This window comes from Erythrobacter sp. HKB08 (assembly GCF_004114695.1).
Lineage (GTDB): Bacteria > Pseudomonadota > Alphaproteobacteria > Sphingomonadales > Sphingomonadaceae > Parerythrobacter_A.
Map to the genome: position 1 here is coordinate 1,093,924 of NZ_CP035310.1, position 55,525 is coordinate 1,149,448.

The 55,525-nt window shown below is 64.9% G+C and carries 54 protein-coding genes, 1 tRNA gene and 1 other RNA gene (1 of these 56 cut by a window edge); 30 read left to right on the forward strand and 26 right to left on the reverse strand.

Translation table 11 applies throughout. The features are described from left to right. Positions 1–3: 3 nt before the first annotated feature. Both EO245_RS05160 and EO245_RS05165 read right to left on the reverse strand, forming a co-directional pair. Complete coding sequence (locus EO245_RS05160; RefSeq protein WP_128891920.1) at positions 4–1,305, reverse strand: DUF418 domain-containing protein; 1,302 nt, start codon at positions 1,303–1,305, stop codon at positions 4–6. A 100-nt stretch (positions 1,306–1,405) separates the two neighbouring features. Next, positions 1,406–2,509, reverse strand: a complete 1,104-nt coding sequence (locus EO245_RS05165) for an SPOR domain-containing protein (RefSeq protein ID WP_199798684.1) — start codon at positions 2,507–2,509, stop codon at positions 1,406–1,408. Positions 2,510–2,722: 213 nt separating this feature from the next. On the opposite strand from EO245_RS05165, the gene EO245_RS05170 reads away from it, so the two are divergent. The 5 genes from EO245_RS05170 to bfr all read left to right on the forward strand — a co-directional run bounded on the left by EO245_RS05170 (position 2,723) and on the right by bfr (position 6,402). Beyond that, entirely contained in the window at positions 2,723–3,439 is a 717-nt protein-coding gene (locus EO245_RS05170; protein ID WP_128891922.1) for a ParA family protein, read from the forward strand. Positions 3,440–3,460: 21 nt separating this feature from the next. Next, positions 3,461–4,018, forward strand: a complete 558-nt coding sequence (locus tag EO245_RS05175; protein ID WP_128891923.1) for a hypothetical protein — start codon at positions 3,461–3,463, stop codon at positions 4,016–4,018. A 20-nt stretch (positions 4,019–4,038) separates the two neighbouring features. Beyond that, positions 4,039–5,436 (forward strand): SPOR domain-containing protein, encoded by a 1,398-nt coding sequence (locus EO245_RS05180; RefSeq protein WP_128891924.1) that lies wholly within the window; start codon positions 4,039–4,041, stop codon positions 5,434–5,436. A gap of 148 nt (positions 5,437–5,584) precedes the next feature. After that, entirely contained in the window at positions 5,585–5,776 is a 192-nt protein-coding gene (locus tag EO245_RS05185; protein ID WP_128891925.1) for a bacterioferritin-associated ferredoxin, read from the forward strand. A gap of 137 nt (positions 5,777–5,913) precedes the next feature. Then, positions 5,914–6,402 (forward strand): bacterioferritin, encoded by a 489-nt coding sequence (bfr, locus tag EO245_RS05190; protein ID WP_128891926.1) that lies wholly within the window; start codon positions 5,914–5,916, stop codon positions 6,400–6,402. Here bfr and EO245_RS05195 read toward each other — a convergent pair. Both EO245_RS05195 and der read right to left on the reverse strand, forming a co-directional pair. Continuing rightward, positions 6,399–6,917 (reverse strand): DUF2721 domain-containing protein, encoded by a 519-nt coding sequence (locus tag EO245_RS05195; protein WP_128891927.1) that lies wholly within the window; start codon positions 6,915–6,917, stop codon positions 6,399–6,401. The two genes, bfr and EO245_RS05195, sit on opposite strands and share 4 nt — an antisense overlap. Before the next feature lie 7 nt (positions 6,918–6,924). Continuing rightward, positions 6,925–8,319 carry a ribosome biogenesis GTPase Der gene (der, locus tag EO245_RS05200; protein WP_128891928.1) on the reverse strand — a complete coding sequence of 465 codons (1,395 nt, stop codon included), beginning with the start codon at positions 8,317–8,319 and terminating at the stop codon, positions 6,925–6,927. Positions 8,320–8,439: 120 nt separating this feature from the next. Between der and EO245_RS05205 the strand changes: the two genes are divergently transcribed. Further along, positions 8,440–9,195, forward strand: a complete 756-nt coding sequence (locus EO245_RS05205) for a CHAP domain-containing protein (RefSeq protein ID WP_128891929.1) — start codon at positions 8,440–8,442, stop codon at positions 9,193–9,195. A gap of 3 nt (positions 9,196–9,198) precedes the next feature. Here the strand turns inward: EO245_RS05205 and EO245_RS05210 are convergent, their stop codons facing one another. From EO245_RS05210 to EO245_RS05215, 3 genes are all read right to left on the reverse strand, one after another. Next, positions 9,199–9,483: a DUF3297 family protein gene (locus EO245_RS05210; protein ID WP_128891930.1), complete on the reverse strand. Its 285-nt coding sequence runs from the start codon at positions 9,481–9,483 to the stop codon at positions 9,199–9,201. A 61-nt stretch (positions 9,484–9,544) separates the two neighbouring features. Beyond that, positions 9,545–9,715 (reverse strand): hypothetical protein, encoded by a 171-nt coding sequence (locus EO245_RS13370; RefSeq protein ID WP_164931265.1) that lies wholly within the window; start codon positions 9,713–9,715, stop codon positions 9,545–9,547. 24 nt (positions 9,716–9,739) lie between these two features. Next, positions 9,740–9,997 (reverse strand): hypothetical protein, encoded by a 258-nt coding sequence (locus EO245_RS05215; RefSeq protein WP_128891931.1) that lies wholly within the window; start codon positions 9,995–9,997, stop codon positions 9,740–9,742. A 147-nt stretch (positions 9,998–10,144) separates the two neighbouring features. Between EO245_RS05215 and EO245_RS05220 the strand changes: the two genes are divergently transcribed. Both EO245_RS05220 and tig read left to right on the forward strand, forming a co-directional pair. After that, positions 10,145–10,229 (forward strand) — tRNA-Leu (locus tag EO245_RS05220). Between the two features lie 63 nt (positions 10,230–10,292). After that, the gene (gene tig / locus EO245_RS05225) at positions 10,293–11,864 is read left to right on the forward strand and encodes a trigger factor (protein ID WP_128891932.1); all 1,572 of its coding nucleotides are present in this window, start codon (positions 10,293–10,295) and stop codon (positions 11,862–11,864) included. Between the two features lie 36 nt (positions 11,865–11,900). Here tig and EO245_RS05230 read toward each other — a convergent pair whose 3' ends face one another. Next, on the reverse strand, positions 11,901–13,244 hold the full coding sequence (locus EO245_RS05230; RefSeq protein ID WP_128891933.1) for a sodium:proton antiporter: 1,344 nt from the start codon (positions 13,242–13,244) through the stop codon (positions 11,901–11,903). Positions 13,245–13,252: 8 nt separating this feature from the next. Further along, positions 13,253–14,770, reverse strand: coding sequence for an amidase (locus tag EO245_RS05235; protein ID WP_128891934.1), 1,518 nt, complete (start codon positions 14,768–14,770; stop codon positions 13,253–13,255). A 164-nt stretch (positions 14,771–14,934) separates the two neighbouring features. On the opposite strand from EO245_RS05235, the gene EO245_RS05240 reads away from it, so the two are divergent. Next, positions 14,935–16,158, forward strand: a complete 1,224-nt coding sequence (locus EO245_RS05240; protein WP_128891935.1) for an acyltransferase family protein — start codon at positions 14,935–14,937, stop codon at positions 16,156–16,158. Positions 16,159–16,161: 3 nt separating this feature from the next. Here the strand turns inward: EO245_RS05240 and EO245_RS05245 are convergent, their stop codons facing one another. Beyond that, on the reverse strand, positions 16,162–18,291 hold the full coding sequence (locus tag EO245_RS05245; protein WP_128891936.1) for a TonB-dependent receptor: 2,130 nt from the start codon (positions 18,289–18,291) through the stop codon (positions 16,162–16,164). Positions 18,292–18,502: 211 nt separating this feature from the next. On the opposite strand from EO245_RS05245, the gene EO245_RS05250 reads away from it, so the two are divergent. Together EO245_RS05250 and clpX are read left to right on the forward strand one after the other, a co-directional pair. Beyond that, a complete protein-coding gene (locus tag EO245_RS05250; protein WP_128891937.1) occupies positions 18,503–19,204 on the forward strand; it encodes an ATP-dependent Clp protease proteolytic subunit in 702 nt (233 codons plus the stop codon). A gap of 181 nt (positions 19,205–19,385) precedes the next feature. After that, positions 19,386–20,651, forward strand: a complete 1,266-nt coding sequence (clpX, locus tag EO245_RS05255; protein ID WP_128891938.1) for an ATP-dependent Clp protease ATP-binding subunit ClpX — start codon at positions 19,386–19,388, stop codon at positions 20,649–20,651. Between the two features lie 186 nt (positions 20,652–20,837). On the opposite strand, the gene EO245_RS05260 is transcribed toward clpX, so the two are convergent. The 8 genes from EO245_RS05260 to EO245_RS05295 all read right to left on the reverse strand — a co-directional run bounded on the left by EO245_RS05260 (position 20,838) and on the right by EO245_RS05295 (position 27,139). Then, on the reverse strand, positions 20,838–21,401 hold the full coding sequence (locus EO245_RS05260) for a fasciclin domain-containing protein (protein ID WP_128891939.1): 564 nt from the start codon (positions 21,399–21,401) through the stop codon (positions 20,838–20,840). Between the two features lie 95 nt (positions 21,402–21,496). Beyond that, a complete protein-coding gene (locus EO245_RS05265; protein WP_128891940.1) occupies positions 21,497–22,213 on the reverse strand; it encodes an anti-sigma factor domain-containing protein in 717 nt (238 codons plus the stop codon). Then, positions 22,210–22,776: a sigma-70 family RNA polymerase sigma factor gene (locus EO245_RS05270; protein WP_128891941.1), complete on the reverse strand. Its 567-nt coding sequence runs from the start codon at positions 22,774–22,776 to the stop codon at positions 22,210–22,212. The genes EO245_RS05265 and EO245_RS05270 overlap by 4 nt, the downstream gene beginning before the upstream one ends. A gap of 4 nt (positions 22,777–22,780) precedes the next feature. Further along, positions 22,781–23,755, reverse strand: a complete 975-nt coding sequence (locus EO245_RS05275) for a cation diffusion facilitator family transporter (RefSeq protein ID WP_128891942.1) — start codon at positions 23,753–23,755, stop codon at positions 22,781–22,783. 4 nt (positions 23,756–23,759) lie between these two features. Beyond that, complete coding sequence (gene mtgA, locus EO245_RS05280) at positions 23,760–24,431, reverse strand: monofunctional biosynthetic peptidoglycan transglycosylase (protein ID WP_128891943.1); 672 nt, start codon at positions 24,429–24,431, stop codon at positions 23,760–23,762. A gap of 41 nt (positions 24,432–24,472) precedes the next feature. Then, positions 24,473–25,066 (reverse strand): hypothetical protein, encoded by a 594-nt coding sequence (locus EO245_RS05285; protein ID WP_128891944.1) that lies wholly within the window; start codon positions 25,064–25,066, stop codon positions 24,473–24,475. Positions 25,067–25,167: 101 nt separating this feature from the next. Continuing rightward, positions 25,168–26,073: an RNA polymerase sigma factor RpoH gene (gene rpoH / locus EO245_RS05290; protein ID WP_199798685.1), complete on the reverse strand. Its 906-nt coding sequence runs from the start codon at positions 26,071–26,073 to the stop codon at positions 25,168–25,170. Positions 26,074–26,194: 121 nt separating this feature from the next. Beyond that, on the reverse strand, positions 26,195–27,139 hold the full coding sequence (locus EO245_RS05295) for an RluA family pseudouridine synthase (RefSeq protein ID WP_128891945.1): 945 nt from the start codon (positions 27,137–27,139) through the stop codon (positions 26,195–26,197). Between the two features lie 16 nt (positions 27,140–27,155). On the opposite strand from EO245_RS05295, the gene EO245_RS05300 reads away from it, so the two are divergent. The 7 genes from EO245_RS05300 (at position 27,156) to EO245_RS05330 (ending at position 32,380) form a co-directional block, all read left to right on the forward strand. Then, positions 27,156–27,551, forward strand: coding sequence for a Mov34/MPN/PAD-1 family protein (locus EO245_RS05300; protein WP_128891946.1), 396 nt, complete (start codon positions 27,156–27,158; stop codon positions 27,549–27,551). A gap of 102 nt (positions 27,552–27,653) precedes the next feature. Next, positions 27,654–28,313, forward strand: a complete 660-nt coding sequence (locus EO245_RS05305; protein WP_128891947.1) for a histidine phosphotransferase family protein — start codon at positions 27,654–27,656, stop codon at positions 28,311–28,313. A gap of 37 nt (positions 28,314–28,350) precedes the next feature. Continuing rightward, positions 28,351–29,058, forward strand: a complete 708-nt coding sequence (locus EO245_RS05310) for an N-acetylmuramoyl-L-alanine amidase (protein WP_128891948.1) — start codon at positions 28,351–28,353, stop codon at positions 29,056–29,058. Positions 29,059–29,138: 80 nt separating this feature from the next. Further along, on the forward strand, positions 29,139–29,504 hold the full coding sequence (locus EO245_RS05315; RefSeq protein WP_128891949.1) for a carboxymuconolactone decarboxylase family protein: 366 nt from the start codon (positions 29,139–29,141) through the stop codon (positions 29,502–29,504). A 45-nt stretch (positions 29,505–29,549) separates the two neighbouring features. Next, positions 29,550–29,957, forward strand: an RNA gene (gene rnpB / locus EO245_RS05320) — RNase P RNA component class A. Between the two features lie 89 nt (positions 29,958–30,046). Next, on the forward strand, positions 30,047–31,564 hold the full coding sequence (locus tag EO245_RS05325) for a pentapeptide repeat-containing protein (protein ID WP_128891950.1): 1,518 nt from the start codon (positions 30,047–30,049) through the stop codon (positions 31,562–31,564). Positions 31,565–31,597: 33 nt separating this feature from the next. Continuing rightward, positions 31,598–32,380, forward strand: a complete 783-nt coding sequence (locus tag EO245_RS05330; protein WP_128891951.1) for a hypothetical protein — start codon at positions 31,598–31,600, stop codon at positions 32,378–32,380. A gap of 20 nt (positions 32,381–32,400) precedes the next feature. Here EO245_RS05330 and EO245_RS05335 read toward each other — a convergent pair whose 3' ends face one another. The 3 genes from EO245_RS05335 to EO245_RS05345 all read right to left on the reverse strand — a co-directional run bounded on the left by EO245_RS05335 (position 32,401) and on the right by EO245_RS05345 (position 37,236). Then, positions 32,401–35,040, reverse strand: a complete 2,640-nt coding sequence (locus EO245_RS05335; protein ID WP_128891952.1) for a M14 family metallopeptidase — start codon at positions 35,038–35,040, stop codon at positions 32,401–32,403. An 82-nt stretch (positions 35,041–35,122) separates the two neighbouring features. Beyond that, entirely contained in the window at positions 35,123–36,433 is a 1,311-nt protein-coding gene (locus EO245_RS05340) for a UDP-glucose/GDP-mannose dehydrogenase family protein (protein ID WP_128891953.1), read from the reverse strand. Then, positions 36,433–37,236, reverse strand: a complete 804-nt coding sequence (locus EO245_RS05345) for a metallophosphoesterase (RefSeq protein ID WP_128891954.1) — start codon at positions 37,234–37,236, stop codon at positions 36,433–36,435. The genes EO245_RS05340 and EO245_RS05345 overlap by 1 nt, the downstream gene beginning before the upstream one ends. 264 nt (positions 37,237–37,500) lie before the next feature. On the opposite strand from EO245_RS05345, the gene EO245_RS05350 reads away from it, so the two are divergent. Beyond that, positions 37,501–38,403 carry a TorF family putative porin gene (locus EO245_RS05350; protein ID WP_128891955.1) on the forward strand — a complete coding sequence of 301 codons (903 nt, stop codon included), beginning with the start codon at positions 37,501–37,503 and terminating at the stop codon, positions 38,401–38,403. Between the two features lie 65 nt (positions 38,404–38,468). Here the strand turns inward: EO245_RS05350 and EO245_RS05355 are convergent, their stop codons facing one another. Continuing rightward, a complete protein-coding gene (locus tag EO245_RS05355) occupies positions 38,469–39,221 on the reverse strand; it encodes an SIMPL domain-containing protein (protein ID WP_128891956.1) in 753 nt (250 codons plus the stop codon). Between the two features lie 110 nt (positions 39,222–39,331). On the opposite strand from EO245_RS05355, the gene EO245_RS05360 reads away from it, so the two are divergent. Continuing rightward, positions 39,332–39,769, forward strand: a complete 438-nt coding sequence (locus tag EO245_RS05360; protein WP_128891957.1) for a VOC family protein — start codon at positions 39,332–39,334, stop codon at positions 39,767–39,769. A gap of 24 nt (positions 39,770–39,793) precedes the next feature. Here EO245_RS05360 and nhaA read toward each other — a convergent pair whose 3' ends face one another. Next, a complete protein-coding gene (gene nhaA, locus EO245_RS05365; protein WP_128891958.1) occupies positions 39,794–41,008 on the reverse strand; it encodes a Na+/H+ antiporter NhaA in 1,215 nt (404 codons plus the stop codon). A gap of 88 nt (positions 41,009–41,096) precedes the next feature. Between nhaA and EO245_RS05370 the strand changes: the two genes are divergently transcribed. The 5 genes from EO245_RS05370 (at position 41,097) to EO245_RS05390 (ending at position 47,168) form a co-directional block, all read left to right on the forward strand. After that, positions 41,097–42,494, forward strand: a complete 1,398-nt coding sequence (locus EO245_RS05370) for a glycosyl transferase family protein (RefSeq protein WP_128891959.1) — start codon at positions 41,097–41,099, stop codon at positions 42,492–42,494. Then, the gene (locus tag EO245_RS05375) at positions 42,491–43,612 is read left to right on the forward strand and encodes a hypothetical protein (protein WP_128891960.1); all 1,122 of its coding nucleotides are present in this window, start codon (positions 42,491–42,493) and stop codon (positions 43,610–43,612) included. Before EO245_RS05370 ends, EO245_RS05375 begins: the two co-directional genes overlap by 4 nt. A gap of 46 nt (positions 43,613–43,658) precedes the next feature. Continuing rightward, a complete protein-coding gene (locus EO245_RS05380; RefSeq protein ID WP_128891961.1) occupies positions 43,659–44,573 on the forward strand; it encodes a sulfite exporter TauE/SafE family protein in 915 nt (304 codons plus the stop codon). Next, complete coding sequence (locus EO245_RS05385) at positions 44,570–45,325, forward strand: TIGR02186 family protein (RefSeq protein WP_128891962.1); 756 nt, start codon at positions 44,570–44,572, stop codon at positions 45,323–45,325. The genes EO245_RS05380 and EO245_RS05385 overlap by 4 nt, the downstream gene beginning before the upstream one ends. A gap of 94 nt (positions 45,326–45,419) precedes the next feature. Then, positions 45,420–47,168, forward strand: a complete 1,749-nt coding sequence (locus EO245_RS05390; RefSeq protein WP_370246180.1) for an ATP-binding protein — start codon at positions 45,420–45,422, stop codon at positions 47,166–47,168. Positions 47,169–47,401: 233 nt separating this feature from the next. Here the strand turns inward: EO245_RS05390 and EO245_RS05395 are convergent, their stop codons facing one another. Together EO245_RS05395 and EO245_RS05400 are read right to left on the reverse strand one after the other, a co-directional pair. Beyond that, positions 47,402–48,136, reverse strand: a complete 735-nt coding sequence (locus tag EO245_RS05395) for a 7-carboxy-7-deazaguanine synthase QueE (RefSeq protein ID WP_128891963.1) — start codon at positions 48,134–48,136, stop codon at positions 47,402–47,404. A gap of 1 nt (position 48,137) precedes the next feature. Further along, positions 48,138–50,870 carry a valine--tRNA ligase gene (locus EO245_RS05400; RefSeq protein WP_128891964.1) on the reverse strand — a complete coding sequence of 911 codons (2,733 nt, stop codon included), beginning with the start codon at positions 50,868–50,870 and terminating at the stop codon, positions 48,138–48,140. A gap of 79 nt (positions 50,871–50,949) precedes the next feature. On the opposite strand from EO245_RS05400, the gene EO245_RS05405 reads away from it, so the two are divergent. The 5 genes from EO245_RS05405 to EO245_RS05425 are packed head-to-tail and all read left to right on the forward strand — an operon-like array spanning position 50,950 to position 55,171. Then, positions 50,950–52,059, forward strand: coding sequence for an ABC transporter permease (locus EO245_RS05405; RefSeq protein ID WP_128891965.1), 1,110 nt, complete (start codon positions 50,950–50,952; stop codon positions 52,057–52,059). Continuing rightward, entirely contained in the window at positions 52,059–52,913 is an 855-nt protein-coding gene (locus EO245_RS05410; protein WP_128891966.1) for an ABC transporter ATP-binding protein, read from the forward strand. Before EO245_RS05405 ends, EO245_RS05410 begins: the two co-directional genes overlap by 1 nt. Positions 52,914–52,923: 10 nt before the next feature. Continuing rightward, on the forward strand, positions 52,924–53,871 hold the full coding sequence (locus tag EO245_RS05415) for an MlaD family protein (protein WP_128891967.1): 948 nt from the start codon (positions 52,924–52,926) through the stop codon (positions 53,869–53,871). Between the two features lie 23 nt (positions 53,872–53,894). Next, positions 53,895–54,485: an ABC-type transport auxiliary lipoprotein family protein gene (locus EO245_RS05420; RefSeq protein ID WP_128891968.1), complete on the forward strand. Its 591-nt coding sequence runs from the start codon at positions 53,895–53,897 to the stop codon at positions 54,483–54,485. Next, positions 54,470–55,171, forward strand: a complete 702-nt coding sequence (locus tag EO245_RS05425) for a caspase family protein (RefSeq protein WP_128891969.1) — start codon at positions 54,470–54,472, stop codon at positions 55,169–55,171. Before EO245_RS05420 ends, EO245_RS05425 begins: the two co-directional genes overlap by 16 nt. Here EO245_RS05425 and EO245_RS05430 read toward each other — a convergent pair. Next, positions 55,168–55,525, reverse strand: the 3' portion of a protein-coding gene (locus tag EO245_RS05430) for an ATP12 family chaperone protein (RefSeq protein ID WP_128891970.1). It continues 335 nt past the right edge of the window; 358 of the gene's 693 nt are visible here — the last part of the coding sequence; the start codon falls outside the window, past its right edge; its stop codon occupies positions 55,168–55,170. The two genes, EO245_RS05425 and EO245_RS05430, sit on opposite strands and share 4 nt — an antisense overlap.

Genomic DNA, 55,525 nt, shown 5'->3' on the forward strand with positions numbered 1-55,525 from the left:
GGCTCAACGCTTCAGCGGGAAGCGCTTCCAGTAGGTGAGGCAGCGCCACAGCCACTCGAGCGGCCCGTAGCGATAGCGCTCGAGCCAAGGCTTCGACCACGCCAGCATTACGACCCAGGCGCCTAGCACCACGAGGTAGAGCTCGCCGCGTGTCAGCTCGCCCCACAGGCCGCCGGCCCACGGGTGGAAGACGAGCATCATGACGAAGGAGGTGCCGAGGTAGTTGGTGAAGGCCGCGCGGCCCGCCGCGGAAAAGCGCTGCGCGAGCCAGCCGTTCGCATGGCTGCCCCATAGCGCCAGCAGCGCGGCAAGCCCGAGGATTACCGGCAGGCGGGGAACACCGGCGAAACCGCTCAGCGCCGCGATCGAACTCCAGTAGGTCAGCCCCGCGCCATGCGCCCACAGGGCGATGGGAACCGTCAGCGCTGTGCCCACGATCAACCCGGCCCAGCCCCACAATCGCTGCCGCCGTGCGTCGAACCCTCCGCTGAACAGGCCAAACTTGTAGAGCCCCATGCCGATCAGCATCAGCGGCAGCGTTTCGAGCAGGAAAAGCGAAAGGGTGATCAGCGGATCGGTGCCGTGCTTGGTGAAGTTATGCGTCACGAAATCGGCGTAATTGCCCTCGGTCAGGATCTTCGCCTCGAGCGCATCGTCGTCCATCGCCTTCTGCTTCGCTTCGTCGAAGCCTGTCCGCATCTTGGTGAAAGGCGCCTTGTCGCCCAGCGAAGTTTCGGCAACGAAATAGCCGGGCGAGATCATGGCAGCCATCAGGACCGCGCCGCCGAGATAGCCGAGGACCCCGATGACCATCAGGTCGCGCGCCGCCCAGCGCAGGAACAGCACTGCAACGAAGCCGGCAGTGGCATAGAGCGCGAGGATGTCGCCGCGCCACAGGAAGAAGAAGTGGAACAGGCCGAACAGCAGCAGCCAGGCGAGGCGCCTGACCTGCAGCCAGCGCGTCGCACCGCGTTCCCACGCGCGCTCCATGAAGAGCGCCAGCCCCGCGCCGAAGAGCAGTGTGAAGAGCCCGCGCATCTTGCCGTCGATGAGGATGAACTGGGCGACCCACATCCAGTCCTCGGTCGGACCGTGCTCGGTCAGGAAGGCATCGGGGAAGATGTAGGCGTTGAAGGGCTGGCCGAAGGAAACGATGTTCGCCGCAAGGATACCCAGCACCGCGATGCCGCGGATGAAATCGAGGCTGGCGATCCGGTCTGCCTTGGCAACGGGCGCGTTCGCCTGATCGGGCGTCGCAATCGCCTCCGCGCTGCCTTCGTCGATTTCGATATTTTCCCCGCTCATATGCCCCTCGCTCCGTCCAGGCCGCGCTTATTGCAGCTTGTCCTCCCGGAAACCAGCAGGTGCGACGGGTAATCGACGCAATTTTGCGAGGAGAATCAGCCTATCGCGTGACGAGGCAGTTCTGTCCGGCGCGCTTGAGCGTATCGCAGGCCGATTGTGCGGCGCTTCGGCTCGCGAACCCGCCTGCCTGGAGGCGCACCAGATTGCCGGCCGGAACGACGAGCTTCTGCGCACCTGCCAGCGCTGAATTGCCCGCTACCCGGTTCCACAGCTTGTCGGCGTTTGCGCGAACCGAGAATGCACCCAGCTGCACGCGCCAGGGCCCCGACATCGCGGTCGGGGCAGGGGCCGGTGCTGGGCGGGCTGCAGGGGCAGCGGCCGGCTGCGGAGCCGGTGCCTGCGCTGTCCGGGGACGAGCATAGTCTGCGCCCGCGGTCGCAGGGCTCTCCGTCCCGGTAACGCGCGAGGCTTCCTCGATGGCGGTGCGTGCCGCGGCAATCGATGGAGGCACGTTGGTCCCGGCAATCGGCTGCGGCAGGCGGCGGATCGGCTGCACCGGAGCGGCAGGCGCGCCTTGCGGCTGTTCGATCGCGAGATCGGCGGCCGCCATCTGCTGCGCGCGGCGTGTGTCGCTGTCGCGCTTGATCTGTTGGGCAAGGATCTGCGCGCGCTCGCGCGTGTCGATCGGGATGAAATCGTCCATCTGCGCCAGCGCGGGCGGGGCCTGCGGCAGGCCCGCTCCGTTGGCGAGCGTCATCAGCGCATAGGCGCGTTCCCAGTCCTTCTCGACCAGCTCGCCGTTGAAATGGGCGATGCCGAGCAAATACTGCGAGCGCGGGTCGCCGCGCTCCGCCGCGCCCTTGACGTAAGGCATGGCTTCCTCGCGGCGGCCGGACTGGAACAGCAATATGCCGTAATTGTCCGCTGCCTTCAGATGACCTTGCGCGGCAGCTTTCGCGTAGAGAATCTCGGCCTGGCGGGAATTTTCCTCGACCCCGCGACCCAGTCGATAGGCCTGCGCCATGTTGAACTGCGCATCCGGATCGCCTGCCGCAGCCGGTCCGCGCCATTCGGCGACGGCCTTCGCATAATCACCGCGCGCCCAGGCATCGACCCCGTCCTTGACGTCGGCCCACGCGGGCGCGCCCGCGGCGAACATGGCCGCAGCGGCAAGATAGCTGGCAATGCGAGTAGCGGTTCCCATGGACAGTGCGCACCCTCTCAACCCCGTGTGAATCCAGAGTGACATAGTGAACGAGGCGTTAGCAAAGAGTTTCTATGCCGCAGGCCCGCCGGGCGCGTTTCGAAGCGGTCCTTAGTGAAGCCCCGTTAACCCAAAATTAGGGGTATCCTGCGAAGCCATTCCCCGAACCGCAGTTTGGGCGGCTCGTAATTGACTGAACAGGGGGATCGCGCTTTGCGTGTACTGGCATTGGCATCGCAGAAGGGTGGTTCGGGCAAGACCACACTCTCAGGGCATCTGGCCGTCCAGGCCCAGCGCGCAGGCGCTGGCCCGGTAGTCCTTATCGACATCGACCCGCAGGGCTCGCTCGCCGACTGGTGGAACGAGCGCGAAGCGGAGTATCCGGCATTCGCGCAGACTACCGTCGCGCGCCTCGCCAACGATTTGCAGGTCCTGCGCCAGCAGGGCTTCAAGCTCGCGGTCATCGACACGCCGCCGGCAATCACCATGGCCATTCAGTCGGTCATCGGTGTCGCCGAGCTGATCGTCGTCCCGACCCGTCCGAGCCCGCATGACCTTCGCGCCGTCGGCGCAACCGTCGACCTGTGCGAGCGTGCCGGCAAGCCGCTCGTCTTCGTGGTCAACGCTGCCACGCCCAAGGCGAAGATCACTTCGGAAGCCGCCGTCGCGCTGAGCCAGCACGGGACCGTCGCTCCGATCACGCTTCACCACCGCACCGATTTCGCAGCCTCGATGATCGATGGCCGCACGGTGATGGAAGTCGATCCGGAAAGCCGCAGCGCCGCCGAAGTGGGCGCGCTGTGGAACTACATCGCGGATCGTCTCGAGAAGAATTTCCGCCGCACCGTCTTTGCTGCACCGAACTCGGTGTCGCAGGTCGCTCCGGCGCATCGCCCTACCGGTGGCTTCGGTCGCCGGGTCGCGCAGTAAGCGCGAAGGGAGAGAGGCATCATGAGCGAACCGAATTTCGCCTCGCTCGGCCCGACGCTCCTTGCTCGCAAGGGTGGGGCCAAGCCCGCCATGCGCCCGCAGCTGGGCCCGATTCCGACCGGCCAGGCCGCAAACCTGGAAGATCTCGGCTGGAACGACATGGGTGATGAGGACGAACGTCCCGCAAATGTCGTCAACCTGACGCCCGAACCGGTCAATCCGGAAGTCGAGGCCGAATCGCACGAACAGGATCTCGCCGCCGATGCCGAACTGGCCTCGGTCCGCGAAGCCGTCCCGCCCGTGCGCCAGCAGCAGGACACGATTGCACAGCGCCTCGAAGAGCCGGCACCGGCTAAGGTCCAGGCCAAGGCTCCGGCACGCCCGCGCAAGAGTGCGCTCGAACGCGGCAAGCGCGCCGCTTTCACCCTGCGCCTCGACGCCGATCGCCACCTCAAGCTCCGTCTCGCCAGCACGATGCGCAATCGCAGCGCACAGCAGCTGGTGACCGAAGCGCTCGACCACCTTCTGGGCGACATGCCCGAACTCGAAACGCTCGCCGCGCAAATGTCGCGCAAATAATCCGGACCGGGGGAAGACAGATGCACACGGAAGCAAAACGCAATCGCACCATCATGCTGGCGGTCACGACCGCCCTGGCGACGACGGCGCTTGCAGGTTGCACCACCAAGGCGGCGGCTCCGGCCACCGTTTCGGCCAGCAAGGCGCAGTCCGAGCTGGTAAAGGGCAAGACGCCGCAGGCCATCGTCCACGCTGAAGAAGCCGTCCGTGCCGATCCGCGCAACGCTTCCTATCGTGCGATGCTCGGCGCGAGCTACATGGAAGCCGGTCGCTTCCGTGCTGCCGCGACGAGCTTCAAGGATGCGATGGACCTTGGCGACAGCTCGCCGCGCACGGCGCTGAGCTATGCGCTGGCCGAAGTCGCCGTGGGCAACTTCGCGACTGCGCAAAACGTGCTCGACCAGAACCGCGGTGAAATCGACGCGGCCGACCTCGGCCTCGCCATGGCGCTCGCCGGCGATCCGGACCAGGGCGTCCACATCCTCGGCAATGCGATCCGCAACGGCCAGAACACGCCGAAGGTTCGCCAGAACCTCGCCTATTCCTATGCGCTCCAGGGCAATTGGCGTGCAGCTCGCCTGATGGCGGCGGAAGACGTGCCGGCCGACAAGGTCAGTGCGCGCATCGCCGAATGGGCCCAGACGATCGAGCCCAGCAAGACGCATTACCGTGTCGCCAACCTGCTGTCGGTCCCGGTTGTCGGCGACCCCGGCCAGCCGGTCGAGCTCGCGCTTTCGCACACGCCGAGTGCGGTCGAGCTGGCTGCTTCGACCACCGGTGCCGACTACGGCGCTCGTGCTCCGGTCGCGGCGCAGGCTGCCAGCCCGGCTCCGGTTGCCGCTTACAGCGTGCCCAAGCTTGCTCCGGTAGGCGGCGAGCTTCCGGCTGTCGCTCAGGTGGAAGAGGTTGCTCCGGTCGCCGCTCCGGCCCCGGCTCAGGCAACGCAGCCGACCCAGTTCGCACAGGCTTTCGAAGCTCCGGCTCCGACCGCTCCGGCTCTCGAACGCTTCGCTGAAAGCACTGTGAAATTCGTTGCCAACCCGACCGTCCAGAAGACTCCGGCCCGCACCGTTTCGAAGGCTCCGACGACCCGCGTCGCCGAAAGCCAGCCGCGTGGTGTCGTCGATGGCGAAACGCTGATCCAGCTCGGCTCGTTCTCGAGCGAAGCAGGCGCGCAGCGCGCATGGGGCATCTACCTCAAGCGTTACCCGCAGCTGGCCCAGCACGACATGGTCATCACCAAGGCGGTGGTTCGCGGCAAGACCTACTACCGGGTCTCCGCCGGCGGCTTCAAGAACGCCAGCGCGCGCAGCATGTGCAACAGCGTGAAGGCGAAGGGCGAGGGCTGCATTGCCTGGGCCTCGAACAAGCCGCTTCCGGGCGCCGTCGACACGGGCGTACGTCTCGCCCGCCGCTGATCCGGCAGAAAACCGAATACCCCATGGTCGCCCTTCCGCTTCGCGCGGGAGGGCGATCGTCTTTTTGCGGTGGAGCGATTGCGAATTGGCTTGCTAATGCGAATAATTCGCATTAACTCTTGGCCGTCTTCAGCAACGAGTCGCCTGCATGTACACCTGCATCTGCAATGCCATCCGGGAGAGCGATATCCGCCGTGCGGCGCGCCATGTGTCGGGTGATGCAGAAGCCGTGTACGCCGCGCTCGGCAAGCGTCCGAACTGCGGAACCTGCCTTGCAGAGGCCGACGAGATCGTCTTCGAAGAACGCGAAATGGGCCTGACCGCGGCCCGCGCCGCCTGATCCGGCCCGGCGCTTCCCGCTAACGCAAATCGCTCGCAACTGGCGGAATTCCGCCGTTTTTCGGCTATTCTACCTTGCCAAATCCGCGATCGCGGGCGCATATCTCGCATCCAGGATAGGCAAGCAGGAGATCAGCCATGAAAGGCGACGCCAAGGTCATCGAATTCCTCAACAAGGCGCTGACCAACGAACTGACGGCGATCAACCAGTACTGGCTGCACTACCGCGTCCTTGCCGACTGGGGCCTGTCGAAGCTGGCCGAATACGAGCGCCACGAATCGATCGACGAGATGAAGCACGCCGACATCCTCGCCGAGCGGATCCTCTTCCTGAACGGGCTCCCGAACTTCCAGGCGATCCACAAGCTGAAGGTCGGCGAGACGGTCGAGGAAATCCTCAAGGCCGACCTCGCGATGGAGGAAGAAGCGATCCCGCTGCTGCGCGATGCGATCGAATATTGCGAGAGCGTGCGCGACTACGTCAGCCGCGAGGTTTTCGAACGCATCCTCGAAAGCGAGGAAGAGCATGTCGACTTCCTCGAGACCCAGTTCGACATGATCGAACACATGGGCCTGCAGAACTACGTCCAGCTGCAAAGCAAGCCGGCGGGCGAAGAGGAAGGCTAGTCCTCGCTCTCGCGCTGGGCTTCCGCCTCGCGTTGCACGATCTTGCGGCTGCGCTTGCGACGCTCGCGCGCGGTTGCCGTGGCGAGCCGCGTTTCGAGAAGGAACAGCGCCAGCGCGCCGAACAGCTGGACCATCGTCAGGATCCACGCGATTGCGACAACCGTGCCGATCTGCGGCCGGATGAAGGCGCTCACGAACAGGAGGGCGACCACGGTACAGATGGTCAGTGCCGCACCGGTGCTGAGCGTTACGGCGAGCTGCGCATAATGCTGGCGCTGGCGTAGCGCGGGCAGTTCCTCGCCCTCGCGCCCGCCGAGACCCTTCTCGGTGCGCCGCTCGATGAATTCGACGCGGTCGATCAGCCAGGTGAGCCGCGCGTTCATGACGTTCAGCATCGCCCCTATCGCGGCGAGCAGGAAAACCGGTGCGAGGCTCAGCTGCACGATTTCCTGCACGCGGATGGTGCTCGACGTGCGGTTGATCAGATCGCCAGCGATGGAGAGTGTTTCGAACACTGCCCGATCAGTCCTTGGAATGGTCGAACGGGTTCTTCGGGCTCTTGAGCGTCACGCGCACCGGGACCGCATCGAAGCCGAGTTCGCGCCGGATACCGTTCACCAGGTACCGCTCGTAACTCGTGGGCAGCGCATCGAGACGCGTGCCGAAGACCACGAAGCGCGGCGGGCGGGTGCCGACCTGCGTGATGTAGCGCAGCTTGATCCGGCGGCCCTTGGGCGCGGGCGGCGGGTTGGCGGCGAGTGCATCGTCGAACCAGCGGTTTAGCGCAGCCGTCGGTACGCGCTTCGACCAGCTCTCGCGAATCTCGAACGCGCTCTGGATCATCGCGTCGAGACCCTTGCCGGTCTTCGCGCTGACCGCGAACAGCGGCACGCCGCGCACCTGCGCGAGCCCTTCGTCGAGCGCGTGCTTGATGCCGTTGAACAGCTTGCTCTGATCCTCGGCCACATCCCACTTGTTGATCGCGATGATCAGCGCGCGGCCTTCCTGCAGCACCTTGTCGGCGATCTTGAGGTCCTGGTGTTCCAGACCCTTGGTCGCATCGAGCAGCAGCACGACGACCTCGGCGAAATCGACGGCGCGCAATCCGTCGGCGACCGAGAGCTTCTCCAGCTTGTCGACCACCTTGGCGCGCTTGCGCATGCCGGCGGTGTCGATCAGCTGGATATCGCGCTTCTCGCCCGTCTTGGGATCGGTCCATTGCCAATCGACCGAGATGGAATCGCGCGTGATGCCCGCTTCCGGCCCGGTCAGCATGCGGTCCTCGCCGAGCAACTGGTTGATGAGCGTCGACTTGCCCGCATTCGGACGCCCGACAATCGCGAGCTTGAGCGGGCCGAGCGGCGCATCCTCGTCCGCTTCGAGCTTGGCGGCTTCTTCAGCGGCTTCGGCCGCCTCGACCTTGTCGCCGATGACCGGCCACAGTGCGCCGAACAGGTCGGCGACGCCTTCGCCATGCTCGGCAGATACCGGGACGGGTTCTCCGAGGCCGAGCGAATAGGCTTCGAGGATGCCGGCCTCGCTCGCGCGCCCTTCCGCCTTGTTGGCGACGAGAATCACGGGAACGTCCTGCTGGCGCAGCCAACGACCGATTTCCTCGTCGAGCGGAGTGAGGCCGCTGCGCGAATCGATCACAAACAGCGCGGCATCTGCCCCTTCGAGGCTGATTTCGGTCTGCTTGCGCATCCGCCCCGGAAGGCTTTCCGGATCGTCGTCTTCCCAGCCGGCGGTATCGACCGCGGTGAAGCGCATGCCCGCAAGCTCCGCCTCGCCCATGCGGCGGTCGCGCGTGACCCCCGGCTGGTCGTCGACCAGCGCGATCTTCTTGCCGACGAGGCGGTTGAACAGGGTCGACTTGCCCACATTGGGCCGACCGATGATGATGACTTGAGGCAACATTACGCGCGTGCAGGTGGCGCTTTGTGCGCCGAATGGCAAGCGGAGAGGCGAACACGGTTAAATCGCGTTAACCGTAACAGGCAGGCGGGCGGCAACCATACTGCGGCATTTACCGTGGCCATGAAGCCCCTTTTCGCCTCTCTCGCAGCCCTTGCAGCCCTCGTCCCGGCAGCGCCCGCGCTCGCCGAAGTATCGGACCAGTTCCGCAACGGGGACGAGCGCAGCAGGGCAGAGCTTCCGCCCTACCTCCAGTGCGTGCCCTATGCGCGCGAATTGTCGGGCATCCAGATCTACGGCGATGCGCATACGTGGTGGGGGCAGGCCGAAGGGCGCTACGAGCGGGGTAACACGCCGCGCGTGGGCGCCGTCATGGCTTTCGTGCCGCATCGGAACATGCAGCTCGGCCATGTCGCGGCGGTCAGCAAGGTGATCGATTCGCGCACCGTGCTGCTCGACCATGCGAACTGGTCGCCGATCAACGGTCGCAGGGGCCAGATCGAGCGCGATGTGAAGGCGATCGACGTGTCGCCGAACAACGACTGGAGTGAAGTGCGCGTCTGGTACGATCCCGTACAGGGCCTGGGCACGACAGCATGGCCGGTGCACGGCTTCATCTATGGCGAGAAGGCGCAGATCGCGCGCCCACGTCTCGCTCGCGGCATTGCAGAACGCGCCGCGCCGCGCGCTACCCCGCCTGCGCGTCAGACCACCTCAAAGGAATTTACCGAGGCGTTCGCCTCGCTAGGCAGGACAGAGCTTCGCCCGCGTCCGCTGCAAGCCACCGAGCAGCGGAGGCGGGCGGAGACCCCGCGCGCCGCGCCGCGTGCAAAGCCGGTCGACCCGCTCGATGCGGTCGTCCTGCGCTACGGTAGCTAGGCTTCAGCCCTTTTTCGCGACCGGCGGATTGTCGCCGAGGTCTTCGTACCAAGCCTCGACCGGACCGGTCAGCTTCAGGGTGAGCGGATTGCCCTTGCGGTCGACCGTCTTGCCAGCCTGGACACGCACCCAGCCTTCGGAAATGCAATATTCCTCGATGTCGGTCCGCACGCGGTCCTTGAACTTGATGCCGACGCCGCGCTGCAGCTTCTCGGCATCGAAATACTCGTTGCGCGGATTGACCGACAGGCGGTCGGGCGGAGTGTCGTTCTGGGTGTCTTCGCTCATGGGGAGCGCCCGTAATCGGCAGCGCGCAGGCTCGCAAGCCTAATCGCGCGAGCCAGGCTCGCTAGAATTCGCCCGGCGGCGGGGTTTCGATCGGCGCTTCGCCCGGATTGTCAAAATCGGGCGAGGGCGGATCGAATTCCGGCGGCTCGTTCTCGGGCGCCTCGTCCGGCTGGGGCGGGGCGGGCGTCTCCGGCGGAGACTGCGGGTCGATGCGGTTCGGCGGTATGCCCATGGTGTCGGTCCCTCCTCGGCGGAATCAATCGGGTGGTAGCAGAGTTTCCGGCGTCATCGAATCGAGTTCTCGTTCACCGGCTCCGTCGCGCTTGTCGAGTTCGGCGAGCGCCTCGCTGCGTTCCTTGTCGATCTCGCTCGCCGGCGGGTCGGCGAGGGTCGTGCCCTCGGCGTCGCTGTCGCCATCGTCCTCGGCCAGTTCGCGTGCCGAGACGGGGTCAGCATTCGGGTCGATGGCAGGCGGTGTCGCGGGCGGGATGCGGGGCGTGTCGTAATCGCGCATGGAAGCATGTCCTTTCACCTGATCGAACGCGCGGGGCATTGCAGGCGTTCCGAGGGCCATCGCGGCTTGCCCTTTTGCCCGTGTCCTACTAAGGGCGCTCCCCTGTCCGTGTGGGCTTTCCCGTCCGCGCGCGGCTTCGTTCGGGTTGCGGGCGTGGCGGAATTGGTAGACGCGCTGGTTTTAGGTACCAGTATCGCAAGATGTGGGGGTTCGAGTCCCTTCGCCCGCACCAGCCGCCGCTGGCACACCCTTCGAGACAAATTGAGTTTACGAGAGACGAGAAGACAAGCGCATCATGCAGATCAAAGAGACCACCAACGAAGGCCTCAAGCGCGCCTATGAGGTGACGATCCCCGCAGCCGAAATCGCTGGCCGCGTGGAAGCCGAAGTGAAGAAGATCGCCCCGCAGGTGCGCATGCCGGGCTTCCGTCCGGGCAAGGTGCCGGCGAACCTCGTCAAGAAGATGCATGGCGAGCAGCTGCACGCGCAGACCATGAACGACGTGATCCGCGAATCGGTCGACAAGGTCATGCAGGACAACCAGCTGCGCCCGGCGATGCAGCCGGCCGTCGACCTCAACGAAGGCTATGAAGAAGGCAAGGACGCGGTCGTCACGATCGACCTCGAAGTCCTGCCGGAAGTCGAAGCTCCCGACGTGGAAGGCCTCAAGCTCGAGCGTCTGACCGTTCCGGTGGCCGACGAAGCCGTCGAGGAAGCGCTACAGAACATCGCCAGCCAGCAGAAGAGCTACAAGGACGCTCCCAAGACCCGCAAGGCGAAGGAAGGCGACCAGCTGATCATCGATTTCGTCGGCTCGATCGACGGCGAGGAATTCGAAGGCGGCAAGGCCGACGATGCTCCGCTGGTGATCGGTTCGGGCCAGTTCATCCCGGGCTTCGAAGAGCAGCTGACCGGCGTGAAGACCGGCGATGAGAAGACCATCACCGTCACATTCCCCGAAGATTACCCGGCCGAGCACCTCGCGGGCAAGGACGCGCAGTTCGCCGTCACCGTGAAGCAGGTGAAGGTCGAGGACGAAACCAAGCTCGACGACAGCTTCGCCGAATCGCTCGGTCTCGACAGCCTCGACAAGCTGAAGGAACTCCTGCGCGGCCAGCTCGAGCAGGAAACCAACGGCCTGACCCGTACGCAGATGAAGCGCCAGCTGCTCGACCAGCTCGCTGCCGGCCACGACTTCCCGGTTCCGGACAAGATGGTCGAAGCCGAGTTCGAGCAGATCTGGGCCCAGCTCCAGCAGGAAGCTTCGCGCGACGAAAATCCCGAGCATGTGCTGAAGGAAATCGAAGCCGAGAAGGACGACTACCGCAACATCGCCGAACGCCGCGTGCGCCTCGGCCTGCTGCTGTCGGAAATCGGCCAGAAGAACGGCGTCGAAGTCAGCCAGCAGGAAATGAGCATGCTCATCCAGCAGGCTGCCCAGCAGTATCGTCCGGAAGACCGCGAGCGGTTCATCCAGTACGTCCAGTCCGAGCCGATGGCCGCCGCCCAGCTGCGTGCGCCCCTCTATGAGGACAAGGTCGTCGACTTCCTGTTCGACAAGGCTGACATCACCGACCGCAAAGTGACCCGCGAAGAGCTGGAAGCCGCGATCGAGGCCGACGAGGAAGCCGAAGAGGCAAAGGCGAAGAAGCCGGCTGCCAAGAAGAAGGCTCCTGCGAAGAAGAAGGCTCCGGCCAAGAAGGAAGCGGCCAAGAAGGACGAGAAGCCTGCCGCCAAGAAGGCGCCTGCCAAGAAGGCACCGGCGAAGAAGGCTGCTGCCAAGAAGGCCGACGACAAGAAGCCGGCGGCCAAGAAGGCTCCAGCCAAGAAGAAGGCTCCGGCAAAGAAGCCCGCAGCGAAGAAGTAATTCGCCTGCGCTAACCGATAGGGGCCGCCCGCTGCGTCAGCAGTCCGGGCGGCCTTCTATTTCCAGCTTCCGGTCCTCGGGAGAAAGCGCGGCCATTTCGGTGCTCTCGCCCGCGTGGACATGCGCGCCGCGCCGCTCGACATGCGAGAGGAAACGCGCGGCCGCGACACCGTGCACGACGATCGAGACGAGGATCGTGAAGCACACGATCGCCCATAGCTGCTCGATGCCTGCAAACTCGCCATGGTTCTGGCCGTAGGCGAGGTAGTAGAGCGAACCCATCCCGCGGATACCGAGGAAGGCGACAGCCAGCTTGCCTGCGAAGGGCAGGCCGCACAGGCTTTCCGACAGTAGCCCTGCAAGCGGGCGGATGACGAAGATCAGCGCGATCCCGATTGCCGCGCCCCACCAGGTGAGGCTTTCGAGCACGCCGCCTGCAATCAGGCCCCCGAAACCGAGCAATACGCCGACCAGCACGATCTTCTCGATCTGGTCGATGAAGTGGTGGCTGATCTTGTGATAGCGGCTGGCATTCTCGCGCTGGCGGGCGGTGACCGCGCCGACGAACACGGCGAGAAAGCCATAGCCCTCGACAATCTCCGCCAGCCCGTATCCGAGGAGCAGCGTGCCGAGGACGATCAGCCCTTCGCTGGTCGAGTATTTCTCCGGCCAGCTTGCGTCCTTCTCGTACCCCTCGTCGGCACCGCGCTCGAACACATACCAGGATCCCGCCCGACCGACGGCCCAGCCGACGATCACACCGGCGGCGATCTGCCACAGAATGTCCTTCGCGAACCATTCGACAGTCCACCAGCCGAGCGATGTCATGCCGATCGCCGCGATGGCGAGATAGGTGAAGGGGAAGGCGAGGCCGTCGTTGAGCCCGGCCTCCGCAGTCAGGCTGAAGCGCACGTCGTGGCGCTCGTTCTCGCCCGGCGGGCCGACCTGCACGCTGCGCGCGAGCACCGGGTCGGTCGGCGCGAGGCATGCGCCGAGCAGGATCGCCGTTGCAGGCGCAAGGCCGAGCGCCCACCAGCCGAGCAGCGCGACCGCACCGATGGTCAGCGGCATGGCGATTACCAGCAGCGGCCAAATCTGCCGCCAGTTCTTCCAGCTGACCGGCCGGTCGATCGCGATGCCTGCTGCCGCGAGCGAGGCGATGACGATGAACTCGGTGACGTATTCCAGGGTCAGCGCATCGAAGCCGTCCTCGGTCGGGTTGAGATGCGGCAGGCCGAGCGGCAGCGAGAAGGTGATAAAGCCGATCCCGACATAGACGATCGGCATGGGCAGCCAGCTCATCGCCAGCCGTCGCTCGAGAGAAACCGCCAGCATCAGGCCGATGCCGAACAGGACGAAAAGGAAGATGCGCGGGTCCATTCCCGCGATCAACGCGCCTGCGGCTTCCAGGGTCCGAAGGTCGGTTCGGGAAGCTGGGCGGTCCGCGCCCGCTCGTAGGCTGCGCCAAGCTTCAGCACGTCGTGATCGGCCCATTTCGCGCCGAAGAAGCTGATGCCGACGGGCAGGCCCTCGACATGGCCCATCGGTACGGTGAGATGCGGATAGCCCGCAATCGCCGCCGGGCTGCCGAAGCCGATGCTGCCGTTGAAATTGTCGCCGAGAACGAGGTCGCTCATCCAGGCCGGACCGCGGGTCGGCGCGGTCAGGAATTGCACGTCGTTGTCGGCGAGCAGCTTGTCGAGCGTTTCCTTCCCGGCGATGCGAACGGCGTTTTCGCGCGCCTTTTCATAGGCTTCGTGGTCGGTTGTCGTTTCCGCCAGTTCGAACAGGTCCTGACCGAACCAGCGCATTTCCGTGTCAGCATTGGCCGCGTTGAAGGCGATCAGGTCGGCAAGGCTGCGCGGCATGTCTTCACCGGGAAGCGAGGTCAGATATTTGCCCATCTCCTCGCGCAGTTCGAACAAAAGCACGGTGAAGCTGTCGCGGTACATTTCGTTGTTGGGGTCGAATTCGATGTCGACCAGCACCGCGCCCGCACGCTCGAGATCGGCGAGCGCGGCCTCGAAACGCTCGCGAACGTCTGCGCGGTTGCCGATCTGATTTCGCATCACTCCGATCCGCACGCCTTGCAGCGAATAGCTGTCGAGGCCCGCGGTGTAGTCGGAAATGCGGTTCTGCGCGGCCAGGGTCGCTGCATCTGCCGGATCCTCGCCCGCGATTGCGCCGAGCAGCATGGCGGCGTCATGCACCGTGTTCGTCATGGGGCCGGCGGTGTCCTGCGTGCTCGAAATCGGCACGACATGGGTCCGGCTGACGAGGCCGACGCTAGGCTTGAAGCCGACGATGCCGTTGATGCTTGCAGGGCAAGTGATCGAGCCGTTCGTCTCCGTCCCGATGGCCGCCCAGGCGAAGCCCGCCGCCACTGCCGCGCCGCTACCCGAAGACGAGCCGCACGAGTTGCGATCGGTCGCGAAGGGGTTCTTCACCAGCCCGCCGACCGCGCTCCACCCGCTGGTCGAATCGTTGGAGCGGATGTTGGCCCATTCCGACAAATTGGTCTTGCCCATCACCACTCCGCCCGCCGCGCGCAAATTGGCGATCAGCGGCGCGTCGCGTCCCGTGTCGTTGTTCGCCAGCGCGAGGCTGCCGGCGGTGGTCGGGAATTCGCGCGTCTCGATATTGTCCTTCACCAGCACCGTGCGGCCCATCAGTGGCCCCTTGGCGGCACGCGATTTCGCGGCGATCTCCGGATCGTAGGCGATTACCGCATTCAGCTTGGGTCCGGCATCGTCGAGCCGGGCGATCCGCTCTGCCTGGACCTTCGCCGCCACCCACGGGACATCCGATACCTCCAGCTCGACAGTTTCTGCGTCCGGTGTGGAAGCGCATGCAGCGAGGACGAGGACGAAGGGTAGGGCGGCGACAGCCGAGACGATTTTTCTCATGCGCGACACACTGCGCAGGAGGCGCGTCGCTGGCAAGAGGGAGCGGCGCGTTAACGATTTTGCACCGCCTCGTCCCTAGGCAGGACGCCGACCGCGCGGCGCTGGTGTTTACCGGCGCGCTCTGCTGCCGGTCGGATGACCCGTAAGGCCATGAGCGAAGGACGATGACCGACACCGCCCCCCGCAAGCATTATCACGACATCGACGGCGCCCGCTCGGTGCTGATGTTCCTGTCGGTCGCGCTGCATGCGGGGACGGTCTATGCACCTGCTCGCCCGCACATCACCTCGAACCTCGACCGTGCGGAATTCTTCGACTGGCTGATCTTCGGCCTGCACATGTTCATCACGCCGACCTTCTTCTTCGTGGGCGGCTTCTTCACCGTTCTGCTGCTCAAGCGCCGGTCGCTGGGCGATTTCCTGTGGAACCGTTTCCTGCGCACCGCCGTTCCGCTGATCACCATCGCGCTCAGCTTCAACATGCTCGAGCACTATTTGCGCTATGTCGATGCAGGCGGAACGGCGAGCTTCATCGGCTGGATCGGCAGCGCGGAGTTCAACCAGGTGTGGGCAAGCGGGCTGTGGCAGCTGCACCTGTGGTTCCTCGTCAGCCTTATCCCGATGTTCGCAATTTCGGGCTTCCTTCACGCCGCTCTGCCGAAGGATGCGGCCATTCGCGGGTGGGCGAAGAACTTCAGCGAGAAGCTCGGCGGGTGGGTGAACTCAGACAATTCCGTACGCTTCGCCGCACTGCTCCTGCTGCTCGCCTTTGCGAACTTCGCCAATTACACCGTCGCGGCCAAGGTGCCGGGCAGTTACGAGCTCATCGTTCCCGGCTTCCAGAGCTGGTACAAGCTCGTCAGCGAGTTTCCGTTCTTCGTGATCGGCGTCATGGCGGCACTTTCGCCGAGCCTGCTTGCGGGCCTGACCAAGTGGCGCAGCTGGATGCCGTGGGCAGCCGCCGCGGCATTTGCCATCCAGCCCTATGCCTTCCCGGAGAACAGCGCGTGGGAGGCTGCCGGTCGCCTGTTCGCGAACCAGCTGGTGATGTGGGTGCTTGTGCTCTTCATCCTGCAGTTCTTCCATCGCTACGCTAATTTCCAGAGCAGGCGGACCGCGTGGCTCGCCGACTGCGCGCTGTCGATGTACCTGTTCCACCACTGCCTGGTGTATGTCTTCGGGCGCGCATTCGTGCCGCTCGACTGGCCGATCGGTCTCGAATTTCTCGCAGTGACGGTGTTTGCGGCCGGCACGGTGATCGTGCTGCACGAATACGTCATCCGGCGCTCGCCGGTCGCGAGACTGCTGTTCAACGGCAAGACCGATATCGACGCGATCCAGCAGCAGCGCGGGGCGCTGGGCAGCCGCGCCGCCCCGGCGACTTCGTAAAGGCTAGAAGTTTCCGCTCACGCTGAAGCGGAAGATCGGCCCGATCCTGCGGCTGCGATCCTCGATGAAGGCGATACGCCCCTCGTCGCGCGGGCCGTCATAGACCGTGCGAACGAACCGGTCGCGCCCTCCGAACAGGTTCGCCGCCGTGGCGCGCACCGTCAGGCCGAGCAGGTCCTTGTGCTCGACGAAGACGTTGGCGAAGGTCGGGCCATCCTGCTCGCGGCCGATTTCGCGCAGGCGGAAATAGGGTCGGTCGCGGTTGTACTGCACCCCGCCACCATAGGCGAAGTCGGTACCGGGAACGTCGTGGCGGAAATCGATCTCCAGCTCGCGATCGCGGCCGTTGGAGAAGTCGCGCAGCTCGCCGGTCAGCGGGTCGACGACCTCGCCTTCCTCGTATTCGAGCCGGATGTCGAACTGCGCGCCGGTCCAGCCGATCGGGTCCATCAGCAGCGTCGTCGTCCATTCCATCTCTGTACGGCGGGCTTTGTCGATATTGCCGCGCGCTTCGCCGCCACCGGGCAGGGGGATGAGATCGACGAAATCTTCGATCCAGCGTTGCTCGTAGAAGAAGGTTGTCGAGCCCCATTCGCCGAGCGTCTTGTTGACCTCGATCCGCGCTTCCCAGGTCTGCGAGGGGACGAGCTCGTTATTGCCCGCATTGGCGTTGCCATCGTCGAGGAATACCCGCGCGAGGAAGTCGCCGAAGGATAGCTGGCCGACGCGCCGCTCGATCGCGGCGGTCACGTCGAAGCCTTGTGCGACCTGCCACGACAGCGAAACCTCGCCCTTGGGACGCGAGAAGCTGCGCTGGTTGGCCGCGCTGCCGGTCTGCTTGATGGTCGAAAACTCGTAGCCGCCGGTTGCCTGCAGGCTGAGCCGGTCGGTCAACGCGCGGCTGAAGCTCGCGGCGATCTCGTAGCGGCTTTCGCGCACGCCGCCGGTGCCCTCGGGAAAGTCGAGCTCGGTGAAGCTGCCGTCGGGGGCGAGTTCGAACAGGCCGGAAACGCGGTTGAGGCGGTTGAACGCCGCCTCGCCCGAAATCTGCCAGTCGGCCTCCCACAGCGGGAAATTGTATTCCGCGCGGGCGATGCGTTCGCCCGATCCGTCGGCACGGGTGAAGCGGCTGCCGGTCGGGATGATCGTAGTGTCGTCGAACAGCGAGGTGACCGTCTGGCCGAAGTCCTCGTCGTCGTAGCTTTCAAGGCCGATCAGCTTGAGCCGCCCGGCACCGATCGGGAAGGTCACATCGCCGCCGATCTCGTATTCGTAGCCGTCTTCCGCCGTGCGGATCGCGCGAAGGAAGGGATCGAGCGCGGGGCCGCTGATCGCCTCGTCCTCGAAACGGTCGAAATAGCTGCGGGTGTAGGACAGGTTGAGCGTCGCGGTGACGTCCGAACCGAAGTCGTAGCCGAGGTTCGCCGTCGCGGTCGGACGGTCGATACCGCCGGTGAAGACGGTGTCCTCGGCCTGCAGCAGGTTGCCGTCGCCGTCGACGATGAGCGTCGGACCTTCCGCGCCGAAGCGGTTGTTGTTGTTCGACAGGGCGAGCGTGTAGTTGAGTGCGCCGGTCGTGCCCGCGACGGAAATCTCGCCGCCGTACCATTCGGGATCGACTGCGGTCGTGCGGAAACCGCCTTCCCAGTTGAACGTGCCGGCCACGCCCGAAAGGTCGACGACGACGTTTGCGACCTGGCCCGAAAGACCTGGGATATCGAGCGCAGTCCCGTCGACGATCTCGATCCGCAGGACGTCCTTGGCCGGAATGCGCTGGAGTTGGTCCTGCACGCTGTCGCTCTTGCTCGACAGGCGCTGGCCGTTGACGATCACGTTCTCGTCCGCCTGGCCAAGGCCGCGGCCATTGTTGCCGCCGCCACCGCCGCCGCCGCTGATCTGGAAGCCGGGCACGCGGTTCAGCATCTCGAGCGCATTGCGCGGCCCGTAGCGTTCGAAATAGGCAGGCGGATAGGTCGTCCCGCGCCCGCTCGCCTGCGGTGCGGCATCGGCCGGAGCGGCCTGGTCAATTTCCTGCGGTTCGCTGTCCTGCGCCTGCACCGGCGCGGCCCAAAGCCCGACGGAGATTGCAAGCGCGCTGGCGACCGTTCGCGTGTAGGGGGTGCGCGCGATCATGTAGTTCTATCCAGTCCCTTTTCGCGTGCCTTTTGCAGATGGGGCGTTTCGATGAACGCCTATTCGACGGGAAGGCATCGCAGCACGATGAACGAATATTGCGCGCAGGCGTTCCGGGCTGCTTTTCCACCGCGATTGGTTAAGCCCCTTGAACATCGCGCCGGCTATCGCGACATAGCGGTTCAATTCGCTTCGAAGAGGAAATTCCCACATGATCGATCTCAGCGCTCAGCTCGGAGAAACCCACGGAACGCAGGGCCAGTTCACCCGCGATCCGCTGACCGGCGCGCTGGTGCCCGTCGTGGTCGAACAGACCAGCCGCGGCGAGCGCAGCTTCGACATCTTCAGCCGCCTGCTGCGCGAACGCATCGTGTTCGTGACCGGCCAGGTGGAAGACGGCATGGCGTCGCTCATCACCGCGCAGCTGCTGTTCCTCGAAAGCGAGAACCCCTCGAAGCCGATCAGCATGTACATCAACTCGCCGGGCGGCGTGGTGACTGCCGGCATGGCGATCCACGACACCATGCAGTACATCAAGCCGCGCGTGTCGACCGTCTGCATGGGCCAGGCCGCCAGCATGGGCAGCTTCCTTCTCGCGGCGGGCGAGCCGGGCATGCGCATCGCGCTGCCGAACGCGCGCATCATGGTCCACCAGCCCTCGGGCGGCGCTCGCGGCATGGCCTCGGACATCGAGATCCAGGCACGCGAGATCCTGCGCATCAAGAAGCGCATGAACGACCTCTATGTGAAATATACCGGCCAGAGCCTCGAGGATATCGAGAAGGCGATGGACCGCGACACCTTCCTCGAGGCCGAGGAAGCGATGAAATTCGGCCTCGTCGACAAGGTCTTCGAAACCCGCCCGGAAAGCGGCGAGGAGACCGAGGAAGGCTCCGGCGGCGCGCCGGAATAAGCGAAAGGGATTAACGCGCCCCAGTGTGGGACGTTAACTGTAGCATTTCGGCAACCTTGCCACTTCAGCTTGTGGCAAGCCCGATATGCTAGGCCCAATGTGTTGATTAATGACCATCCGGCCTTAGAGTCGGACGAATCCCCGTCGGCGCTGTCGCGGGCGGGATTCGGGACTACGGGATATGACCAAGTTGAGCGGAACCGATAGCAAAAGCACGCTGTACTGCAGTTTCTGCGGCAAATCGCAGCACGAGGTGAGGAAACTCATCGCGGGGCCGACCGTGTTCATCTGCGATGAATGCGTCGAACTGTGCAACGACATCATTCGTGAAGAAACCAAGGCGGGCCTCACCGGCCGCAAGGAAGGCGAAGTCCCGACGCCGGCCGAAATCTGCGCCACGCTCAACGACTATGTGATCGGCCAGGACCGCGCCAAGCGCGTCCTCTCGGTCGCGGTGCACAACCACTACAAGCGCCTCAACCACGCCGCCAAGGCAGGCGATGTGGAACTGGCGAAGTCGAACATCCTGCTCGTCGGTCCGACCGGTTCGGGCAAGACGCTGCTTGCGCAGACGCTCGCGCGCACTTTCGACGTGCCCTTCACCATGGCCGATGCGACCACGCTGACCGAAGCCGGTTACGTGGGCGAGGACGTGGAGAACATCATTCTCAAGCTGCTGCAGGCGTCGGACTACAATGTCGACAAGGCGCAGCACGGCATCGTCTACATCGACGAGATCGACAAGATCACCCGCAAGGCGGAAAACCCCTCGATCACCCGCGACGTGTCGGGCGAGGGCGTGCAGCAGGCGCTGCTCAAGCTGATGGAAGGCACCACCGCCTCCGTCCCGCCGCAGGGTGGGCGCAAGCATCCGCAGCAGGAATTCCTGCAGGTCGACACGACCAACATCCTGTTCATCTGCGGCGGTGCTTTCGCGGGTCTCGACAAGATCATCGGCGACCGCCTGCAGAAGCGCTCGATCGGCTTCGGCGCGCATGTCGCCGACCCGGACAAGCGCCGGATCGGCGAACTGCTCGAGAAGAGCGAGCCCGAGGATCTTCTCAAGTTCGGCCTCATCCCCGAATTCGTCGGCCGCCTGCCGGTCATCGCGACGCTGCACGACCTCGATGTCGATGCGCTCGTCACGATCCTGCAGGAACCGAAGAACGCCATCGTCAAACAGTACCGCAAGCTGTTCGAGCTCGAAGATGTCGAGCTGACCTTCACCGACGACGCGCTGCGCGTGATCGCGGAGAAGGCAATCAAGCGCAAAACCGGTGCTCGCGGGCTGCGCTCGATCGTCGAGGCGATCCTGCTCGACACGATGTTCGACCTGCCCGACATGGAAGGCGTGACCGAAATCGTGGTCGACAAGGACGTGGTCGAAGGCCGCAAGGACCCGATCCGCGTCCACGGCGGCGACGACGAGAAGGAAGAAGCAGCCTAACAGGTTGGTGGCCCGAATGGGCTGACACCAAGGCGTCGTGACGACAGTCGCGGCGCCGGGCACGGCTTCTCGCAATTTTCCCACGACAGTTCGCACGAAAAACCCCGACCGGCAGGAGGAATTGCCGATCGGGGTTCGAGGGGCGCTGCCCGGGTATCCGTGTGGGCAGCGCTTGGGGAAGCTTGCTTACGGCAGGAAGACGCCGTCGGTGACGTGGACCACGCCGTTCGAGGCCATCACGTCGGCCTGCGCGACGACGGTCGTGCGGCCTGCGCCATCGGTGATGGCAATCGTGTCGCCGAACTTGCTCGCGACGAGCTGTTCGCCTGCGATCGTGTCGAAACTGTAGGCGCCGCCGTTCTTGTCGATCGCCGACAGCAGGTCGCCTGCGGTCACGTTACCCGCGACGGCGTGATAGGTCAGGATCTTGGTCAGCTGGCCCTTGTTCTCCGGCTTGAGCAGCGTCGCGACCGTGCCGTCGGGCAGCTTGCCGAATGCATCGTCGGTCGGCGCGAAGACGGTGATCGGGCCGCCGCTCGACAGCGTGTCGACGAGGCCTGCTGCCTGGACTGCTGCGACCAGCGTGTCATGCACGCCGGTGCTCTGCGCGACGCCGACGATGGTCGGCTGCGACTGGGCGGCATGATGCTTGTGATTGTGCGCTGAAACGGGGCCGGCGGCGAGCGCGAAGGTGCCCATGGCTGCAACGGCGGCAAGCGCGGCGGCTTTGAACTTTGGTGAATTCTGCATCGTATTCTCCTCTTCTCGATCAAGCCCCGTCCTGCTTGTCGTGTGGAGTTACGCAGCGCCGTGCGGCGCGGATGCAAAATTCTTTGCGAAAAATTTCAGATGGTTGCGAAAGCGCCTTCGGCCACGACCGGACCGGCGTCGGCGTCGGCGGGCTTGCCACCAAGCGGTTCGCGCGTGAGGACCATCTGCGAGCCGTCATGAATCAGCGAAGCCACTTCGGGGTCGAGCGCCATGCGCACCTGCTCGCCCGGGCGGACCACGCCGAGCGAGCGCAATTCGCCCTCGTCGGGGACCAGCCAGAGCTCGTGATCGTGCACCCCGTCGGCCGTCAGCCCGCTGGCCGAGACGAGCATCTCGCCGCGGTCGGGCAGGTAGGTGACGCCGAGGCGCAAGGGCGTGTCGGCAATCGGGATCGACGCCATCATCGGTGCCTGAGCGGCAACGTTGCTCGCGTCCGGATCGGGCAGGTTGGTGTTCGGAAGCGGCTGCAGCGCGACGAGCGAGATGATTGCAACGGCCGCGACCGCAGTGCCCGCGCTGGCCCACTTCCAGATGCGCAGCTTGCGGCGCAGCGCGATGACCTCGCCGCTGTCGCTCGCGCCGTCCAGTTCGGCCTCGATCCGCGCCCAAAGCTGGGGCGAGGGCTGGGCGCCTCCGATCTCGTCCGCGAGCGGAGCGAGGCGCGTTTCCCAGAAAGCGACGCTGTCGGCGAAATCGGGCTCGCGGGCGAGCCGTGCGCGCGCGGCGAGCAGTTCCTCGCCCTCGAGCAGGCCGAGCGCATATTCGGCGGCAAGGCGATCGGTTTCGGTCATTCGCCTTTCTCCAGGCAGGCTTTGAGTTTCGCGAGGCCGCGGCGGATCCAGCTCTTCATCGTGCCGAGCGGCACGTCCTTCGCCTCGGCCAGCTCGGCATAGGTGTGGCCGCCGTAGAAGGCGGCGCGGATCGCCTCGCCGGTGCGTTCGTCGAGTTCACCGAGGCAGGTCCGGACACGCGCGCTGCGTTCGGCATCGATCAACATGTCCTCGGCAAGCGGCATCGCGTCGGGCAGCTCGGCGGCAGCTTCCACCGGTACAGCGCCCCCGCGCACCTTGCCCACGCGCAGCCGGTCCACCGCGCGGTTTCGCGCGAAGGTCGCGAGCCAGCTGATCGGGCTCGCACGGGTTGGGTCGAAACGGTCCGCCCGCCGCCACAAATTCACATAGACGTCCTGCAACGCGTCCTCGGCTTCCTTTCGGTCACCCAAGATACGCAGGCAGATGCCGAAGAGCTTCACATTGGTCGCGCGATAAATCTGCTCGAGTGCCGATCGCTCGCCCTGGCCGAGGCGGACCATCGCATCGGTCAGCTGCGCGCGTGCGGTGTCGGCCTCGCTCATCGCTTCAGCAGCCCCCGTTGCACTGCGGTTCGCGCTCGACCTGGATGGTCGCGTGGCCGATCCTGAAGCGATCATGCAGCGCATCGGAGACAGACGCGAGGAAGGGATCCCCCGGGTGGCCGCCCGGCATCACGAGATGCGCCGTCAGCGCCGTCTCGGTCGTGCTCATCGGCCAGATATGCAGGTCGTGCACCGCTTCCACTCCTTCGAGCGAGGCAAAGTAACTCCTTACCTCGCTTTCGGAAATCCCCTGCGGCACGGCATTGAGGCCGAGCTTGATGCTGTCCTTCGCCAGCCCCCAGGTGCCCCAGGCGATGACCGCGACGATCAGCAGGCTGGTGACCGGATCGATCCATTGCTGTCCGGTCATGAGGATCAGCACGCCCGCGATCACCACGCCGAGCGATACCAGGGCGTCCGCCGCCATATGCAGGAACGCGCCGCGGATATTGAGGTCGTCGTGCCGGCCGCGCAGGAAGAGCAGCGCAGTGCCGGTGTTGATCGCGATGCCGATGCCCGCGACGATCACCATGGTCATGCCCTGCACCGGTGCAGGCTCCCACAGGCGGTGGATCGTCTCGAACAGGATTGCGCCGATCGCGATCAGCAGCAGCGCGGCATTGGCCATGGCGGCGAGGATGGTCGAGCTCTTGTAGCCGTAGGTGAAGCGCTCGTTCGCCGGACGCTTGGCAGCGACGCTGGCGACCCAAGCAAGGACCAGCGCGAGCACGTCGGACAGATTGTGCCCTGCATCGGCCACCAGCGCCATCGAGCCGGAGAGAAAGCCGTAGGTCGCCTCGATGATGACGAAGGCGGTGTTGAGGATGATCCCGATCAGGAAGGCACGGCCGAAATCGGCCGGCGCGTGACTGTGCCCGTGCCCATGGGAATGCCCGTGGGAATGCCCGTGCGAATGATCATGCGAATGCCCGTCCGCATGATCGTGTCCCGAGTGGCTATGTGCGTGCGGCGCTCCCATCAGCTCAGTCGTAGACGCAGGCGTCGAGCCCGTCACGCCTGACGACGCCCATGCGTGCGGCTATCGTATTGCCGTAGCGGCGGGTGAAGCCGCCCGGGTTCACGACGGAGCGTTCCTTGGGCAGGGGGAGGGCGGCTGCCATGCGCGAGGCTTCGCTCTTGGTCAGGCGCGCGGCGGAGTGCTTGAAATAGCGCTGCGATCCGGCCTCGGCGCCATAGGTTCCGATCCCGGTTTCCGCGACGTTGAGATAGACTTCCATGATGCGGCGCTTGCCCCAGATCTTCTCGATCAGGAAAGTGAACCACGCCTCGAAGCCTTTGCGCACGTAGCCACCACCCTGCCACAGAAAGACGTTCTTCGCGGTCTGCTGGCTGATGGTCGATCCGCCGCGGATGCGCCCGCCCCTCGCATTACTCGCAATCGCCTTCTCGATCGCTTCGCGGTCGAAGCCGTCGTGCAGGCAGAACTTGCCATCTTCCGCCGCGATAACGGCGGTCACGAGATTGCGGTCGATGTTCGACAGCGGCTCCCAGTCGCGGGCCACGCCGTTCTCGTCGAGCAGCATGGTCGCGGTATAGGTCACCGGCACGAATTTCAGCACCAGCACCAGCGACAGGCTGATCGCGATGAACCAGAGGATGGTCTTGGCAAGAAACTTGCCGATCTTCAGGAGCATTCAGGGTGGCTAGCGATTTCCGTGCCGCTAAGCGAGTCCCGTCACTTCAGCTTTTCCGGCCAGTCGATTTCGCGAAGCATTGCAAAGACATCGGGGAAGGTTTCCTCCGACCCGGTCCAGCTTGCACGATATTTGACCAGCCACTCGTCGCCCGGCGAACAATGCACGTAGAGGTCGGATACGAGCGCCGGATAGTTCGGGTTCATCCCTCCCGCCGGAATGGCGTAGCGAGCATGCGTCGCGGCGTGCATCGACTTGCCGCTCGGCGACGGGGCCGATCCTTGCGACAGCTTCCTTACGCCGCGGTATTTGTTGATCGACACCTGCGCGTCGGAGAAGCTTTCCGCGCAGTCGAGCCCGCCGTAGGGCGGATAGACATAGAGGGTCAGGATAAGGACGCCGTCGTCGTTCTTGAGGCTGTAGCCGACTGCCACATCGATACCGGCCTCGTCGAAGGTAGTGGCGGTGTTGCCGCGACTGGCTCCGCCGATCTGGTCGGGGAAGGTGGTCCCGCTCGGTTCATGGAGCCATGGCCCGCTCGGTATGGCGGTGCGTTCCTGCGCCTGGGCGGCAAGCGGCACGGCAGCGACGAGAAGCAGGGCGAAGGCTGCCCAGAGACGTTGGATGGTTTTCACGGTTCTCCCCTCATGTCCTCACGAAGGGGAAGGTGGCAGAAACGAAAAGCGCGGGAAACCCCCTCGGGCTCCCGCGCTCTTTCGATTTATCGACAGGCCGGTCAGGCGGCGACAGGCATCAGCCGTTCGCCGGCAATCGCCTTCATGGCCTTCTGCAGCTTCTCGAACGCGCGCACTTCGATCTGGCGGATACGTTCGCGGCTGACATTGTAGACCTGCGACAGCTCTTCGAGCGTCTGCGGGTTTTCCGTCAGGCGGCGCTCGGTCAGGATATGCTTTTCGCGGTCGTTCAGGCTGTCCATCGCCTCGACCAGCATTTCGTGACGGACTTCGGCCTCTTCAGCTTCGGCCACGGTCTCGTCCTGCAGCGGGCGATCGTCGGTCAGCCAGTCGAGCCACTCGCCCGAGCCTTCCTCGCCATTGCGCATGGAAACGTTGAGCGAACCGTCGCCGCCCATCATCATCCGGCGGTTCATGTTGACCACTTCCTGCTCGGGCACGCCGAGATCGGTCGCGATCTTGTTCACATCGTCCGGGTGGAGGTCGGTATCCTCGTAGGCGTCGAGGTTCTTCTTCATCCGGCGAAGGTTGAAGAACAGCTTCTTCTGCGCCGCGGTGGTACCCATCTTCACGAGGCTCCACGAACGCAGGATGTATTCCTGGATCGAGGCCTTGATCCACCACATGGCATAGGTCGCGAGGCGGAAGCCGCGGTCGGCTTCGAATTTCTTCACGCCCTGCATGAGGCCGACGTTGCCTTCGGAGATGAGGTCGCTCACCGGCAGGCCGTAGCCGCGATAGCCCATGGCGATCTTGGCGACGAGTCGCAGGTGCGAGGTCACGAGCTGCGCTGCAGCTTCGGAGTCCTCGTGCTCCTCGTAGCGCTTGGCGAGCATGTATTCCTGCTCGGCCGTCAGCACGGGGAACTTCTTGATTTCTGAGAGATAGCGGTTGAGGCTCTGCTCACCGCCGAGCGCCGGGACGCTCACTGCCTTGTTGTTGCTCACTTCTTCCCTAACCTTTCTGTGTCGACCTTCGCGAGCAGACCCCTGATGGGCATCCGTTCTGTTAGGCCACACGGTTACATATATATCATTCGCCCGCGTTTTGCAGTGCCATTCATCGATTTCAACGAGCGGTTTCGTCGATGAGTTCCCGCATATCGGAGGGCAGATCGGCGTGAAATTGGTGCATTTCGCCGGTCACCGGATGAACGAAACCGAGACTGGCCGCGTGGAGTGCCTGGCGGGCGAAATCGAGCCTCTGGAGGATCGGGCGGAGCGATTTCGGAGTGCGGCCATAGATTGGATCCCCTAATAGCGCATGGCCGATTGACGCACAGTGAACGCGTACCTGGTGGGTCCGCCCGGTCTCGAGGCGGCACTCTATCAGACTGCAATTATTGAGTTTTTCGAGCGTACAATAATGCGTCACCGCATGTTTTCCGCGGCTCGACGATTCGGGCAGCACGGCCATCTTCTTGCGGTTCTGGTCGGAGCGTCCGATTCGCCCCGAAATCGTGCCTTCGGACGGCCTGGGATGCCCGCCGCAGAGCGCGAGGTAGCGCCGGTGGATCGTGTGGTCGGCGAACTGCTTTGCGAGCCCTTCGTGCGCGGCAGTAGTTTTTGCAGCGACCAGCAAACCAGAAGTGTCCTTGTCGATCCGGTGGACGATTCCCGGCCGCGCGACCCCGCCGATGCCGGAAAGCTGGCCCTTGCAGTGATGGAGCAGCGCATTGACCAGCGTCCCGTCGGGATTGCCGGCGGCAGGGTGCACGACCATGCCCGCGGGCTTGTTCACGACGATCAGGTGCTCGTCCTCGAACACGACATCGAGCGGGATGTCCTGCGGCTTCGCTTCCGGCTCTTCGGGAGGGGGTAGCTGGATGGAGAAATGCGCGCCCGGCTGCATCTTGGCCGAAGGATTGGTGGCAAGCGTCGTGCCCACCGTCACCGCGCCTTCGGCCATCAGCGCCTTGACCCGTTCGCGCGACAATCCGCTCGCTTCGGCCAGCGATTTGTCGAGCCGTCCGGCAAGCGCGATGGTTCCGGTGATGATTTCGGCTTCTGCCATGCTAGGGCCATGCGGCATGGCCGTCGAAGTCTCAAGCGAAGTGTTGGAAGCCCTGCTCGCGCAGGCGGCACAGGCGCACCCGCGCGAATGCTGCGGAGTGCTTCTGGGCAGTGGCGAGCGGGTCGAACGGGCGATCCCAGTCGACAACGTGCATCCCGCACCCGAAAAGCATTTCGAAATCGACCCGCAGGTGCTGATCGACTGCCACCGCCGCGCCCGCGAGGGCGGGCCCGAGGTGGTCGGCTATTACCACTCGCACCCCAACGGTCTCGCCCGCCCATCGCCGACCGACCGCGAGAGCGCTTCGGGCGACGGTCGCATCTGGGCCATCGTCGCTGGTGGCGCGGTGACTTTCTGGAAAGATGACCCCGAAGGCTTCGAGCCACTTTCCCTCGCGACTCCGGACAGCTAACGTGCCGCCATGACTTCGCCGTTCGGCAATCGAAGCTTCGCCCGTGAACAGGCCGAAACGGTGTAACATGTGTAACGCAGCATCAGGTAAAACGCTCATTTCATGAACGATTCCGCATCCATCGACCTCGCCGCGCTGCTCTGTTCGCGCCTGTGCCACGACATGCTTTCGCCGATCGGCGCGCTCAACAACGGGCTCGAACTGCTGGCCGACGAGCAGGACCCGGAAATGCGCGCGAAGTGCCTCGAACTGCTCGAGCAGAGCGCGAAGACCAGCGCCGACAAGCTCAAGTTCTTCCGCCTCGCTTACGGTGCGGCAGGGGGTTACGGCGAGATGGTCGATGTCGAGGAACCGCGCGCGGCCATCGATGCGCTGATCGGCAGCAACAAGCGGATCGAGGCGCACTGGGCGATGGACGGGGGCAAGCTGCCCAAGGACGCGGTGAAGGTCCTGCTCAATTTCGCCCATATCGCGATCGAAAGCCTCATTCGCGGCGGGCGGCTCGATATCGGGGCGGAAATTCTCGACGGGAATTGCGAGATCGTGGTCCGGGCGAGCGGCGAGAGGCTCGCCTTCGACAAGGATATCGGCGCGGCGCTGCAGGGCGACCTGCCGGTTGGCCAGCTGTCGGGCCGCACCGCTCCGGCGCACATGCTCAACCTGCTGGCGGAGAAGGCCGGCGGCGGCCTGCAATACAAGTTCGCGGACAACACGCTCGTACTCGGCGCCGTGCTTCCGCAGCCCGAAGGCCTGATCGGCTGATGATCGGGCCCTCGCAGTTCCGGGCCGGGGGCGCCGCATGAAAGACGAGCTGGTCCACCGCGAGCTGCCTTCACCCAACTTCAACGACCGCACGCTGCCGATCTCGATGGTGGTCCTGCACTACACCGAGATGAAACCGGTCGAGACCGCGCTCGAGAAGATGTGCGATCCCGAGGCGAGCGTTTCGGCCCATTACTGCATCACCGAAGAGGGCGAGGTCATCCGCCTCGTCGCCGAGGAAAAGCGCGCCTGGCACGCAGGGCTGTCCTATTGGCGCGGACACAAGGACGTGAATTCGGCGAGCATCGGGATCGAGCTCGACCATCCCGGGCATGAGCTCGGCTACCGCGAATTCAGCGAAGCGCAGATCGATGCGCTGGTCCCGCTGCTGCACCGGATCGTGCAGGAATACGACATTCCGCGCGCCAATGTGGTCGCCCATTCCGATGTCGCGCCTGCACGCAAGATCGATCCGGGCGAACTGTTCCCGTGGGAGCGGCTCGCCGAATACAATCTCTGCCTGCCGCGTCCCCAAAAGCTCGAGCAGGGCGACCCGTTCGACAATGACGCGAGCTTCTACCTCGCGCTCGAACGCTTCGGCTACGACATCACCGACGGCCACAAGGCGGTCGAGGCGTTCCAGCGCCGCTGGCGGCCCGAAAAGATCGACGGCGAAATCGACGGGCAGATCCGCGCGATCCTGTTCCAGCTCCTGCTCGACCGCGACCGCGGGGTTGCGCGCTAGGATAGCTTCGCGAAATTGATCTCCATCAATGTTGGACGCGAGGCGCGCAGCTAGTCCGGCGATGAAAAGGAGATCACATAATGGCGCATACCGAATTCAAGGACTGGCCGGCCATCGCCGCCAACCTCATCCCGGCGATCAAGGAACTGCACAAGGGCGCACCCGGCGTTATGAAGGCGTTTCGCGAAATGGGCGCGGCCGCGCATGAAGGCGGCGCGCTCGATGCCAAGACGAAGGAGCTGCTCGCAGTGGCGATCTCGGTCGCGGTGCGCTGCGATCCCTGCATCACCTATCACGTCGAAGGCGCGCGCAAGCACGGCGCAACGCGCGAAGAGATCGCGGAGACCATGGGGCTGGCCGTCTACATGGGTGCAGGCCCCAGCGCGATGTACGCCGCCCAGGCGCTCGAAGCCTACGACCAGTATGCCGACAAGGCGGCCGGCTAGCCGAAATGCTTCCCCTTTGCGCGCGCGGTCCCTATATCGCGCGTGCCAGGGGGCCGGGCAGCCGCGAGGAAACTCGAGGAAAGTCCGGGCTCCACGAAGCAAGGGTGGCGGGTAACGCCCGCCCGGCTAGGCATAGAAGCTGATGCCGAGGGAAAGTGCCACAGAGAGTATACCGCCGATGGCGCCTAAAGCGCACAGGCAAGGGTGAAAGGGTGCGGTAAAAGCGCACCGGGGGGCTGGCGACAGTCTCCGCATGGCAAACCCCACCCGGAGCAAGGCCAAATAGGGACCTCGCGCCGCAAGGCAGGAACGCTTCGTTCCGAGAGGTCCGGGTTGGCTGCTAGAGCGCACGGAGCAATCCGTCGCCGAGACGAATGGCTGCCCTTGGGGATACGGTCCGGCAACCGGATACCGTCCGCAAGACAGAACCCGGCTTACAGGCCCCCTGGCACTTCCCGATAGCGCTGCTCCCTTTCCCCGCGGGCCCGTTCATGCCACGCCCATGGTCTGGGCCATAGGATTGGCCCATTGCAGGAGGGGGCATGGTCCAGGAACTCTTCACCGCGCCATTCTGGTTCAGCGTCATGCTGGGCAACCAGGCCATGGACACGCTCGAATTGACGGACCGCGAACGCGAGGATGCGATCCGGTCCTGCAGCCGCGAGGGCACGCCGCTCGATGCCGCCATCATCAACGGCAAGCCGCTGCGAAGTGCGGCAGGCCTGGAGAAAGCGATCGGGCGGGCAGGTGCCCAAAGCGTCATCGTCATCGGCGGAGACTATTCTGGCGAAGACATGCGCCCGCTCGCGCCGCTCCTGAAAGGTGGCTGCATCACTTCCGCGCAGATGCCCGAAACCGACTGGCGAACCAGCGACCTGTCGGGAACGCGTTTCCACCGTGTCGATCTTTCCGGCGCCAAGCTGGGACAGGCCTTGCTGGAGGACGCGAACTTCGTGGGAGTGCGCGTTTCGCATGCCGATTTCAGCGAGGCCATGGCGCGTGGAGCGATTTTCGACGCGACCTACGGACAGAGTGACTTCGAAGATGTGCGGTTCGACCGCGCCATGCTGGCCGGTGCCCGCTTCAACTGCGGAATTACCGTGGATGCCTGGTGCCGCTCGAGCGAATCCGCGAGCTTCGTCGAAGCCGATCTCAGCGGTGCTGATATCAGCAGTTTCGGTGTGTGGACGCAGGAGAGATACCGCGACGCACGGCTCGACGGCACGATCATCGCGCCGCGCAGCGTCAGCGCGTTGAACCTTGCGGACTTTGCCGGCCCGGTGGTCCTGAAAGCCGAGCAAGCCGGCGGTGGAACCGATGCTGTTACGGCCCGCATCTCCGCTCGCGAACTGCGCTGGCTGGTCATCGAGACGCTCGCACAAGTTGAAACCGAGCCGTCGTTCAAATGCCGCGATGCGACCACCACGGTCGAGAAAATCATCTGCGAGGAATACATGATGGACCTGCGCAGCAGCGACCGCGACATGGCGAAGCTGTTCGCCGAAGCGCGTGCCGCAGGCAAAGCCGACCTTGCAGGCCAGCGCCGCTGGCTCGCCAAGCGCAACCGCTGCACCGATGCCGAGTGCTTGCGAGCATCCTACGACAAGCGCATCGACCAGCTTTTCGCTGCACTGGGCGAGCGCCTGATCCTCGCACCCGACCAGAGCGTGACCTATCACGACGACGTGCTTCCGCTGCCTGCATCCATGCGGGGCGAGGAACTCTACAAGCGTATCCTCCCGGTGCTGAAAGATGCCGCCTGGGGCCATGCGACGCTGACCGGGCGGGAGGACGGGACGATCGCGGCGGAAGGCTTCGCACTCGGGGGCAATGCACACATGTGCGGCATGGGGATCCCCGAGGCCGCACTCGATCCGGAAACCGGCTGGTATTCCGCGACCAATTCCGATGGCAAACGCGTGCCGCTGTTCCGCATCTGGGGCGACAGGTTCATTCCGCGCTATTCGGGCAACCTCGGAAACACGCCGCAGGAGGTGATGGATTTCATCAGCTGCGGCGCGCGTGCGGGCTTCGGCGAGATGCGCAATCTGGAGGGCTAGGGAACCACGCCGCGCGTGAAGGTTTCAACCGGCATGACCGACAGAATCGAGCGCTCCGGCGCACAGCGCATCGCCATCATCCTCGCCGTCGTCTGGCAGATCGGCGCGACATTCCTGCCGCAGCTCGGCCTCGGCGAGCAGATCGGAGACCGCTCGGATGCGGTGCGCACGATCATCACGCCGTCGGGCTGGGCCTTCGCGATCTGGGGACCGCTGTTCTTCGGTTCGGCGGTGTTCGCGATCTGGCAGGCCCTGCCGAAGCAGAAGGGCAATGCGCTCCTCGCCCGCATCGGCTGGTGGGCGGCCCTTGCGCTTGCCGCGCAGGGGGCATGGGCGACCTATACGCAGTTCGCCAATCTGACCGCGATTTCGGCAATCATCATCGCGACCTCGCTCGTCGGCCTGCTGGCAATCCTGCGCATCATGGTTGGCTTCCCGCGCCACTTCACGCTGGCCGAGCGGCTGGTTGTGGGAATCGTGTTCAGCGCGCTCGCCGCATGGCTGACCGCTGCGACGATCGTGAATATCTCCGCGACGCTGGTTTATTGCGGCGTGGCGGGCGGCTTCGACTATCCGCTCGTCGGCGCGGCGATCGTCCTCGTCGGAGGTCTCATCGCATCGCTCGCCGTCCTGCGGAGCCGGGGCAATCCCTGGTACACGCTGGTCTTCTGCTGGGCGCTGCTCGCGATCTATTTCCGCGGCGGACAGGAAGCACAGAGCATCGCGCTCGCCTGCATCGTGTCGGGCCTGCTGGTCATCGGCGCTATGATTGCAGGACTGCGCGAAGCGGAGAACCGCAAGCGCTGGTTCGGCTGATCCGGCGGTAGTTCTTCTCGCTAGCGCACCCGCGAAGGTGCGAGCAGGATGGCATTGGCGATCAGCAGGTCGAGCCCGTCGAGATAGGCGCGCGTCGCCGGGTCCTGCGTGAAGCCGATCACCATGCCGCGTCCGCGGCTCTGCGCCATCAGGTAGGGCTTGTAGGCCAGCTGGCGGCGGTTCTCGTCCCACACATATCCGCTCGCGACGAGATCGCCCGCATCGGCGAAACGGATGACATTCGTCCCGTCTGCCTCACCGAGCGGCTGGAAAATCAGCGATCCGCTCGCCAGCACGACCGGGCCGCGGTCGTAGCCGGAGGAGAGGAAGTGGTCTGTGTCGGACACGGTGCGCAGGAGTGCGCCGGGCAATTCGTCGGGCGATGCCTTCAGGTCCTGCACGGAGGCGCGGTATTCCGCCTCGCTGGTGATTTCCGTGCCTTCCGCCGGGCCATCCTCGCTCGACGAGCCGCCCTTGCGTTCTTCCTTGCTGGCATCTTGCAGGCCGGTTTCGCGGCGGGTCGCGAGCAGCGCGTCATCGCTGCCGCTGAAGCCCGCCGTGGCGTTGCCGATGGTGACCAGCACGCCGCCGCGTTCGACGAAGCCTTCGATCCCTTCCATGCCCGATTTGCCGATTTCGCCTGCGACATCGCCCTGCGGCACGAGGAGCACGTCGTAGCGGTCGAGGTCTGCGCGGGAGATGCGATCGGATCGAATTGGTGCGACCGGGATGCCGAGACGCCGCTCGATCACGTAGCGCAGCGCACCCGCCGAAAGCGGCGAAACGCCGTCGCCCCAGATCATCGCCACCTTCGGCTCGGTAAGCCGCACGAAGCGGTCGCTGCCGAGGTTCGGGCCTTCATCGACCCAGCTTTCTGCAAGATCGACCGTCTGCGCGCCGATCGAGGAGGCGAGGGTGCGCAGGCTCGCCAGCTGTTCAGGCGTGTTGTCCGCGCGCGAGAAGATCACCGTGCCGCGGCCGAATTCGCGCCCGGCGGTGCGGAAGGCCTCGCTCGTCGTGCGGCCGGACAGACCGGCATCGAGCGCGGCGACGACCAGCTTGGCCTGACCGCTGTCGGTCCACGGAACTGCGACGGCATAATCGCCCGAGCCTTCGCTCATCGGCGCGATCGGATCGCTCGCCGTGACAAGGCTGCCGCCGCCCGCGCCGCTGCATAGCTGAACGTCGAGACCCGACATGTAGCCGACCGACCATGCGGTCACGTCGTAAAGTTCGTGCGGCAGGTCGCGGTCGCGGCGTTCCTCCTGCTCGCGCACGAAATCGGCGGGCAGGGGCGTGTCCTTGTCGAGCAGGCTGCGGATCAGGCGGCCGTTGGGCTGCGCGCGGTCGACCGACAGATAACCCATCGGATAGCTGCGTCCGCAGGCGCTCGCCGGTCCTTCGACGCGGCGCACGGCGATGCCTTGGAAGGCGAGGCGGCGGGCGAGGGATTCGGCATTCCAGCGCTTCTCTGCGAGGTCGATAACGTAGCGCCCGCCCGGCGTCGCGGCGCGTGCCGCGCGGCGATAGGAGGCGTAGTCGCGCAGGAAGGTGTCGGCGTTCTTTGCCACCGTTTCGGCAGTGGAAAGCGTGGCGAGAAAGTGGTTGCGAACACCCTCGCGATAGGTGAGCAGCGTACCGTCGCGCCGCTCCCACACGAGCCCGCGCGCCGAGCCTTGCTCGAAAGTGCTCGCGATCGCGCCGTTCAGCGTCGGCCAGGTGTCGCCGTAGCCGGGATAGAAGGCGTCGTAGACCTCGCGCGTGAAGTAGGGGATGCCGAGCATGTCGAACCAGCGCGCGTGATTGCGGCCGAGCAGCACCTGTTTCTGCCGCTGGTCGGGCGTGATGTTCGGGTTGAAGGGATCGGCGCTCGGCGGGAAGAAATAGGTGTCGTCCCCGCTCATTTCGTGCGCATCGACCAGCACCACCGGATGCCAGTCGCGCACGGCAGCGACCTTGCCGACCGTCTCGGGCTGGCTGAGCGTGAACCAGTCGCGGTTGAGGTCGAACAGGTAGTGGTTGAAGCGCCCGCCCGGCCACGGCTCGTCATGGCCTGCGGTGTTGCGATCGCCCATCGGCTCGAGGCCGAGCTGCTCGCGGTATTTCTGCACGAAACGCGCGCGCCCGTCGGGGTTCTGGCTCGGGTCGATGACGACGATGGAGTTGGCGAGGATCGTCCCGACCAGTTCGTCGTTGCGGCTGGCAAGCAGGTGGTAGGCGAGCGCCAGCGCGGCGTCGGAAGAGGAAATCTCGTTGCCGTGAACGCCGTAAGTCAGCCAGGTGACCGGAACGGTCGAACCGACGAGACCTGCGACATCGACGCCCGCTTCACCCGACGCGAGCCGCGCCATGTTCGCCTTGTTCGTCTCCAGCCGCGCCATGTTCTCGGGCGAGGAGATGACGAGGTAGTAGAGCGGGCGGCCCTCCCAGGACCGGGCATATTCGACCAGGCGGGTGCGCTCGGGCGCTGCCTCGTGAAGCGCCTCGATATAGCGCACGACGTTGTCGGGCGCGGTAATCCGCTCGCCCGGCGCATGGCCGATCTCTTCGGAGAGCGTCGGTATCGCGGGATCGAATTCGCCTTCGAGGAAGGACTGCGCCGCTGCCGGACGCGCGATCAGGAATGCGGCAAGGACAAGCGAAACGACGATACGCAGCATGCAGGTGGCCCCTCGGGAAATGCGCGCAGAATCGCGCGCCGTCCCGAAAGCCTAGCTGCGGCGTCGAGCCGCGTCGAGACGGTCAGCTACGGCCGATGCTGGCGTAGGTGAAGCCGAGCGCGCGCACGTCTTCCGGATTGTAGATGTTGCGCAGGTCGACCAGCACGGGAGCCTTCGCCAGCTCCTTGACGCGGGCCAGGTCGAGCGCGCGGAAGGCATCCCATTCGGTGACGATCACGATCACGTCCGCACCCTCGATCGCCTCGTAGGGGTTCTCGCACATCGTGACCTGCGGCATCAGCGGGCGGGCCTGCTCCATGCCTTCGGGGTCATAGGCCGCGACCTTCGCACCCGCATCGGCCAGCGTCTGGGCGATGGCGATGGACGGGCTGTCGCGCATGTCGTCGGTATTGGGCTTGAAGGTCAGGCCGAGCAGCGCGACCTTCTTGCCGCGCGCCGCATCCTGCCCGCCGAGCGCTTCGATGACCTTGCGGCCCATCGCGCGCTTGCGACTGTCGTTCACCTTGACCACCGCTTCGACGATGCGGGTCGGGCTGTCGTAGTCTTCCGCCGTCTTGAGGAGGGCGAGCGTGTCCTTCGGGAAGCACGAGCCGCCATAGCCGGGGCCGGCGTGGAGGAACTTTGAGCCGATACGGTTGTCCATTCCGATGCCGCGCGCGACATCCTGCACGTTCGCGCCGACCTTCTCGCACAGGTCCGCCATCTCGTTGATGAAGGTGATCTTCGTCGCGAGGAAAGCGTTGGCGGCGTATTTGATCAGCTCGCTGGTGCGGCGGCTGGTGAAAAGGATCGGCGATTCGTTGAGGAACAGCGGGCGATAGACTTCGCGCATGACCTCGCGGCCGAACTCGTCCTCTGCCCCGATGACGATGCGATCGGGGCGCTTGAAATCGCCGATTGCCGCGCCTTCGCGCAGGAATTCGGGGTTGGAAACGACCGAGAATTTGTGGCTCGTGCCGCTGTCGGCGATGATCCGCTCGACTTCGTCGCCGGTGCCGACCGGGACGGTCGACTTGGTGACGACCACCGCATCGTTGGACAGGTTTTCCGCGACTTCGCGCGCGACCGCGTGGACGAAAGACAGGTCGGCATGGCCGTCGCCGCGGCGGCTCGGCGTGCCGACCGCGATGAAGATGGCGCTCGCGCCCTTGATGCCCTCGGCAAGGTCGGTGGTGAAGGACAGGCGGCCTGCCTTCACATTGCTTTCGACCAGCGCATCGAGGCCCGGCTCGTAAATCGGCATGATGCCTTCATGCAGGGCATCGATCTTCGACTGGTCCTTGTCGATGCAGACCACGTCATGGCCGAAGTCGGCGAAACACGCCCCGGAGACGAGCCCGACATAGCCCGAGCCGACCATTGCAATCTTCATCAGTCGCTTTCCCTGTGCTTGATGGCCAGTTTGCCATTCTTCTTCTCGACCGCCTGGATGTAACGACGCTCGTCACCTTCAAGCACCAGCGCGGTCAGCTTGCCGAAGCGATAGGCGCCGGTGTCGATGCCGATCCGGTTCTTGCGTTCGTCGATCTCTTCGAAAATCGTGTGGCCGTGCACCACGATATGCGAATGCGGCGCGCGGTGATTGAGGAAGGGCTCGCGGATCCAGCGCATGTCCTTCGTTTTCTGTTCGTCCAGTTCGCGCTTGGGATCGATGCCCGCATGCACGAACAGGTAGTCGCCGAGTTCGATCATATCCTCGAACTTGGAGATGAACTTGATGTCCTTTTCAGGCACGCGCTCGCGCATCATCGCCTGCAGCTCCTTGGCGCTGGCGGCGTTAAACTCCTTGCGGCCGATGCCGTAGCTCAGCAGCGTCTCGCGCCCGCCGTGGCGGATGAAATGCCGCAGGACGGAAAGCTTGTCGAAGCTGTCGAGGAACATTTCCTCGTGGTTCCCGGCGAGGAAACGCAGCTTGCGCTTCTTCCTCCACTTGCGCGCCCGCTTGATGACGCCTGCGCTGTCCGGACCGCGATCGATCAGGTCGCCGAGGAGGATGACGGTCGTATCGGCTTCGCCCGCCTTTTCGTCATCCTGTTCGATCGCCTCGATCAGCCGCTCGAACAGGTCGAGCCGCCCGTGGATGTCTCCGATCACGTACACGCGCTCGCCGTCCGGCACGCGGGGCCGCTTCTTCGAGCCCTTGCGGGCGAACATCTGGCGTAGGGGTTCGAACATACTAGCTGGCGTCTGGTTCTTCGTGGCAGCGCATAGGGTAGCGAGGGTGCGAGGGCAATTGTCGCTTCAGGAACGGGTCATCGGTCAAATGGTGCCAAAAATCCACACTTTGGCATCCTTTATCCCTCGATAGGCAAATTACCTTGTGCGTTGCAGCATGTTTGGGCAATTTCGTGACATATCCGCTCGAGACCGCACACGAAAAGATGTGGCCGGCGGGTTGCAGGTGGGACGAAGCACAACCACAAACGAAGGAAGTTTGGTATGCTCACGTCCGTCCGCGGCCTCAAGGCCGCAACATTTCTTGCCGGTGGCGCGCTGTTCGCAACCCCGGCTCTCGCCAACGAAACCGTCGCTGAGGTCGATTCGGCCGATGACGCTGCTGTCGAAGCCGCAATCGCGATCGTTGCCGAAACCGAAGCCGAAATCGCTGCGCCGGTGATCCTGCCGATCGAAGGCGAAGTCATCGTGACCCGCGCCAGCGAACCGGCGGTCGAGAGCGAAAGCAAGCTCGGCGGCGAAAGCGGTTTCGAACTGTCGGGCAATGTCGCCCTCGTCACCGACTATCGCTTCCGCGGCGTTTCGTTCTCCGACGGCGACATCGCGCTGCAGGGCGGCATCGACCTCGGCCACGAGAGCGGTTTCTACATCGGCACCTGGGCCTCGACCATTTCGGGCGGAACCGACTTCGGCGAGCTCGAGCTCGACATCTACGGCGGCTGGAGCGGGGATATCTCCGACGGCGTCACCTTCGACATCGGCCTGCTCTACTACATCTATCCGACCGGCGATGCGCCGGGCGTCGATACCGACTATTTCGAGCCTTACGCCTCGATCTCGACCACGCTCGGCCCTGCAAGCGCCACGCTCGGCGTAGCCTATGCCTGGGACCAGGCGTCGCTCGGAGACGACGACAACCTCTATATCTACACCGATTTCGAAGTCGGCATTCCGGAAACGCCGGTCACGCTCTCGGCCCACCTCGGCTACACCGACGGTGTCTTCGCGACCGACTTCAGCGGCAACAGCTTCGATTGGGGTCTCGGCGCATCCTACGCGGTGACCGACAGCCTTTCGCTCGGCGTGAATTACGTCGACACGGAAGGCCCCTCGATCGAGGACTTCACCGACACCGGTTTCTATTTCACGCTCGCCTACAGCATGTGACAGCAGGCGGGGGGAACGCAGGAGGGGGCTCGCTGCCAGCGCAGCGGGCCCCTTTTTCATGCCGCTCAGTCGAGCGAGAAATCGACCGTCGTGACCACGCGGACCTTCTTGTAGGGCGTATCGCTCACGCCCCAGCCGCCATCGTCGCCATCGCGCGCGGAGATGGAGAAATAGCCCTGCGTCGCCTTGCGGATACTGCCGACGCCGGCGCCGCTGTCCTTGGCGAACTGTTCGGCTGCGGCGCGCGCATCCTTGGTCGCCTCGGCCACCATTTCCGGCTTGATCTCGTCGAGCTTGGTGAAGGTGTAGGACATGCCCGATCCATCCTCGAGCACGACGCCGTTGCGGACCAGTTCGACCTGCCGCTTCACCGCTGCTTGCGCGCGCTCGATGTCGCGCGTGCGCAGGGTGAGGCGCTGGCGGACGGTGTAACGCGGCACGCCGCGATCGGAATAGAACGAAACGTTCACGCCGGTAGGCTGCAGCGTATCCTCGGGAAATCCGATGGACTCAAAGAACCGCTCGATCGCCGCGCTGTCGCGGTCGACGCTCGCTTGTGCGCTCTGCAAATCGGGCGCGGTGCCCGAATAGGAAATCGTCCAGGTGGCGAGATCGGCGGTCACCTCGCGCTCGGCAAGGCCGCGCACGGTGACCGAACGGTCGGCTTCCTTCGCGCGGACCAGCCCGTCGCCGAGCAGGAATCCGCCGACGATCAGGCCGATCGCGACGATCGACGAGCTCGCCAGCCAGCGTTTCGAGATGCCCTCGCGCCAGAAAGAGGTGGCGGTTGCTTCGGTGTCGGGGGTAGGGTCGGCCATGATCATCCTCTCGTTTGCGGTGGTTCGAGTTTCGCGGCGCGACCCGGGGCTCTTTCTGCGACGAGTGCGATGAACTGTGCTTGAATAGCGATGAATGGAGTTTGTCAGCCGTGGTGAAATACCTTCACAGCATGATCCGCGTGAGCGATCCGGACGCGACGGTCCGCTTTTTCAACCTCATCGGGCTCGAGGAAGTGCGCCGCTTCGATGTCGAGGCCGGGCGCTTCACGCTCATCTTCATGGCCGCTCCGGGGCAGGAGGGTGTTGCCGAGGTCGAGCTGACCTACAACTGGCCGCCGGAAGACGGAAGCGCGCCGGAAGATTACGACGGCGGACGCAATTTCGGCCACCTCGCCTACCGGGTGGAGAATATCTACGAGACCTGCCAGCGGCTGATGGATGCGGGCGTGACGATCAATCGCCCGCCGCGCGACGGTCACATGGCGTTCGTCCGGTCGCCCGACGGGATCAGCGTCGAACTGCTGCAGGAGGGCAATTTGCCGCCGCAGGAGCCCTGGGCGAGCATGGAAAACACCGGCAGCTGGTAATCGAAGGGGCGGGTTCGGGCGCGGTTACGGAGTAACCGGCTCCGGCTCGACCTCTTCGGGGTGCGACGTCGTCATGCGCAGGATGACGTAGCCGAGGATCGCCGAGATCAGCGAACCGCCGAGGATGCCGATCTTCGCTTCGTCGATCAGCGTGCGGTCGCCGGTGAAGGCGAGGCCGCTGATGAAGAGCGACATGGTGAAACCGATCCCGCACAGGATGGTGACGCCCCAGATCTCGATCCAGTTGGCCCGCTCTGGTGCCTTGGCGATGCCGAGCTTCACCGAGGCGACGATGATGCCGAAGATGCCCAGCTGTTTGCCGATCACCAGGCCGGCGGCAATGGCGAGCGGCAGCGGCGCGAGCACTTCGTTGATCGTCATGCCCGACAGGTTCACGCCTGCATTGGCAAATCCGAATACCGGCACGACGAGATAGGCGCTCCACGGTGCGAGGCCATGCTCGAGCTTTTCGAGCATCGAGTGGCCGTCGCTGTTGCGCATCGGGATGGTCAGAGCGGCGACGACGCCCGCGATGGTCGCGTGGACCCCGGAGAACAATACGCAGATCCACAGCACCAGCGCGACGAGGATGAACGGCCAGATGCGGTTCACGCCGAAGCGGTTCATGCCGACCATGATGGCGAATACGCCGACCGAGGCAGCGAGCCACATCATCTTGATGCCAGCGGTGTAGAAGGCCGCGATCACCAGCACCGCGCCGATATCGTCGACGATGGCGACGGTCAGCAGGAACAGGCGCAGCGAGGCCGGTACGCGGTTGCCGAGCAGGCCGAGCACGCCCATCGCGAAGGCGATGTCGGTCGCGGCCGGGATCGCCCAGCCGCGGGTCAGCGGGCTGCCCATGCCGACGACGATCACGAAGATGATTGCCGGGACGGCCATGCCCGCAATTGCTGCGAGTACCGGAAGTCGCCGCTGTTCCGGCGAGGCCAGTTGCCCGACGATAAGTTCGCGCTTCACTTCGAGGCCGACGACGAAGAAGAAGATCGCCATCAAGCCGTCGTTGATCCACAGGTGCAGGTCCTTGAGCTTGGCGATGGGGGTCCATGCCAGCTCTCCGTAGAACAACGCTTCGTACTCGCCGGCGAGCGGTGAATTGGCAGCCAGCATGGCGGCTGCGGCAACGAGGATCAGCAGGACGCCGGCAGAAGCATCGCTGACGAACAGCGAGCGGACCGGCGCGATAAGGCGGACGATGCGTGAACGAGGTTGAACCATGGTTGTGGCCCCTTTTTAGGAAATATTCGCGCGTTGCAAGGCCCAGCTTGGTTGGTTAGACCTCTTTTTCGAGGGGGTTGGGTCGCACATGACATTCAGGGGGTTTTCCGCGGGCGAGTGGCTCGTGTTGCTGCAGCACGAGCTATTGCTTTTTGCGGCGGTGTTTTTCCTGCTTGGTGCGCTGGACGAGTTTGCGGTCGATCTCGGCTGGCTCTGGCTGAAGCTGACGGGACGCGCGCGAACCCCGGTCATCTCCGAAACGCTCGCCCCCGGGCCGCTCTGCGGCAGGGCGGCGGTGTTCATCCCCGCATGGCAGGAAGAGGCGGTGATCGGCGCCACCATCCGGCACGCGCTCGCCGCTTGGCCGCAGGATGACATGCGGCTTTATGTCGGTTGCTACTTCAACGATGCTCCCACGATTGCGAAAGTAATCGAGGCTGCCGGAAGCGACGGCCGGGTGCGGCTGGTGATCAACGATACTGCCGGTCCGACGACCAAGGCCGATTGCCTCAACCGGCTCTACGCGGCGCTGTCGCAGGACGAGGCGCGCTCCGGCGATAAGGCGCGGATGGTAGTGCTGCACGATGCCGAGGACATGGTCGATCCCGCTGCTCTGGCGATCCTCGACCGGGCGATGGACACTGCAGAACTCGTCCAGCTCCCCGTCCTGCCGACTGCGCAGCGTGGTTCTCGCTGGATCGGCAGCCACTACGCGGAGGAATTTGCCGAGGCCCATGGAAAGGCAATGGTCGTGCGCGACGCGATCGGGGCGGGCATGCCGCTTGCCGGGGTCGGATGCGCCGTCGCGCGCGATGCGCTCGAGCGTCTGGCCGAGAACAATGGCACCGATCGTCCGTTCGCGACCGACAGCCTGACCGAAGACTACGAACTCGGACTTGGTCTTGCGGAACTGGGCGCACGCAGCCGCTTCCTGCGCTTTCGCCACGCGGACGGCTGGCTGGTCGCGACCCGCGCCTGTTTTCCTTCAACGCTCGAGACGAGCATCCGCCAGAAGACGCGCTGGGTGCACGGCATTTCGCTGCAAGGGTGGGACCGGCTCGGCTGGCGACTGTCGCCGGCGGAGTTCTGGATGCGCCTGCGCGACCGAAGAGGCCCGATGGCCGCGCTCGTGCTCGGCGTTGCCTATGCGCTGATCGTGCTGACCGGAGCGCTCTGGTCGCTGAGTGCTGCCGGACTGATCGAGCCTGTCGCGCTGTCCCCGCTGGTCAAATGGCTGCTCGCTGCAAACCTCGGCGCGTTCCTCTGGCGCGCCGTATGCCGCTTTGCCTTCACCACGCGGGAATACGGGGCGAGGGAGGGGCTGCGCGCGGTGCTGCGCATTCCGCTCGCTAACGTCATCGCCATCCTGGCCGGGCGGCGCGCGTTCCAGGCCTATCTGCGCTCGCTCACCGGGCAGAAGCCGCGCTGGGACAAGACCGAACATTACCTCCATCCCGCCCGCGATCTGCCGGAGGCATTCGCATGAGCGCGCCGGGAGCAACCGGTCGCCGGGGCGGGCCGATTGCAGCCTTGCTCGTCATAGCCCTGCTGTGGATCGGCGGGCGTGCGCTTTTGTGGGAGTCGCCCTTTCCGCTGGCGAGCGAACTGGTCGAGCAAGTGATGCCTCGCATTGCGGGCGCGGCTGTGACCGAAGATCCGCCGCGCGTTGAGAAGGCGGTTGCCTCTGAAACACCAAGTGATCTGGGCGAGCGCTGGCCGATGGTTCGCACAGAGGTCGAACCCCTGGTCCTCGAAGAGCGCGAGCCTTTGCGTGCCAGTTCCCCGAGCCGCGTCGAGACCTTTGCAAGCCACCAGGTCATGTGGCTCGCCGGCATGTCGCGTATTGGCGTGCCGGAGGATGTTGCGGCGCTGATCCGGGCGAGGGCTTCCGAGCCGCAGACAGCCCGCACGATCTTGCCCGCGGCATCTCCGCTTGCGCCCAAGCCGCTCGACCGATGGGCGTTCGACGGCTGGCTGCTCTACCGCCCCGGCTCGCAGCCGCTTCCGACTGGCGGTGCGGCAACGCCTTCCTATGGCGGCAGCCAGGCGGGCGGCGTCTTGAGCTATCGGCTCGCACCGGCAAGCGCGATGCGCCCGGCTGCCATGCTGCGGATCAATTCGGCGCTCGCGGGGCCGCGCGACGAGCAGGCGGCGGTAGGACTATCGCTTCGCCCGCTTGCCGACATTCCGCTCCGCGCACAGGCCGAGATGCGGCTCGTACGCAGCGATGGGGGCATCGCGACGCGGCCGGCAGTATTGGTGGTCAGCGAACTTCCCCCGGTCGAGTTGCCGCTCGGCACACGGGCGGACGCCTATGTCCAGGCAGGCTATGTCGGCGGGGCCGATGCCACCGGTTTCGTAGACGGTTCGGCAAAGCTGACGCGCGAAATTGCTGATTTCGACCTTGCCAAGCTCAGCGCTGGAGCAGGCGCATGGGGCGGGGCACAGAAGGGCGTGGCGCGGCTCGATGTCGGGCCGAGCGCCAATCTCGACCTGAGGCTCGGATCGGTCCCGGCGCGCGTTTCGCTCGACTTCCGCCATCGTGTTGCCGGCAATGCAGAGTCGCAATCTGGCATCGCTCTCACGCTTTCGACCGGATTCTGAAACGACTCGTCTTTTAACCGCCACTTCGCTCGTTTAGGGGCGGAACATGGACGTCTACCTCCCCATTGCGAACCTCTCGGTCAACGGGCTGGTTATCGTCCTGCTCGGAGGGCTGACGGGCATCCTGTCGGGCCTGTTCGGGGTAGGCGGGGGATTCCTGACGACCCCGCTGCTCATTTTCTACGGCGTGCCGCCTACCGTCGCAGCCGCTTCCGCCTCGACTCAGGTCACCGGCGCGAGCGTTTCGGGCGTCTTCGCGCATCGCAGGCGCGGCGGGGTCGACTACAAGATCGGCGGCGTGACCGTGGGCGGGGGCGTGTTCGGCGCAGCGATCGGCGCGCTGCTGTTCCGCTTCCTGCAATCGATCGGCCAGATCGATGTTGTCATCAACGTGCTCTACGTCCTGATGCTCGGCGTGATCGGATCGCTGATGATGCGCGAGGCGATCCAGACCCTGCGCCCGCCCAAACAGGGCGAGGTGCGCAAGGCGAAGAAGCGGCGGCACCACCCGCTGGTCACCGCCTTGCCGCTGCGCTGGCGGTTCTATCGCTCGGGCCTCTACATTTCTCCGCTCGCGCCGTTCCTGCTCGGCGTCTGCGTCGGCATCCTGACGATGCTGATGGGCGTCGGCGGCGGCTTCATCCTCGTGCCTGCAATGCTCTACATCCTCGGGATGAGCGCGAATGTCGTGGTCGGCACCTCGCTGTTCCAGATCCTCTTCGTGACCATGGCGACGACCATGATGCACGCGCTGACGACGCAGGCGGTCGACATCGTGCTCGCCGCACTGCTGCTGTTCGGATCGGTCACCGGCGCCCAGATCGGCACGCAGATCGCGCAGAAGGCGAAGCCGGAACTGCTGCGCCTCGTGCTCGCCGCCATCGTTCTCGCCGTTGCGCTGCGCATGCTTTACGGCCTCGGCGTGCAGCCGGACGAGATCTACACGGTGACCTCGCTATGAGGAGGCTGCTGCTCCTCCTTGCTTGCTTCTTCGCATTGACCGCACAGCGCGATCCGATCCTCGTGCCCGAAGTGTCGCAGGACGAAGTGCAGGTGCGCCAGGGCTTCACAGGCACCGAGCTATTGCTGTTCGGCGCGATCCTCGATCCCTCGGGCGACCAGGCGGCGACCGACTACGATATCGTCGTCGTCCTCAAGGGACCGACCGAACCGATCCGCGTGCGCGAGAAGGAACAGATCGGCGGCATCTGGATGAATGCCGAAAGCACCGACTTCCGCTCCGCGCCATCCTATTTCGCGGTCGCCTCGTCCAGTCCGATCGACGAGATCGTCGACGACCGTACCGCAGCGATTTACGAACTCGGCACGCGCTTCATCCAGCTTTCCCCTAGCGGGGCCATCGATCCGGAAGAACAGGCACGCTTCACCGCCGGCCTCGTCGACCTGCGCGAACGCCAGGGCCTCTACAAGGAAGACATGGAGGGCGTGAAAATCAGCGAGCAGGTGCTTTACCAGGCGCGTATCGCCCTGCCGAGCAATGTGACGACCGGCACCTATACCGCCGAGACCTTCGCCATCGCGCGCGGGCGCGTGATCGCCTCGGCAGTCGCCCGGGTCGAAGTTCGCAAGGTCGGCTTCGAGCGCTTCGTCGAGGTATTTTCCCAGCGCCAGTCGTTCTTTTACGGTCTTCTGGCCGTCGGACTGTCGATTTTCATGGGCTGGATGGCGGGACGGCTTTTCGCGCTCGTCTAGCGCCCCAATCCGGTAGAATTGACCGCATTTTAACCCTTTTGGCGCTACGCCCACCCGCGAAACTACAAGGGATTGGGCGTAATTCATGGGTGACATGTCGAACAGCAATTTCGATCGGGCGCAAGCGCGTCCGTCGACCGGCGAGCAGGCAGGTGGAGCGCAGCCGCAAGCGGCTCCGGCAAATCCTGCACCGCAGGCAGCGGCACCGGCTCCGTCATCCGCCAAGGAAGTGCGCAACGAAAACGCCATGCAGCCGATCGGCGTGGTCCTCGAGATCGCCGGTTCGGGTTCGCAGATCGCGCTCGACCTGCAGCGCCTCAACGAGTGCATGCAGGACGACGATCCCTCGATCGCGCTCGCCGGGCAGGTCGGTAGCCAAATCAAGATCCGAGTCGGCAACAGCTGGCTGCTCGCCAGCGTGCGCAACCAGCGGCAGGACCGCCGCGCGAACGGCGGCATCCTCGCCAACATCGACTTTCTCGGCGAAGGCCAGGAAGAGAAGCTGACCGGCAAGATCCACGGCTTCCGCCGCGGTGTGACGCGCTATCCGATCCCGGGCGCGATGATCTATCCGGCGACCACCGCCGACCTCAAGCAGATCTACGCGAGCGACGGTCGCTCGAACATCCAGGTCGGCACGGTCTATCCGACCAAGGACATCCGCGCCGGTATCTATATCGACGCCATGCTCGGCAAGCACTTCGCCCTGCTCGGTTCGACCGGTACCGGTAAATCGACCAGCGCCGCGCTGATCCTGCACCGCATCTGCGAGGCAGCGCCGGAAGGTCACATCGTGATGATCGACCCGCACGGCGAGTATTCGGCGGCCTTCCGCACCAACGGCCAGATCCTCGACGTGACGAACCTCGCCATGCCGTACTGGCTGATGAATTTCGAAGAGCACTGCGAAGTCCTCCTCACAAGCAGCGGCAACGACCGCCAGCAGGACATGGACATTCTCGCCAAGTGCCTCCTGCGCGCACGCGGCAAGAACCGCCTTGCCGAGACGATGGGCAAGATCACGGTGGATTCGCCGATCCCCTACCTGCTGTCCGACCTCTCGAACGCGATTCAGGACGAGATGGGCAAGCTCGACAAGGCGACCAACACCGCGCCCTACATGCGCATCAAGACCAAGCTCGAAGAGCTCAAGTCCGACCCGCGCTACCAGTTCATGTTCTCCGGCATGCTCGTCGGCGACACGATGGCGGAATTTCTCGCGAAGATTTTCCGCATGCCGGGCGACGGCAAGCCGATCTCGATTATCGACGTTTCGGGCGTCCCGTCGGACATCACCTCGACCGTGGTTGCGGTGCTGAGCCGCCTCGTTTTCGACTTCGCGATCTGGGGCCGCGACGAGCAGACCCGCCCGATCCTCCTCGTCTGCGAGGAGGCGCACCGCTACGTCCCGAGCGAGAAGAACGCGGACGGCTCGAGCGTCGGCAACATCCTCTCCCGCATCGCTAAAGAGGGTCGTAAATACGGCATCTCGCTGGGCCTCATCACGCAGCGCCCGTCGGACCTTGCCGAAGGCGTGCTCTCGCAGTGCGGTACGATCATCTCGATGCGCTTGAACAACGACCGCGACCAGGCCTTCGTGAAAGCGGCCATGCCGGAAGGTGCGCGCGGCTTCCTCGATTCCATCCCGGCCCTGCGCAACCGCGAGTGCATCATCTGCGGCGAGGGTGTCTCCATCCCGATCCGCGTCAGCTTCGACAACCTCGAAGAGGTCAAGCGCCCGGCTTCGGAAGACCCGAGCTTCGTCCAGCTGTGGAGCAAGAGCGGCGGCGAGGAAGAGGCGGTCTACCGCACCGTCCAGCGCTGGCGCAGCCAAGGGGTGTAATCTCCGTCAGGACGGGCTGCGAACGGGCGCCTTCTGCGCTTCCGGTGCTCACGTAGTTGTAACTACGCTGCGCGCCGGTTCTCGAAGGCACCCATTCTCGCTCCGACCTGCCGAAGATCCCGCCATTCCAACAATAGTCGCGGCAGCCAGAGCGCGACTGCGCGCCGCGGCTTATGCCGCGAAGCCAAGGCGGACGGATGTCCGCCGCCCGGCGTTTGAGGGCGCCAAGAAGGCTACGTCCCGCGGGTGTCGCCGAACAGGTGGATGTGCAGGCGGTCGCTCAGGCGGAAGCCGTGTTCGACGCATAGCTCGGCGAGCCATTTCTCCCGTTCGCGCAGCGTCTCGCTTTCGGTCCCCTCGGGCATGAGGAAGACATGGCCCGGCTTGAAGTGGTAGCGTTCGTGGAGTGCCAGCACTTCTTCCACGTCTTCCGGCGTGGCGATCACGAACTTGAAGAAAGCGCGCGGATCGGTCGCGTAGAAGTCGAGCCGTTCGGGTATCAGCGCGAGGTCGGCCGGGTTGCCGCTGTGCGATAGCTTCGGGCTGACGTTGAACTGGTCGATGCGGATATCGAGACGCGTTGGCGCGGTGGTCGTGCCGTTGGTTTCGACCTCGACCGAATGATCGGGCAATAGCGCGAGCAGTTCCGCCAGCGCGGAAGCCTGCAGCAGCGGCTCACCGCCGGTCAGCACGATCCGGTCCTGCCCGAGCGCGCGGACACGTTCGGCGACCTCTTCTACCTCGAGCGTCACCTGGTTGGCCTTGCGCTCGAAGGTTTCGCCGTCGCGGTGCGGGCGGTTGTCGCCTTCGAAGTGCCATGTGTAGGCCGTATCGCACCACTCGCATGCGAGGTTGCAGCGCGAGAGGCGAACGAAGGTTACGGGCATCCCGGCGCTCGGCCCTTCGCCCTGTACCGAGGCGAAGATTTCCGGCTCGCCGGGAGCCTGGGTTGCAAGGACTAGAGCCACGTCACCCCAGGCGCGCCAGTGCAGCAGTCAGCCGCTCGACCTCGGCAGCGTGATGCGCTTGGTCGGCGCGGGCCTTCTCGACCGCTTCGGGCTTCGCGCGTTCGACGAAGTTCGGGTTGGACAGCCGCCCGTCGAGCGACTTCACTTCCTTCTGCGATGCCTCGAGCGCCTTGGTCAGGCGCGTTTTCTCCGCATCGATATCGATCACGCCTTCGAGCGGAACGATGAACACGTCCTCGCCCGCGGTCACCTGCATCGCCGGACCGTCGGGTGCTTCGCCAAGCGTGACGGGCGTCAGTCGGGCAAGCCGCTCGATCGCCGCTGCGCTGCGCTCGACAGTCGATTTGGCAAGGTCCGAGGGGGCGGGGCAGAAAGCGGCCAGCTTCGCGCCCGGCGGGATGCCGAGCTCGTTCTTGGCGCTGCGCGTCGCGGTGGTGAGGTCGATGACCCAGTCGATCGCCGCGACTGCATGCGCGTCCACCGATGCGTCCGGCTCCGGCCACTTGGCGGTGATCAGCGGGTAGTTCGCGCGGTCGCCCTGCGCCTGCCACAGCTCTTCGGTGATGAAGGGCATGAAGGGGTGCAGCATGACGAGGATCTGGTCGAGTGCCCAGCCGGCAACCGCGCGCGTTTCGGCGGCAGCGGCGCTGTCGGCATCGCCCTGGAAGACCGGCTTGATCAGTTCCAGGTACCAGTCGCAGAAACGGTCCCAGGTGAAGTGGTAGATCGCATTGGCTGCGGCATCGAAGCGCAGATCGGCCAGCGCCTTGTCGAGTTCCTCGACCGTCTGGGCGACTTCGCCGATGATCCACTGGTTCACCGCGAGCTTCGCTTCCGGCGCCGCCAGCGTCTCGCTCGCGCCGATGCCGTTCGACTGGCAGAAACGCGTCGCGTTCCACAGCTTGGTCGCGAAGTTGCGGTAACCCTCGACCCGCTTTTCATCCATCTTGATGTCGCGGCCCTGGCTTTCCATCGCCGCCATGAAGAAGCGCAGCGCGTCGGCACCATACTGGTCGATGAGGCCGAGCGGATCGACGACATTGCCCTTGGACTTCGACATCTTCGCCCCGTCGGCCGCGCGGACGAGGCCGTGCAGGTAAAGGCGCGGCCACGGGATCTGGCCGGTCATCTTCATGCCCTGCATCATCATGCGCGCATCCCAGAAAAACAGGATGTCGAAGCCGCTGATAAGCAGGTCGTTGGGATAATGCTTTTCGAGCAGGTCCGTATTTTCCGGCCAGCCCAGCGTCGCGAAAGGCCACAGGGCGGAGGAGAACCATGTGTCGAGCACGTCCTCGTCGCGGGCAAGCGTCACGCCTTCGCCGGCCTCGGCCTGTGCCTCTTCCTCGGTCATGGCGACGAAGACGTTGCCGTTATCGTCATACCACGCAGGGATACGGTGGCCCCACCACAGCTGGCGGCTGACGCACCACGGCTGGATGTTCTCCATCCAGTTGAAGAAGGTCTTCTCCCACGTCTTGGGGACGATCTCGATTTCGCCGGATTTGACCGCCGCGATCGGGCCTTTCGCCAATTCCTCGGCATTCACATACCACTGGTCGGTCAGCCACGGTTCGATGACCACGCCGCCGCGGTCGCCGAAGGGCGTGGCGATGCTGCGCGGTTCGGCGTCGAGCTCCTGCTCCTCGCCCTTTTTCGTCTTGGCGATGTGCGGGATGAGGTAGCCCTGTTCCTTCAGGCGCTGGACCACCAGCTCGCGCGCACCGTCGACGCCGTCCCGCTTGAAGCGGTGCAGGCCGAGATACTCCTCGGGCACGAGGCCGTCGGCCGTCTGGCAGACATTCGCCTCGGCATCGAGCATGTTGAGCATGTCTGCCGGAGCGATCCCCGCGCGTTTGCCGACCTCGAAGTCGTTGAAGTCGTGTCCCGGCGTGATCTTCACCGCACCCGAGCCGAGTTCCGGATCGGCATGTTCGTCGGCGACGATCGGGATGCGGCGCCCGGTGATCGGCAGGATCACGTGCTTGCCGACGACCGATGCATAGCGCTCGTCGCTCGGATGGACCGCCACCGCCATGTCGGCGAGCATCGTTTCCGGGCGCGTCGTCGCGACCTCGATATAGTCCTGGCCGTTATCCAGCGTGACACCGTCGGCCAGCGGATATTTGAAGTGCCAGAAGCTGCCGGGGATCGTCTGCTGCTCGACCTCGAGATCGGAAATCGCGGTCTTGAGCTTCGGGTCCCAGTTCACCAGCCGCTTGTCGCGGTAGATCAGGCCGTCCTCGTAGAGATCGACGAAAACCTTGAGCACCGCTTTGGTGAAGTGCTCGTCCATCGTGAACTGCTCGCGGCTCCAGTCCATCGAACAGCCCAGGCGGCGCAGCTGGCGGGTGATCGTGCCGCCGCTTTCTTCCTTCCACTCCCACACCTTCTCGACGAATTCCTCGCGCGAGTAGTTGGTGCGCTTGTCCTGCCGCTCCTCCATCTGGCGTTCGACCACCATCTGGGTCGCAATGCCTGCATGGTCGGTGCCGACGACCCACAGCGCGTCCTTGCCGCGCAGACGCTCGTAGCGGATCACGATGTCCTGCAGCGTGTTGTCGAGCGCATGGCCGATGTGGAGCGAACCGGTCACGTTCGGCGGCGGGTTCACGATCGTATAGGGCGTCGCATCGGGACGCTCGGGCCGGAACAGGCCCTTGGTTTCCCAGTGGTCGTACCAGCGCGCTTCGATTTCGGCCGGGTCGAAAGTCTTTGGCAGTTCGGTGCTCATATCGCACAGGCCTTTGCCAGTGCTGCGTTTGCGAAGCAATGTCTTGTGAAGCGGGAAGTTTGCCCGCATAGCTAAACCCATGAGCGGCGGGGCGGAATTCGAGCTGGTTGGGGGCGAGGGCGGATCGCGCCTTGTCCTGACCGGCCCCTATCTCGTCTCGACCATCGGTGCGGTGGACGACGATATCCGCAGCATCGACGAGCAGATTTCGGAAATCGACCTGTCCGGCGTGTCCGAAATCGACACCGTGGGTGCCTGGGTCGCCTGGACGCTCGCCGCCCGTAACGAAGCGACGATCGTCGGCGCGAGCGAACGCGCGCTTCGCCTGCTCAAGGCCGTCCAGGATGCCGGCAACGACGCCACCATCGAAGCGCCGCGCAATCCGTTCTGGATCCGCATACCGAACCAGGTCGGCAAGATGGTCACCGAGATGGGCTACGGCTTCCTCGGGGTCATCGGCTTTCTCGGCCAGATCATCCTCGGCTTCGCTTCGATCATGCGCCATCCGACGCGCTTCCGTATCAAGGCGCTGGTTCGACAGCTCGAACTGGTCGGAGTAACGGCACTTCCGATCGTCGGGCTGATGAGCTTCCTTATCGGCATCGTGATCGCGCAGCAGGGCGCGGTGCAGCTCCAGCAATTCGGTGCCGAGACGCTGACGGTGAACCTCGTCGGCCGTATCACCCTGCGCGAACTCGGCGTGTTGATGACCGCGATCATGGTTGCCGGCCGTTCGGGTTCGGCCTTCGCGGCGCAGCTCGGCACGATGAAGCTGACCGAGGAAGTGGACGCGATGCGCACGATCGGCATCAGCCCGGTCGAGGCGCTGGTGATCCCGCGAATCCTTGCAGCCGTCATCATGATGCCGCTGCTCGGCTTCTATTCTTCCTGCGTCGCCATCGTCGGCGGCGCGGTCGTCGCCGACCTGTCGCTCGGCATCCCGTTCTTCACTTTCCTCGAGCGGATCAAGGAAGTGGTGCCGACCTACGACCTGTGGGTCGGGCTGATCAAGGCGCCGGTATTCGGCCTGATCGTCGCGCTATCAGGCTGCTACCAGGGCATGCAGGTGAAAGGTAACTCCGAAGAGGTGGGCCTGCGCACCACGCAGGCGGTCGTCTCGGCCATCTTCGCGGTCATCGTGCTCGATGCCTTCTTCGCGGTATTCTTCACCGAAGTGGGATGGGGCTGATGAACGCGGCGCGACAGGAAAAACCCGGCCAGCACGAGCGTTTTCGCGGCGATTATCCGATCGTCGTCGAAGGGCTCGTCAACCGTTTCGGCACCCAGACCGTCCACGAGGATCTCGACCTCAACGTCCGCCGCGGCGAAATCCTCGGCGTGGTTGGCGGGTCGGGTACGGGTAAATCGGTCCTGATGCGCTCGATCATCGGGCTCCAGCATCCCAACGAAGGCTATGTCGAGGTGCTCGGGCGCTCGATGACCGATGCCGAGCCGGACGAGGAAATCGGCGTGCGCAGCCGCTGGGGCGTAATGTTCCAGGGCGGCGCGCTGTTCTCGACCCTTACTGTAGGCGAGAATGTCGAAGTTCCGCTCAAGCAGTTCTACCCCGACATCGATGCCGACCTGCGCCGCGAGATCGCACGCTACAAGGTGATCCTATCCGGCCTGCCGGAAGAGGCTGCGAACAAGTTCCCGAGCGAGCTTTCTGGCGGCATGAAGAAACGCGCCGGACTTGCCCGTGCGCTCGCACTCGATCCCGAACTCCTGTTCCTCGACGAGCCGACTGCCGGCCTCGACCCGATCGGTGCGGCGAAGTTCGATAATCTGACCAAGGAACTGAAGGAAACGCTCGGCCTGACCGTGTTCCTGATCACCCACGATCTCGATACGCTCTACGCCATCTGCGACCGTGTGGCCGTGCTCGCCGATCGCAAGGTGATCGCGGTCGGCACGATTCCGGAACTGCTCGAAACCGAGCACCCGTGGATCCAGGAATATTTCAACGGACCTCGCGGGCGTGCTGCGCAGGAAACCGGTCGCCGTGCAGGCGTATTGGACAAAGCGAGCGAAACGGGGGCATAGGGGCAAACGAATGGAAACCCGCGCAAATCATCTCTGGGTCGGCATCGTGACCCTCGGCCTGCTGGCCGCGCTGGCGGCGTTCATCGTCTGGCTCGCGCAGCTCGGGCAGGGCGACCGGAAGGAATACGACATCCTGTTCCAGCAGTCGGTTTCCGGCCTCGCGCGCGGTTCCGAAGTCTCCTTCGCCGGCGTGCCGGTCGGACAGGTGAACGAGATCGTCCTTTACGAGAAAGACCCCGACTTCGTCCGCGTCCGCGTCGCCGTGCGCGAGGAAGTTCCGATTCTCGTCGGCACGACCGCGACCATCCAGGGCTCTTTCACCGGCGTTTCCACCATCCTGCTCGACGGCGCCCGCAACGGCGCGCCGCCGATCACCTGCGAGACGACGGCCTGCCCGGAAGGCAAGCCGGTCATCCCGCCGAAGGACGGCGGCCTCAACGCGCTCCTGTCCGACGCGCCGCTGCTGCTCGAGCGGCTGGCGACCCTGACCGAGCGGCTCAACAACCTGCTCGACGAGGGCAACCAGGAACAGATCGCCGGCATACTGCGCAACACCAATCGCATGACGGCCGAGCTGGCCGATGCCGCGCCGCGCATCGAAAGCACGATGGCGGAGCTGGAGAATACTCTGGCCGAGGCAGGGCAGGCGCTCGACGCCTTCGAGAAGGTCACGCTCTCGACCGACGAACTGCTCAACAAGGAAGGCGCCGCGCTCGCCAAGGAACTGCGCGGCACGCTCAATTCGGCGAACAAGGCGGCTGCCTCGCTGTCGGCCACGCTCGAGGATGCGCGCCCCGCGACGCGCCAGCTCGCCGAAAGCACGCTGCCTGCTGCCGAGGCGACCATGCAGGACCTGCGCGCCACCAGCCGCGCGCTGCGGCAGGTGACCGAGCGGATCGAGAACGAGGGGGCGGGCGCGCTTGTCGGCCAGCCTCCGCTGCCGGAATACGACCCATGATCGGGCGCATCGGAGTAACGGGAATGAAACGCAGCCTGCTCGCACCGGCCCTGCTGGCCTCCACGCTCGGCCTGTCGGGATGCATCAGCTTTGCAGCCGATCCGCCGCCGAGCCTGCTGACGCTCACGCCGCGCACCAGCCTGCCGGCCGGCTCGGCGGTGACGAGCACGCGCGATACCGCGATCGCCATCTACGAGCCTTCCGTGCCCCAGCGCATCAATGTGACGCGCGTGCCAGTGCAGGTCGACGACAGCTCGATCGCCTATCTCAAGGACGCAGTCTGGGTCGAAAAGCCCGCGCGGCTTTTCAAGATGCTGCTGTCGGAAACGATTTCGGCGCAGACCGGACGCGTGACGGTGGACGGCGAAGACCCGGCGATCCTCGCAGATGCCAAGCTGCGCGGCAGCTTGCGCCATTTCGGCTATGACGCGCCGACTTCTTCGGTCGTGGTGCAGTTCGACGCGGTGCGCGAAAGCGAGGAGGGCGTGATCGAATCCCGCCGCTTTGAAGCCACCGTGCCCGGCGTGCCGGCAGAGGCGGCTGCGGTCGGCGACGCGCTCAACCGTGCGGCGAACGATGTTGCCGCCGAAGTCGCGGAATGGGTCGGAAGCTAGCTTTCGTCCTTGGCGCGATCGCATTGGCGGTCGCCCCGCACCCATCGGTTGCGCATGAAAGCCGGCCCCGCGTCATCTACGCCACACAGTCGGGCGATGCCTCGATCGACAGCATTGCCTCCGGCGGCAATCCGTTCGCGACGGCCCTGATCGAGGCGCTCGATGCCGCACGCCCCGACGCGGTGCAGTCGATCGTCGATATGACAATCGAAGAAAGCGGAGGCGTGCAGATCCCCGATTTCGGAGCGCTGCCCATCGACACGAACTTGCGCCCGGCGGATGGTGAGAACGCCGTCGCTCTCGTGATCGTCTTCTCCGACTATGGCGACGATGCCGGGCTGCCAACCCTGCCGGGCGCGAGCTTCGATGCGGCGAGAGTCGCTGCGGCATTCACAAGGGCAGGCTTCGAGACGCAGCAGGTCATCGCAGCGGATCGCGCCGAATTCGAGGCGGCCTTATCGACGTTTCGTGCCGCCGCAGAAGTGGCCGATCGTTCCGTCATCTACACCACGGGTCACGGGACCGAGGTCGATGGCGAAATCTATCTCATTCCGCCCGAAGCCGATGGCGCGGACATGGCGCTCGAGCGCTTCATGCCGCTGGGCGTCGTGAGCGATGCTCTCGCCAGTGTGTCCGACGGGCTGTTGATCTACGCGGGCTGCAGGGACAACCCTTTCGGCCTCTAGCGAGCGAGCCTCACGAAGCGGAAGGCTTCGGCAAAGTCGCGCGCGCGCAGTTCGCGGCGGGCTTCGGCTTCGGCATCCTTGCCCCACATTTCCGCTTGCCAGTCCTCCTCGAGATTGGCGAGCGACCAGAGCGCATCGGGATCGGCAGCCTCCTCGAGCGCGGAAAGTCCGACGCAGAGCGATGCTGCCAGCGATGTCATCGCCTGGAGCCCTGCCAGCGTGAAAGCATCGAGTTCTGCGAGCCGGCGCTCCAGCCCGGCGAGGGTTTCGCGCGGTTGCTCGCGGTGGATGATGCCGCTGATCCGCTCGAACCGGATGCCTTCGCTCGCCTCGATGCGGGTGAGGACCGGCTCC

Coding starts and splice junctions, on each gene's coding strand:
- EO245_RS05160 (WP_128891920.1), bottom strand. CDS start 1,305: ATGAGCGGGGAAAATATCGAAATCGACGAAGGCAGCGCGGAGGCGATT.
- EO245_RS05165 (WP_199798684.1), bottom strand. CDS start 2,509: ATGGGAACCGCTACTCGCATTGCCAGCTATCTTGCCGCTGCGGCCATG.
- EO245_RS05175 (WP_128891923.1), top strand. CDS start 3,461: ATGAGCGAACCGAATTTCGCCTCGCTCGGCCCGACGCTCCTTGCTCGC.
- EO245_RS05180 (WP_128891924.1), top strand. CDS start 4,039: ATGCACACGGAAGCAAAACGCAATCGCACCATCATGCTGGCGGTCACG.
- EO245_RS05185 (WP_128891925.1), top strand. CDS start 5,585: ATGTACACCTGCATCTGCAATGCCATCCGGGAGAGCGATATCCGCCGT.
- bfr (WP_128891926.1), top strand. CDS start 5,914: ATGAAAGGCGACGCCAAGGTCATCGAATTCCTCAACAAGGCGCTGACC.
- der (WP_128891928.1), bottom strand. CDS start 8,319: ATGTTGCCTCAAGTCATCATCATCGGTCGGCCCAATGTGGGCAAGTCG.
- EO245_RS05205 (WP_128891929.1), top strand. CDS start 8,440: ATGAAGCCCCTTTTCGCCTCTCTCGCAGCCCTTGCAGCCCTCGTCCCG.
- EO245_RS05210 (WP_128891930.1), bottom strand. CDS start 9,483: ATGAGCGAAGACACCCAGAACGACACTCCGCCCGACCGCCTGTCGGTC.
- EO245_RS13370 (WP_164931265.1), bottom strand. CDS start 9,715: ATGGGCATACCGCCGAACCGCATCGACCCGCAGTCTCCGCCGGAGACG.
- EO245_RS05215 (WP_128891931.1), bottom strand. CDS start 9,997: ATGCGCGATTACGACACGCCCCGCATCCCGCCCGCGACACCGCCTGCC.
- tig (WP_128891932.1), top strand. CDS start 10,293: ATGCAGATCAAAGAGACCACCAACGAAGGCCTCAAGCGCGCCTATGAG.
- EO245_RS05230 (WP_128891933.1), bottom strand. CDS start 13,244: ATGGACCCGCGCATCTTCCTTTTCGTCCTGTTCGGCATCGGCCTGATG.
- EO245_RS05235 (WP_128891934.1), bottom strand. CDS start 14,770: ATGAGAAAAATCGTCTCGGCTGTCGCCGCCCTACCCTTCGTCCTCGTC.
- EO245_RS05240 (WP_128891935.1), top strand. CDS start 14,935: ATGACCGACACCGCCCCCCGCAAGCATTATCACGACATCGACGGCGCC.
- EO245_RS05245 (WP_128891936.1), bottom strand. CDS start 18,291: ATGATCGCGCGCACCCCCTACACGCGAACGGTCGCCAGCGCGCTTGCA.
- EO245_RS05250 (WP_128891937.1), top strand. CDS start 18,503: ATGATCGATCTCAGCGCTCAGCTCGGAGAAACCCACGGAACGCAGGGC.
- clpX (WP_128891938.1), top strand. CDS start 19,386: ATGACCAAGTTGAGCGGAACCGATAGCAAAAGCACGCTGTACTGCAGT.
- EO245_RS05260 (WP_128891939.1), bottom strand. CDS start 21,401: ATGCAGAATTCACCAAAGTTCAAAGCCGCCGCGCTTGCCGCCGTTGCA.
- EO245_RS05265 (WP_128891940.1), bottom strand. CDS start 22,213: ATGACCGAAACCGATCGCCTTGCCGCCGAATATGCGCTCGGCCTGCTC.
- EO245_RS05270 (WP_128891941.1), bottom strand. CDS start 22,776: ATGAGCGAGGCCGACACCGCACGCGCGCAGCTGACCGATGCGATGGTC.
- EO245_RS05275 (WP_128891942.1), bottom strand. CDS start 23,755: ATGGGAGCGCCGCACGCACATAGCCACTCGGGACACGATCATGCGGAC.
- mtgA (WP_128891943.1), bottom strand. CDS start 24,431: ATGCTCCTGAAGATCGGCAAGTTTCTTGCCAAGACCATCCTCTGGTTC.
- EO245_RS05295 (WP_128891945.1), bottom strand. CDS start 27,139: ATGGCAGAAGCCGAAATCATCACCGGAACCATCGCGCTTGCCGGACGG.
- EO245_RS05300 (WP_128891946.1), top strand. CDS start 27,156: ATGGCCGTCGAAGTCTCAAGCGAAGTGTTGGAAGCCCTGCTCGCGCAG.
- EO245_RS05305 (WP_128891947.1), top strand. CDS start 27,654: ATGAACGATTCCGCATCCATCGACCTCGCCGCGCTGCTCTGTTCGCGC.
- EO245_RS05310 (WP_128891948.1), top strand. CDS start 28,351: ATGAAAGACGAGCTGGTCCACCGCGAGCTGCCTTCACCCAACTTCAAC.
- EO245_RS05315 (WP_128891949.1), top strand. CDS start 29,139: ATGGCGCATACCGAATTCAAGGACTGGCCGGCCATCGCCGCCAACCTC.
- EO245_RS05325 (WP_128891950.1), top strand. CDS start 30,047: ATGGTCCAGGAACTCTTCACCGCGCCATTCTGGTTCAGCGTCATGCTG.
- EO245_RS05330 (WP_128891951.1), top strand. CDS start 31,598: ATGACCGACAGAATCGAGCGCTCCGGCGCACAGCGCATCGCCATCATC.
- EO245_RS05335 (WP_128891952.1), bottom strand. CDS start 35,040: ATGCTGCGTATCGTCGTTTCGCTTGTCCTTGCCGCATTCCTGATCGCG.
- EO245_RS05340 (WP_128891953.1), bottom strand. CDS start 36,433: ATGAAGATTGCAATGGTCGGCTCGGGCTATGTCGGGCTCGTCTCCGGG.
- EO245_RS05345 (WP_128891954.1), bottom strand. CDS start 37,236: ATGTTCGAACCCCTACGCCAGATGTTCGCCCGCAAGGGCTCGAAGAAG.
- EO245_RS05350 (WP_128891955.1), top strand. CDS start 37,501: ATGCTCACGTCCGTCCGCGGCCTCAAGGCCGCAACATTTCTTGCCGGT.
- EO245_RS05355 (WP_128891956.1), bottom strand. CDS start 39,221: ATGGCCGACCCTACCCCCGACACCGAAGCAACCGCCACCTCTTTCTGG.
- nhaA (WP_128891958.1), bottom strand. CDS start 41,008: ATGGTTCAACCTCGTTCACGCATCGTCCGCCTTATCGCGCCGGTCCGC.
- EO245_RS05370 (WP_128891959.1), top strand. CDS start 41,097: ATGACATTCAGGGGGTTTTCCGCGGGCGAGTGGCTCGTGTTGCTGCAG.
- EO245_RS05375 (WP_128891960.1), top strand. CDS start 42,491: ATGAGCGCGCCGGGAGCAACCGGTCGCCGGGGCGGGCCGATTGCAGCC.
- EO245_RS05380 (WP_128891961.1), top strand. CDS start 43,659: ATGGACGTCTACCTCCCCATTGCGAACCTCTCGGTCAACGGGCTGGTT.
- EO245_RS05385 (WP_128891962.1), top strand. CDS start 44,570: ATGAGGAGGCTGCTGCTCCTCCTTGCTTGCTTCTTCGCATTGACCGCA.
- EO245_RS05390 (WP_370246180.1), top strand. CDS start 45,420: ATGTCGAACAGCAATTTCGATCGGGCGCAAGCGCGTCCGTCGACCGGC.
- EO245_RS05400 (WP_128891964.1), bottom strand. CDS start 50,870: ATGAGCACCGAACTGCCAAAGACTTTCGACCCGGCCGAAATCGAAGCG.
- EO245_RS05405 (WP_128891965.1), top strand. CDS start 50,950: ATGAGCGGCGGGGCGGAATTCGAGCTGGTTGGGGGCGAGGGCGGATCG.
- EO245_RS05410 (WP_128891966.1), top strand. CDS start 52,059: ATGAACGCGGCGCGACAGGAAAAACCCGGCCAGCACGAGCGTTTTCGC.
- EO245_RS05415 (WP_128891967.1), top strand. CDS start 52,924: ATGGAAACCCGCGCAAATCATCTCTGGGTCGGCATCGTGACCCTCGGC.
- EO245_RS05420 (WP_128891968.1), top strand. CDS start 53,895: ATGAAACGCAGCCTGCTCGCACCGGCCCTGCTGGCCTCCACGCTCGGC.
- EO245_RS05425 (WP_128891969.1), top strand. CDS start 54,470: ATGGGTCGGAAGCTAGCTTTCGTCCTTGGCGCGATCGCATTGGCGGTC.